The sequence below is a fragment of the Shewanella sp. BJSY2023SW001 genome (genome assembly GCF_047314685.1).
Classification (GTDB): Bacteria; Pseudomonadota; Gammaproteobacteria; order Enterobacterales; family Shewanellaceae; genus Shewanella; species Shewanella indica.
This window is the reverse complement of sequence record NZ_JBKORF010000027.1, coordinates 1-57538: the sequence shown is the minus strand read 5'-3', so window position 1 is coordinate 57538 and position 57538 is coordinate 1. Positions and strand designations below refer to the sequence as shown.

The window sequence follows — 57538 nt, the reverse complement described above, 5'->3', positions numbered from 1 at the left end:
GATTTTCCGCCTGTCAGTGGTTAATTGACCTTGGCATAACCTATGGAAACCTAGGTTATGCCAGAAAACGCCTTGTCATGGCTGAACAATTTCATCCAAACTCACCGTGGATCGGCTGGTAAAAATATAAGTCAATTATCAGCCAAGCAAGATCCCCGGCTTTCCATCCAAGGAGCGGGCAATGGCACGGCGCTCCTCTGCTTCAGTGAAATCTTTGCTCAGAATGCTGTCCACATAGAACCACTCGCTGACCACCTCTTCGCTGCTGAAGGTCAGCGTCATATAACCCCGGTTCAACAGGTTGGCGTATTTAAGGTCATCCACCAGCCCTACAACGGCCGCCTCTGTCGCCGGGATCTGCTCTGGTGGCAGGTTGAGGTAGTACTCAAGCCCAGGGGAGGAAACCGAACTGGTGGCAAACTCAACCCCAACCATGTTGCCATCTTTGTCCTTGAGATCATTGGCCCAGGCATTGTGGGTATCACCGGCAATCACCACCAGGTTTTTACCCGAGGCCCTGGCAGTGGCCAGCACAACTTCACGTTCATAGGCATAGCCATCCCAGGCATCCAGGTTGTAAGGAATCGACGGCAGTTGCAACAGTGCCAGCACTTCCGGCGTCAGTTTAGCTTGGTTGGCAGCCAGATAGGTCAGTTCCGCTTGGGTCAGTGTCGGATCGCCGGCCTGAGCACGAGCCGCCAACTGGGCCAATGCCGCCAACTCGGCAAACTGCGGAATAGACAGCTGCTGAGTGGCTATCGCCGCCGGCAACATCATCCGCCCCATCAGAATCTGCTGCCCCAAAAGCTGCCACTTGGCGCTGGATTGCAACAGTTTTCCCTGCAACCACAGCAGTTGGGTCTGGCCCAGAAGCGTACGCTGAGTGTCGGTCACGTCGGCGAGAAACTGCTGATCGTTGAAAGCACCGGTAGCCGGATCCAGATAGTTACCATAGTCCAACTGTTTGTCACGGGCCAACACCCTGGTATCCAGCATATGCAGATCCAGCAGATCGCCGAAGCTGAAACTGCGGTAGATCTCTTCATGATTGCCCTCGCGCCATGGGCGGATAGGCAGCCATTCGAAGTAAGCCTGCAATGCCGCCTGTTTACGGGCGTCGAAGTCCCCTTCCCCTTGGTTATGGTTTTCGGCACCATCCTTCCAGGTGTCGTTGGCCACTTCGTGATCGTCCCAGACGGTAATAAACGGCAGCTTGGCGTGCAGCTTCTGCAAACTGGCATCGCCGCGATACTGGCCATAGCGGCTACGGTAATCGCTCAAGGACAGCAACTCTCCCGCCGGCAACACCTCCCGGCCCAGCTCGGCGGCATGTTCACTGGCATAACCACCACGGCCATATTCATAGATATAGTCGCCCAAGTGCAGCATGGCGTCGAGATCGTCCCGCTGCGCCGCCAGTTCATAGACATTGAAGTAACCGGCCGGGAAATTGGCGCAGGACATCACCGCCAGTTTAACCGAATCGACCGCGCCCTCGGGCAGGGTCTTGGTCATACCGACCGTGGATGTCTTGTCACCCGTCATAAAACGATAGAAGTAGCGGCTGCCGCTCTCCAGCCCTATGGCATCGACTTTAACCGTGTAGTCACGCTCGGCATTGGTCACCATTTCACCTGTGGTCACCAAGTCGCTAAAGGCACCATCACGGGACACCTGCCAGGATACTCTGACATCCCCCGCCGTTTGCGGTGTAACCCGGGTCCAGATAATCACGGCATCCTGAGTGGGATCACCGCTGGCGACACCATGAAAAAAATCGGCGGCGACAGTATTGTCATCATTGTCACTGGAGCAGCCCATCAGGCCGTATGAAAGCACGGCAGCGCCAACACCTTTGGCTGAGAGGGCAATAAAGTCACGACGGGAGAAGTTACGGGTCATTGTTATTATTCCTTTAAAAAACGCTTCATCATGCTGGTATGAGGTCGGATGTCCAGATTGTGAAGTCAAACTATTGCACAATTGTGACAAACAGGTAAATACCTATTGGTATTCAAATAAATTCAGTAAGTTAAATAAAATGATGCCCACTTTAAGCCCCTTAACTTGCAGACATTGATAACAGGGGGCAAAATGCCTTACAGGACAGATAATTAGCCCTATCAGGGCCCTGCTGAAGGAACAAGACAATGAAAGTCAAAGACATCATGAGTACCCAGGTGGTGTGTATCAGTGATGGCGCCAGCGTCAAGGACGCCCACCAACTAATGCATTCCCGCGGCGTGCGCCATCTGCCGGTGATCTCAGAAACCAGCGGCACTCTGGTTGGAATACTTACCCATAAGAAGATGATTGCCACAGTAGTCAATCTGCTGACCCGCTACGGTCAGGGAGCACTGGAACGAAAAGAACGCGGCACCCTGATAGCCGATCTGATTGAAACCGACTTTGAACCACTCATGGCCGATGCGCCGCTGACTCAAGTGGTGGATTATTTTATCGCCAACAAACATGGCTGTCTGCCTGTAGTGGACGAGCACAACAAGGTGCAGGGCATAGTCACCTCTTCTGACTTCGTCAAACTGTGCCGGGAATTGCTCAAGGCCTGAACCCATCAAAAAAGCGTGCTTAAAGCACGCTTTTTTGGACAGAGCTTTTGGTTCAAGCTGAATCTATTAAATGAACCGGGTCTTAGAGCTTAGGCCTCTGGCTCTATCTTATTGATACTGCCCTTATAGCCGGTTTCATCCACCGCCTTTATCAGCGCATCCATATCAAAGCCTTCGGGTACTATCACTCTGGCCTGTTGGGTCTTGAGCGAGGACTTGGCCTTAATCACGCCCTCTGTCTTGCGCAGCGCCTTGTTGATTACCGTGACACACAAAGGGCAGGTCATGCCTTTAACATCCAGGGTGACCACCAGATTGCCCGCCCAGGCAAACGGCGTGCACAGCAGCAGTAAAACCAGTAACAAGCTTCTCATTCAAACACCTCTAACAGCCAAGGTAATACAAAAGGGTAAAGTTGAAATGCCAATACCACAGGCACGGCCAGCCAGTAGAGCAGTAACATACTGGTACGGCTCATGGTCGCGGTGCACAGGGGCTTTTTGGAAAAATACAAACGCCAAAAGCCCAGGAGGATCAACAGAGTCGACAGCGCCAACATAGGCACTTGCAGCCAGCCCAGCTGTTCAACACCCGACAGCGAGGCCGCCGATACCCCAAACACCAGATAGATCAGCGGCCCAATACAGCACAGACTGGAGGCGACAGCGGCAACAACGGCGGCCGCCAGTGTCGCCAAAAAACCCTTAGAGCTGTTCTGTTGACTGGAAATCATAGGCGAAAACTTTAGGGTCATAATAGTTCACAGGGTCGCCATCCACTTCGGCATAAGGATAACCAAAGTTGTTCAGCGGCGTCTGCTCGGCCATGGGCGCCAGATCAAAGTCACGACCGAAGTTGAAACCAACCCAGTTCATTTCCCAGTTACCGAACAGATAGTCGTTGACCGCCTGCACATCGGGATCCTGATGTTGCTTATTCTCGGTCAAACGCATCTTGGTCACATCCGCAGGATCGGCCGGCAACCAACCGTAACCCGCCAGATAGAACATGGCACGGCAGTGCTGACCACCACTGACCTTGGCCAGGCCATTGGCATCACTGCTGCCGAAAGCTTTCTTGGAGTATTTGCCCATCTTAATAGCCTGTCCGACCCGGATCCCGAACATCTCCCGCGCCGGAATACCGGCGGCGCGAGCCAAGGCCACAAATACCGAGTTGATATCAGTACACTTACCCCCCAGTTTGCCGCTCTCGAGAATAGTGGCCACATCACCTGTGCCGCAGCCGATAACGTCATTGTCGCGGAACATATTGGCACTGACCCAGTTGTAGATAAGGCGGGCCTTTTTCAGCGGGTCGGTTTCCTTGCCAACAATCTTGTCTGCAGTCTGCTTCACTATTCCATCAATGGGCATATGCTTGGTGGGCAGCAGATAGCGCTCCACATCCACCGGGTACTGGATAGTTTTTGGGGCGCGATAATGCTCGAGTTCACCGTTTTTCAGCGGTTCCCAGTCGAGGGTTTCCAGCTCCATCACCAACTGCAGCTCCATCTTGCCTTTGGCATCAGGCCAGGTGGCAAACAGTGTCTTGGCACCATAACTGTTATCGGCAGTGATATAGGCGTCCTGGAAATTGCCTTTGAAGTTCAGCTTACGAACTTGCTGAAACTGAGTGTCTTCCACCAGCGGGATCCACAACTTGACCACGCCCTCTGAGCCCTCGGGTGCGATCAGTTGGTAATCTTGAGTCAGGGTGAAATGTCTACGGCCGTCAGCGGAATAATGCTCGACGGCCTTGGTCTTCGATGTGGCCGCCATCACAGGGCTGATGATACCGGCCGTCGACAAAATAGCCGCAGTTTTTAAAAAATTGCGTCTCTGCATTATTCGATTCCTTACGTTTGATTAACAGACGAGTCAATGAGCTGCCCGCTGGCGGGCCGAAGCATTATAAGTGGCGGCCCCTGGCACCGCAACAAAGCCGCAGACGCAAGGGCCGTGCAGCCAGAGTCATCAGTAAGGTGGAATAATAAGAAAAATTAACAAGTTTGCGAGACAAAACAACCATATTGGTCATCTTGTCTCGCCTTGAGTTTTACCAATGTAAAGCCGGTATGGCAGAGGGAAAAACCGGCGCCGGATCACATTCTTACCTGGGCTTATCTCAGCCCCACTTCCACGTCGCGGATAATGAAGTTACCCGAATAAAGCGGATGGGGTTCACCCAAAGGCTCCAGGGCAAAGAAGCGCTTGTGCTCTTCACTGAGCCCTTCGAAGCCACCTATCACCTGATAGAGCCAGCTTTCCGGATCCCAGGACAGCTGTTGCTGCTGCAGATATTCCAGCGCCGAAGTGTTGCGGCCCGAGTCAATGACGGCGCAGAAGTACTCATCCACTGCCTCTTTGAGCGGGTTATCCGGCATATCAAAGTCTTCCTGAGGACTAACCGCAACCGGCACGTCGTGCTCCTGCAACCTCTTGGGCAGATGGTCACGACTGATAGCCTTGATACGGGCCACCATCTCCATCAATTGCAGTTCCTGACCGCTGTTGTTCACATCCACAGATGCCGGTGCCAGCAAGGCCTCGGCATGATTGAACAGCACAGGCACCTGCTTGTGCGCCACATGGTCGGCCACCTGATAGTCGGGGTGCAAATCTGTATACAGCAACCAGCCTTTGAGCAAACGGGTACGACCGCGGATCTGCCTGAAGCGTCCCAGCAATTCCAGTAGCCGCCCCTGCACCACGCTCAGCTCCTGGGTGCAATCGCTGAGGGTATCCTGCAGCATGGTCACCAGCAGGCGGCGCAGCTCACGGATATCCCCGGCAATTTCGCCAAGCTCGGTAAACTCAAACAGCTCCAGGCCGTTAAGCAGTTCCGATACCTGGCTCTGGGCCAGCTCGTTTTCACGGATCTTGGCGTTAATTGAACCCACATAACCGAACTCGTTATTGATCCGGCCCCAGAGCACACGAATGGAGTAACGCAGGCTCTCGGTGAAGCTGAATACGTGTTCGGTCAAGTCCGCCAGATAGGCCTCGGCGGCGCTGTAATCCACGCTGGCGCGCGCCTCACGGTAGTGATTGGCCAAGGTCTTGATGGTGGCCAGGGCCGAACCGACGTTGGCGTTGATCTGGCGGTTACGCTCATCCTTGAGGCCCTCTTCCAGCAGGGCCCTGACATTACGCGACAACCTGAGCGGTTCGTCCGGCTCGGGACGCCAAAGAATACCGTTATCGGTAAGCTTCTTCAGCAGCGCAGGTTCCTGCTGGGTCTCATCCAAGCTACCGGAAAGATAGGCGTCCATCACCAGTTCGGCGTTACGCCCAAGCAGCCTCAGCAGCTTGACCCCGGCCTGATGCAGGTTGCTGCTCATATCAGATCCCTCTGGGTGGCGGTTTCAGCCTGAGCCTCCAGACTAAGGCCCTCGGTTTCATCGATAAAACGGATCACTTCGTAGAGGTAATCCAGCTTGCCGGTGGCGATATAGATCTGTTTTTCCGGATTCGGCCGCACCAGATAACCCAGCTCCTGCAAGCGCTTGAAAACCAGTTTGATCTGGCCATCGACACTGCTTGAGCTGGAGCCGAACAAGCGATACTGGCTCAGCTTGGCCAGTTGCTCGCGAAACGCCGGCGTATCCTCAATGCGGCTCTGCAATTCGGTAAGCCGCACCGCCGCGCCTTCGGTCAGAGGCGCGTCCTGGCCGCTGGCTTCCTGCACCAACACCAACCATTCCACCATGGGGATCAACGCCTGGCAGATATCGCGAAACTGCGCCGAAATCACTTTACGCTCGTCCTCCCCCAACTGCAGATAACCACAGAAGAAGACTTCGCCCTCGGCGGCCTGGGCCACAGTGCGATTGATTTGGTTGAGATAGGCCTCGACTCTGTCACGGGTGGCCGGGCTCTTGAGTGAGCGCCAACCTTCCTCATCCGTGGTGCGGCAGATAAATTCACCCTTGAGCAGGCGCTCAATCAGGGCGCCGGAGCCGACGATAGTGCTTTGCAGTTCGCTCATTACACCGCCTCCCTGGCCAAGCGCTCAGAGAGCTTTTGCGCTATGGGATCGACCTTGGGTTTAACCACCTGCAGTCGCTTGGTCTGCTTATTGATGATGTAGCGGTTGGCAAACAAATTCAGTACCTCGGACTCAGGGTTGGGGAAAGCACCCAACACGCTGATATTGTTGTTTTCACAGGCATCGAAGATCTTCTTCACGTTAGCGTGGTGCAAGGTGCCCAGCTCATCAATCGGCCAGTGCACAGTGACATCCGCCTTGCCCCGCAGCAAGCGGGTAAAGGCCAGCAGGAACTTACAGAGGATCAGATAAGCCATACCATGACTGGATGACTCGTTGAGCTGACGGTCGGTGCGGATCACCAGATCCGAGTTGCCCTCCTTGAGGCGCAGCTCAATCTCCAGCAGCTTGGCGATACCGCCGGTCAGGGCCGAGCGGCCTATGATATCCAGGGCCCGGCGCATGCTGTTGGTATAGTGCTCATCCGGCAGGCCGGTGAAGCCTTCGGCCTTCCAGGCGCGGAACGCCTTGACGAACTGCTCAAGCTCCGGCCAGAACTCCAGTTCGCTGATCCGCGAGCGGATCCTGACCGCAGATTCGGAGACGCCTTCAAGGAACAGCTCCTCCCCGACTTCGCGGGTAATACGGGCACTTTGGGAGGCAATACGGCGGTCGATATCGGCCAAAACATCGTAGAAGGCAGTCAGGTCGACACCGAAGATCCGGCCCTGTTCACGCAGCGCGGTAATCGACTGCGGCACCATCACATTGAGCAGTTGGGCCAGATGCGGCACCAACTTGCGGTAATCCAGCAGGCGAATGCCCTTGTCATTGACTGAGCTGGACTCTTCACGGGCCTTTTCCCAGAACTCGGATAGGCTGGAGCCTGACTTGCTGGCAATCACCTGATCGAAATGATCCACATACTGCCTGACCGAACCCAGCAGATGCTCCCGTTTGAGCAACAGCTCCTCGCCCTGACGCAGACGTTCACCCAGGCTGCCCTGGGGCTCTTCATCGTTGCGCGGCAATTTCAGCTCGGCCAGCTTACGCAGCAAGGCGCGCAACTTGGTGAGGTTTTCCGAGGCCTCTACCTGAGCGGCATCGGACTGGCGCCTTTGTTGCTCCAGTTGCTGGCGGGCATGTTTGACTTCGTTGGCCTTGGTTTTCAATTGCTGATCCAACTCGGAAGCGGCGCGCTTGACTTCGCCCAGGTCGGTCACCAGCTTGGGTTTACGCACCAGCCAGGTATGCTGATACCAGTCGTCATAGCGCAGCACTTCACTGCGGCGCTGCTCGGCAGCGGCAATGGCACCTTCCAGCTCACGGATCTCCCGCTTGAGGGCGAGAATTTTGTCTTCATCCACCCCGCGGGATTTAAGCTCGTTCTTGTACCACTGCTCGCAGGCTTTTTGCTCCTCTTTGGCACGACTGCGACGCTGATTGATGCTCTCCTTGAGCTGCTCCAGATGCTGCTCCAGCGCGCCGACCACTTCCTGCCAGTAGGCATTCTTTTCCATTCTGGCATCCAGTGCCTGCTCTTTGAGTTCCTCCAGCCATTCCAGGTGCTGGTTGCGCAGCTGTTTCATCTCCTGATCCAGCAGCGTCAGGCGTTTACCGGCCTGCGCCTTACGCTCAGCCAACGCCTTGTTAATCTGCTCCTGCACAGTGCGGCGCTCCTCGAACAGACGCCGCAAATCGTCACGCAGATTCTTGTATGCCGTGCGGGCAAAGGTCAGCTCACGGCTCAGTTTATCCAGCGCTTCGTTGGCCTGCACCAGTCGCTCTTCCGCTTCTTCCTGCAGCCCATAGGCGTTTTGCAGCGCATCTTCGGCCTTGGCCAGCTTGGCCCTCAGCTCAGGCTCTGAACTGGCGTATTCGGGGATCTCCAGCGCCTTGAGATCCAATGAGATCCCAAAAAGGCTGTCGCTTTCGGCGCCGACATTCGGGTGCAAGTCGGTGCGGTGCAGCAAGTCGGGATGTACCACCTTACCCAGGTGCTGCTCCCAACCCGGCACTTCTTTTCGCAGGAACTCCAGTAAGGTATGGGACTGGGGGAACAGCATGTGTTTGAGATCGTCCAGATCGCCCTGGCGCTCCGTGACTCTGAGCGCGGCAATTCTGAGTGATTCGCTGGCCTGATCCCTGAGTGAGCGCTGCTTGCGCTCTTCGCTCATCAGCCGCTCCACCTTGGCGTTGGCGGCCTCCTGCTCGGCATCGGCACGGTCGATACGCTCGTCGAACACCGCCAGGCTGAGCTTCTCCTCCTCGGTATAAGTCACGCTGTCGACCTGCAGCTTGAGCTCGGCCGCATTGAGCTTGAGCTGGTACTCCTGCTCCTGGAATTTGGCCTTGCCGTTTTCCTGCTGCTCACGGAATTCGGCATCGAGGCGCGCCAAGTCTTCTCGGGCCACTTCACGCTGCTTGTCGCGGGCCTCGCGTTGCTTATCCAGCTCCTGCTGCAGCTTTTCCAGCTCCTTATTGAGCTGTTCGCCAATCTTGCTGCGACGGGCGTTATAGGCGGCTTCTATGTCCTGGTGCTTCTCTGTCTGCAGCTTGTGTCTTTCGCTGAGGTTCTCAAGATCGCTACGCCACAGCGGCAGCTGTTCCAGATTGGCCTTGGCCTGTTCGATATCGGCATCGAGAAACGCCGCATGCTGGTTTTCGATGGCGTCGAGTTCATACTCCAGCTTGGCGACATCTCCCTTGGCGGCAGACAGCTCCTGGTTAAGCTCGTCGCGCTGCTCTTTCCACTCATCGTCCAATGCCTTGAGACGGAAGTTCAGCTCCCGCGACAGGGTCTGATTTTGCTCCTGACGCTGGGCCTCCAGCACTTCGTCATTGCGATAACCCTTGGCCAGGCTGCCAAGACGCAGTTCGGCCGACAGCAGTTCGTTGAACTCCTGCTCCAGCTTGTCAAATTCGGGACGGATCTGCTCGAACCCGGCGATCAGCTGACTCTCGCGGATCCAGGCCTCGACTCGTTGTGGATTGAGCCTTGATGCCGGCGGGTTAACGCCATCCTCTTCCAAAATGGCGGCGATCATCGACTTGACCGTTTCCATTTTGCCTTCTTTGGAATGCACCGCCTTGGCCAGTTTTTCGATATGGCGCAGTGAATGGTCGGCCTCGCACAGAGAGAACAAACGGGCATAGCTGCGCAGCTCAGTGCGGCTGGTGCCTGTGTTGAGCAAGGTACGGTCATTCTGGATGATGGCGCGAAACTCTCGGGTATTCAAAAGCTTGGTATGGTTCACTCCAGCGCGTTTCATCTCGCGACCCAGTTCGGCCATGGTATGGCACAAAATAGTGTCGCCGTTTTGGGACTTGATATAGTCTTCCAGTTCAAATCCCTTGGCGATAAAGCGATAGTTGACCCCTTTGCCGTCGCCGGCCGAGGCCAGCACCGCCTGATACAGCAAGCCATCACTCTTTTGGTATTCGTAAATGATATAGCTGGATTCTCTGGGCAGATACCAGCGCTCGAAGCTGTCACGGGTCGAAGGCACGACCCGGCTGGGGTATTCACCGTAAAATACAGGCACCAGACGCTGCAACGTGGTCTTGCCCGAGGCGTTGGTACCACAGATATTGGTATGTCCATCGAGCTTCAGCTCCACCACGCCCGGCAGATGGGTGTCGATCAGCACTATTCGAATCAAGCTTGGCATATAAATCCTTATGCAGACAGCAAGCGCCAAAAGGCCAGAGGCACCGGCACTCGCGGCAACAGGCGGGCAAACCGCCTCAATACAGCAAAACCCTTAAATTAATGGAAAGCCCCACCCTTGGCAATTGAAGGGCCGGTAAAGAAAGCGGGATCCGCTGCGGGTTTTAAAGAATATTATTCAGGTTTGAACAGGCCTATCACTTCACCGGTCGCCTTGTCACTGACCTTGTCATCGGTCTGCTGCTCGCGGTAATCACACTCGACGCACTCGACCGTTTCTATGCCGTTCTCCTTGAACAGCACTATGCTGTCCTGAGCCTGACATTTGGGACATTTGGCACCGGCCACAAAGCGTTTCTTGATCCTGTTCATCTTCTGAGTCTGGTTGATAAGCAATGGCATTATTTTGCCATATCTGTGGCTGCCATGGCGCATTTTAAACAGCGTTAGGATAATGTTTGTGCCATTAATCAATAAACCATATAAAAACATATGGTTATAACTAAGATGGATATGTAGCAGATTATTTGGAATTGATCCCAGATAAAGAATGGTATCGCGCAATTCCAATACCATTCCATCAGGAAGTTCGCTTAGCCCAATAATCCGGCATCACTGAGTGGCAAGTCAAACTTGGGGGTGGGGTGGTATCAGGCTAATCTGGCCAGGGTCTCCTGCACCTTGCGCAGCCAATTGCAGTTATCACACTGACATTTGCGCCGTGACAAATGATGCGGGCTCAGGCTGGAATCGACAAAGTCGACCGCTATCAATAACTGCTGCCTCAACTCTTCGAGTGATTTCTGCTCCAGATCCACCAGCTCATCATTCTGGTTCATCCAGATACATTCCATGCCCTGATGACAAAAATTACAGCGCTCATCCACTGGATTATAGAAACCCGCATGGGGACAATGACGCAATTCCATCGACTGTATCACCCTGGGACGGGCATACTCGAACAATGCGATCAGCTCCTGCTTATCTGGCACTGACATAAGGCCTCCAAATCTCTTCTGCCACTGCGGCTTGTTGCAAACAGGTTACTCTGGGGAGGGCGCAATGAAATTGATATAGGTCAAAGTGCCGTCCAAAAGGATACGCTAGGAAGCCTTGTTCTGAGCTGGATCCCAGAGTCACAACTTGCCGCGGTTATCCCTTGCTGTTTTAATGAGCTTCTGCTTGTTGTTATTTTGTATCCTTGCCTCTGCCAATGGAGAAATCGCTTGCAAACACCTGAGCTGCAGCACTTTTATATTTCTGAAGAGCAATCTGTCTATCTGCTCAAGGCCGATGACGCTCGCAAGCACAGAGCCTGGATCCGCCTCTGCCGCCAGCAACTAATCAAGTTGGGCTATGATGACCCGCAACTGATAGGCAAAGGCGCCTATGGTTTTGTGTTCGCCGGACGAAACCGCCATGGCCAGGAACATGTGTTCAAGTTCTCCCGCATCACCCTGCCCCAACAGGTACAGGACAGACTGGAAGAAGAAGCCTTCATGCTGTCTCAGGTCAATCATCCCAATGTGCCACCACTGATAAAGTTCGACAGAGTTGGACGCCAGGGGATCCTGGTGATGGCCAGAGCTCAGGGCCAGGATCTGGATCAGCGCTGTCGTCGGCATGGAGCCTTACCTGTGGCGGAAATCATGAGCATTGCCAGGCAGTTGGCAGATCTGCTGCAATATCTGCGCAGCGGCAGACCCTTGGTTCATGGGGATATCAAACCTTCCAACCTGGTTTATGACCCAGAAGAAGACAAGTTGTCTTTGATTGACTGGGGCTCGGCGGTATTTGCCCAGCGCGATGCCGATAACCGCCCGGTCGGCGGCAATGTGATGGAGCTAATGTCGAGCGATCAACAGCATACCAACGCCCGCATGGGCGATGTTTATTTTATCGGCGATGAGCAACTCTCGGGGGCGCTTTCCAGCCCCAGATTTGATGAACAAGGGGTTGCCGCCACCCTCTATGCTCTGGCGTCCGGCCAGGCCAGCCGCTTCGGTTCCCAAGTAATCCCGCCCACCAGCATAGGTCTGCCGCTAGAACTGGCCAGGATCCTCGAAGGCATGTTGGGCTCAGATCCACTCACCCGTCTCAAGGCCGGCGACTACTTCCTGCGCAGCATGAGATACAGCCAGCATCTTTTACTGCCACCGTTGCCACAGGAGCTGAATGCCGAGATCCCCGTCTGGGTACAGAAACGGGCCCGGGACGTGGAAACAGTCAGCTACAGTTCGCGGAAATCGTTTCTGCGCAGCCATCATCCGGACGCCGATGCCGAGGCTATTCGCGCCGAAGATATTCAGCTGGAGAAGTACTACCGCAACTTCCTCGCCGGCATGGGAGACACAGAGAAGGGCTTTATCGCCGCCGTTGGCCGCCTGGGTCAGTATCCGATTGTGGGCGGTTTGGCGATTCATTGGCAGGAGACAGGCGTCTATATCGACTCCAACCTGGCCCTTTATGATGAAGAGCTCAGGCCGGCATTAATTCAAGCGGTCAACAACATGGTGACTCTGGCCCGGGGAATTCATCGCATAGGTATCTTCAAGGCCTGTTTCTTCAACGCCAAAGATACCCTGCACCTGGAGCGAAGCGCCCCTTCAGAGCCGTTCAAGGCCAAGGCAGATCAGCTGCTGCCCTTTGAGGTGGGCGATGTGCCGACACTCGAAGATCAATCCCGGCTGCACTCCTACTTTGAAGATGGCCGGGATCCGGATGAAAACCTCGAACTGCCTGCGGAAATCATGACTGAACTTGGCTGGCTAAACCAGATACACCACACAGGCTGTATCATTTTCGAAGCCCTGCCAACCCATATGAAGATCCACAGTTACCTTAGACTACTCAACCCGAGAAAACAGGCGCAGTTTCGCGCCTGTCTGGACAGGATCCTCAGTCATGTGGACAAGATCCAAGGTCAAGGGGTCTCGGGGTTTATGAAGCTGCCCTATAAAAATACCCGCAGGTTCGAACACCTGCAGCGCAAGCCGGAGCGCTTCTATCCGAGAAATCCCAAAACCAGCGCTTAGTTGGCGTAAGTTGTCGTCACGCTCAAGCGGTGCTCGCTCTGAAGATACTCTCGAGCCACGGCTTCCAGGGCTTCACCATCCAGTTGCCCCAGTATTTGCTGTCGTTGTTGAAATCCCAGCCAACGGCCCGGCCGAGTCTGGGCCGTTGCTGCCAGATCCAACCAAAAGTCGTTGCTGGCAGGAGCACTTTGCAACCATTGCAGCAAGGGCTGACGCGCCCGCTCCAGCAGTTCAGCATCTATGCCACCCTTGGCCATGACTCTGGCTACGACCGCGGCAAAGCCCTGTTCGGCCGCCTTCAGCTTGGCGGCATCTGTGACAGTAAACAGCCCCAGATAACCGTAACCTGTTGGATGCCAATCGACATAATTAAAGGTATAGGGCGAATATCCGGCGCCGGCTTTTTCCCTGACTTCTTCATTCAACAAAATGTCCATCACCTGTTCGAGTAATATCAGCTCACTGTGACGCCGAACATCCTGCATATCGGTGGTCGGCCACAGCCAGGCCAATGCCGCCGAATTCTCGGCTCCCCGATGGAAAATTTGGCTCTGTGCCGGCACCTTGGGGAATACCAGCCGCTCGAAGGCCGACTCCTTGGCCGGATGCCGCTCGATGGCAGCGAATGTCTCGGCGACCGCTTTTATCCCCTGAGCCTCATCGAAATCTCCCACCAGCGCGATTTCCAGCATTCCCTTATCCAGCGCCGATGCCAATACCTTGGCTATTTCTGCAAAGTCCCGCTGCAACACCTGCTCTTCCCGGCCGTAACCATATCGGGGATCGCCGGGGTGCAGGAGTCCACTCAGACCATCCCAGAAAGCACTATTAGGGTTGGCGTTGCGGCTTTGACTTTCTGCCTTAACTTGCTGCCGAAAGAGGTTGATGGCTTCCTGGCGCCAGCCCGGGGCGGTTAAAAAGGCGGCCTGTAACCCCAGCTGAGTTCTGAGTTCATCGGCATTGGTATTGGTCACGCCGCCAAAGCCTTCAGTACTGACGCCAATATTTGCCGAGATATTCTGCCCGGCAAAGATATCCCCCAGCTGTTGCCAGGAGTGCTGCTCCAGCCCACCGTAAATAAAAGCATTATTGAACAGAGTGCCCAAACCTTCTTGGCGCGGAAATGGCAAATCACCGAATCCCAATGACAAGCTGATAGCCACATTGTTCTGTTCAAATTCGGTGGATTTAAGGTTAAGCAGAGTGCCATTGGCAAAACGTAACTGGCGTATTCCGGTATCGGGATCCCGTTTATCGGCCACTATCTTCCCGGGTTCACCAAAGCTTTGATAAGCAAACTCGCTGGCTTGTTTAGCCTTATAGGGAGTAACCGGCTGCAGCTGACTCTGCTGATATGCCGCCAAGAGTTGTGTTTCTACCGCGGTTGGCGCCTTGGCAGCGGAAAGATAGATACCGGGTTGTCCCTGCCAGAGTTCGGCCAGTGTCTGTTGGATAAGCGCCGGGGTAATTTGCGGCGCCAAGGCCTCAAAAATAGCCAGCTCATCTGCTGGTTCTATCAGTATCATGGCCTCGGCATCCATTGATACCAAAGCCTCGGCCATATTCAGGCTGTGAATGGTGTTACTGCCGGCAAGAGTGAGTTGATATTGCCTATGCTGACGCCTGAGCGCCTGCTGCAACTCTTCGTTGCTGAAGCCATATTGCAGGGTCTGACGTATGGTCTGCTCCAACAGAGCCACAGCTTGCGGCCAGTTGTCTTCCTGGGTCTCCAGAGCCAATTCCACCCTTACCGCTGTGCCAAACTCTTCACCTAACTCAACAGAAGCATGGCTCATACCTTCCTCGGCAAACAGGTGTGGCAGCAACCTCTGATAAAGCATACTCCCCAGCAGCGACTCAAGCATCTGCTGTTGACGCTTTTCAATACTGTCAGGCTTTGGTGTTCTGGGCGTCAGCACCCCAAGAGAGACTTGAGTCGGCAAACTGGGGTCGAAGAAAGTGTCTGCCTGAGGCTGCTTTCTGACTACAGGCGGAGAAAGCTTCACCTGTGCCGGGGCAACCGCCTGAGGGTGCGGCTTCCAATCGGCGAACAACTGCTTGATTTGGGCTTCAGTACGGACAATGTCCAGGTCGCCTACCAGGATCAGCGTTGTCCGCTCCGGAGTATAGAAACGCTGATACAAAGATCGCAGCTTGGCGACATCTGCCGCCTTGATGATATCTGCTTCGCCAATAGGGAAACGCTTTGATAGTAGGTTGGAGGGATACCAGAAACGCAATTGGTTTCGATAATTTTCAAGCTCAGCCGACTGACGTTCTTTAAGCTCGGCCAGCACCACTGCTTTTTCCTGCTCAAGCGCCTTGGGATCCAGAGTGAGCCTGTCGGCAATTTCCCGCATCAACATCAGCCCGGTATCCAGCTTTAGCTCATTCCCTTGAGTGATGTTGAACTTATAGACTGTCTGGGTAAATTCAGTCACGGCATTGGTATCGGCCCCAAAACTCAAACCAAGACGCTGCAACCTTGGGATCATATCCCCTTCCGGGATAGCGACGGAGCCTTTAAATGCCATATGCTCCAGCAGGTGCATTAGCCCCTGCTCATTTTCCGCCTCATTCAGTGAGCCGGAAGCGATCCGCATCCGCATCACTATGGCATTCGACGGAGTCTTGTTATCCACCAATTGATATTTAAGACCGTTATCCAGTTGGCCCTGGTGTACGCGGGGGCTAAGGCTTAGCCCATCGGCCTTGGCAATGAAACAGAGCAGCAGCAATAAACCGCCGAGCCAGACTCTGAGAAACAGAATTTTTGGCATAACCAATTCCCTAAAAAAAACAGAGGCTCGGTGCAAAATGGGCCCGAACCTCTGGAACATGAAAGATGCCAATATAAGGTAATAAAATAATTATGTCACATAATCAATACCTTACGACGTACTAAATCGGCGAGCCCGGTGGCATTTCCGCAGGTTTATTGATCGCTCTAACCCCGGCTTGTTTCAGTGCCTGCTCAAGCACAGCTTGCAGTTGTCCATAGTGAGCCGCCTTGTAACCTGAACTTCTTTTTTCCTTTCTGGGCAACTGCTTAAGCAGATAATCCAGCTTCATTCTCAATATGGCTTTAACTTCCGGACTACTGGCGTCACTCTCGAAACTCTGCAACATGCCATCCAAAACCACAGCATTGACCCGCATCGCAATACTGGTCTGATCTCCCGAAGGCAGAGATTTCAGCAGTGTCTTAGCCAGCAATCTATCCAGCAAATCCTCTACCGACAGCTGCTCTGTGTCCCTGGTAAAGGCCTGATCCACTCGGTTGAGCCGCTCAGGGTTCAACAGCGTCGACACTGTATGGCGACTGAGCACTTCTGCCATGCTCAGCTGATCCACGGCAACCCCCAGAGATGAGGCAAAACTCTCGCGGCTGCGGTAATAGTTACCGGCCTTGGGCACCAGTTGCTCCAGAAGCTCAGTTGGCAGATACAGTTCTCTGGGATCCAGAGTCGCCAGCACAGTCTCCAATGCCCGCTTCTGCAATTCCGGCGCAATATAATGCCAACTACCGCTATTGGCATCTGCCAGGTAATTGTAGTCAATGCCGCCGACAAACTTGGCCGCGGCGCTGATCTGATAACGATTCAACAGATAGATGGGCACAAGGGCATCACTGAGTTCGCCCAAGGGTTGCTCCGGCAACAGCGCCTTGGCGGAGAATGTCTCAAGCGCCTGGCGCCTGACCAGCTGCATTCTGGCCAACTCCTTGACCGGATCCTCGCCTCTGTCCCAAAGACTGGCATAAGCATGGGCGGCTGAAGCCGCTCGCGAGTCACCCTCGCCTATGTATCTCAGCCCCTGTTGCTGCACCTCTTTGAGCAGCGATTTGAGCGCGGCCTGGGTTTGGGCCTCATCACCAAAGTCACCATAACCGTACTTGATGGCAAACTTATCCCAGGCGCCCAAGCCTTCGGCGTAAGGCTGGCTGATGTCCACCCGTTTGCCGTCGAGGCGCACATAGGGATGGGGGTAATCCATCACAGAGGCGTTGTTATTGGTGGAAGCGGCAAAGTTATGATCCAGTCCCAGGGTGTGACCGATTTCATGAGCCGATAACTGGCGAATACGCGCCAGAGATAAGGCCATGGCGGCTGCATCGGCCGCTTGTCTGTCTTCCCACCCGGCAGTGAGACCACGGGCAATCAGGTGATCCTGACGCACCCGCAGACTCCCCAGAGTGACCTGGCCCTTGATGATTTCACCGCTGCGGGGATCTGTCACCGCCGCGCCGTAGGACCAGCCACGACTGGCCCTGTGTACCCACTGGATCACGTTGTAGCGCACATCCTGAGGGTCGGCACCTTCCGGCAATAGCTCCAACTTGAAACCATTTATAAACCCCGCCTCATTAAAAGCCTGCTCCCACCAGCGACCGCCTTCGAGCAAGGCACCACGAATCGGCTCTGGTACACCGGGATCCAGATAATAGGTAATGGGTTCAACCACTTCGCTTGGCTCGGGGCCGGGATTGACCTTCTGCAGCCGGTGGCGCAGCAAGAAGCGCTGGTTGATATCCTGATCTATGGCGGTGGCATAATCCTTGTACTCATCAGACAGATAACCACTCATGGGATGATAACGGCGCGCCTGATAACCCGGCTCGGGCAAGGCGATAAAGGAGTAGCGTAGTCTCAGAGACAGTGCCTGACCATCCGGAGTCACCTCGGCGACTCTGGCGCCGGCCTTATCACTGGCAAAGGTCAGCTGCACATCCACATCCGAATTACGCTCGAACGACTTGACCGAGGTTGGCAACACCACTGAGCGGCTGGTGTCCAGACGATAATGCCCTTGGCCCCTGGCCGCCAACTGTTGGCTGATGCCGTGCAGGTCCTGCAACATCAAGTCATTGACCGGCACAAGCAGACGTTTTCCCGGCAGGAGTTTTCCGCGCCAGAGCACAGATTCGGCAAAAGCTTCATGCACGGCTCTTTGCTCGGCTTGGTCATCGGTATCGGCGCGAAAACGGGTGTTGAGCTGTTTGAGCAGAATATAGGGCCCCTGGCGTTCAAATTGCACCATGCGGGTATATCCCAGTTGCCCCCGGTCGAGCCCTATGTCGTTAGAGCCAACGCCGTGGGGCAAGCTGGAGAGCAGCAACATAGGCTGGTTGAGTCTGCTCGGTTCCAGATACAGCTGCCCGGCCTTGGCATCATAAAAGAGATTGATAAAACCTTCGGCCTGAGTGCTTTCGCTGATGACGTCGGCGGCCTCCCTCTCCTGTGCCGCCTGCGCCAATCCGGGTACCGCGATCAGCGCCAACAACAAGGTCCAACTTTGAGGTTTCATCCCATCTCCTGATTGTTATCTGTAAGTTGCCATTCAAGTTAAGGGATTGGCCGGTTTATCTCAAGTCCTGCCCACCCATTCACTCAAGGTATCAAAGAGTTCATTGAGCATAATGGGCTTGGTGATATGAGCGTTCATTCCCGCCGCCAGACTCTTCTCACGATCGCCAGACATGGCATGGGCCGTCATGGCGATAATCGGCAGCGTCTCCCTGTCGTATTTTTTGCGCAATTCCCGGGTCGCCGTCAGACCATCCATCACAGGCATCTGAATATCCATCAATACCGCGTCATATTGACGCTGCTCCACCATCTCAAGGGCAATCTGGCCATTGTCGGCCAAATCTACCTCATAGCCGGCGCTGCGCAGCAGTTCGGAGGCTACCTGCTGGTTAATCAGATTATCTTCCACCAGCAGCACCAAGCCTTTGTGACCACCACTCTGATTGTCAGTAATTTCAGCCACAGTCGCCGGGTGAGGTTTCTCGGCAAAGGCTGAGATTATCTCATCAAACAGAGTCGAGGCCTTGAAGGGTTTTTGCAACAGCGCAAACACATTGGCATCTTCCACTTCCTGGGCCAATGGACCGGCGGCATAGGCCGTCATCATAATCACCACGGGGCGCTTGCTTATTCTGCCATCGGCCACCATTTCATCCAGGGTACGGATCACCTCGCGGCCATCCATTTCCGGCATCATCCAGTCGATTAGCAGTAGGTCGGTTTCCTGTTTTTCCAGCTTATAAAGGGCTTCGGCACCGCTGGCAGCCGTGTCCACCTCGAAGTGGAAGTCGCGCATCAGGGTCGAATATATCTGTAGCGCCGTGGGGTTATCGTCCACCACCAGCGCCCGCAGGCTGTTGAGCTGTTCCGGCATCACCAGAGGTTCAATCTTGGCCTCTTCGGCGATCTCAAAGCTAATGGTAAAGCTGAATACACTGCCGACACCCGGCTCACTCTGCACCTGCATCTTGCCGCCCATCATGGACACCAGATGCTTACTGATGGACAAGCCAAGGCCTGTGCCGCCATATTTACGGGTGGTGGAGCCATCTGCCTGGGCAAAGGCATCAAACAGTATCTCCTGCTGCTCCTTGCTGATCCCTATGCCAGTGTCCCGAACCCAGAATTTGAGGGTGATGCGATGATCGCGTTCGCCGACATCTTCACAACCGAGTTCAATCTCCCCTTCGGAGGTAAACTTAACCGCATTGGACAGCAGATTCACCAGCACCTGACCAAGACGCAAAGGATCGCCCTTGAGCATAAGCCCGGCGGTCACAGGGGCATACAGCAACAGCTCGACTCCTTTCTCCTGCGCCTTGAGCGAGTTGATATCCAGGGCGTGCTCCAACACCTTATCCAACGGGAAGGAGACCCGCTCCAGCTCCAGCTTTCCGGCTTCAATCTTTGAGAAGTCGAGAATGTCATTGATGATCCGCAGCAATGATTGGGCCGAGAAACCAGCCTTCTCCAGATAATCTTTCTGCTGCGCCGTCAGGTTGGTGCGCTGCGCCAGTTGCAGCATACCTATGATGGCATTCATCGGCGTGCGGATCTCATGACTCATATTGGCCAGGAATTCACTCTTGTAAAGATTGGCCAGTTCCGCATCTTTCTTGGCCTCCAGCAAGGCCACTTCGTTGCTCTTGCTGCGGGTAATGTCCTTGTGGGTACCCAGCATACGCCTGGGCTCATTGTTGGTGGTAAATTCCACCACCCGACCACGGGACAGCACCCAGTGATACTGACCACTCTTGCCGCGCATTCGGAACTCTATCTCATAGGCGCCTATGGGATCGGCTAGATACTGCTCGCGATACTCTTCAACCCGGATCCTGTCGTCCGGATGGATCAGCTCGTCTATGGTCGACAGCAACGCCGGAAACTCATTGGTCTTGTAGCCCAGCATGGTGTAGTAGGCAGGATTGCAGATGATCTGCTCCGAATCCAGATACCAGTCCCACAGGCCATCTTCCACCGCGTCCATCGCCAGGTGATAACGTTCTTCCGACAATCGCAACTGCTCGGCTGCTTCATATTCGCGGGTCACATCACGCCAAACTGCAATCAAGCCCAGCATCTCACCGCGGCGGTTATAAAACGGCAGCTTGAGGGTATCGAGCAGCACAGGCTTGCCCGCCAGTTCAACCTTTTCCTGATAGCGCAGTGGCGCCCTGTCCTTGAGCACCTGTTCATCCTCGGCGCGAATTCTGGCGGCCTGCTCCGGGGTGGTCAAAGTGTCTGAATTCAGGCCGATCATCTCGGCCTCGGTATAGCCAAGTACCCGCTCGGCCGACTTGTTGCAGCCGAGGTACTTACCTTCTTTATCTTTGAAGACAATGGCCTCAGGAATGGAGTCCAGCAAAGAGCGCAGCAGGGCGTATTCCCGCTCCCGCTTTTCTGTGGTTTCCTTCAGCCGTTCGGTGCGCCGGGCCACCAGTTTATCCAGACGCTTGTTCTGCTCTGCCAGGTGACGGGTATATTGCTGGTTTTCTTCAAAAATGCGGCTGACCAACTGGAACCAGGGCTCCCAGCCCTGGGTAATCTTCGCCGGCGGCCGGATCGGCTCACGGGAACAGTCTTCCAGGTGTGACAGCAGGCGCGAGGCCGGACTGACGAAAGAGCGGCGAGTCTGCCAGTGCACTATGGTCACCAGTACGGACAGCGCCAGTACCACCAAAATAAAGCTCAGCTGCAGCTTCTCAAACGAGTCCAGAAACAGATCATCGACATCCTGCAGATAAAGCAGGCGCCAGGGGGCGTTGTGCAGCGCCACCGAGTGGATGTAATAGCCATTGCGGATCATCCCTTCATGGGCATCGAACAGTTCAGACTCAGGCAGAGAATGCAGCTCGGATGGGATCCGCTGACTGATGTGGTAGACCCGGTTGATGCTGGAGGTATCAAAATCGCTGTGGGAGAGAATATTATTGCCCTGATCCAGCAAAATCACAGTGCCCGGCATCTTGAAATAGAGACGTATCTGTTTGGCGAGCGATGCCAGTGTCATATCCAGATTGATAGAACCGATAAACTCATCTTCGAGATAGATGGGCACCCCAAGGGTAGTCAACAGACCATTGCCGGCCGAGTCCACATAGGCCTCACTCCAGAACACACTGCGCTGGGGGTTCATCGCCGGTGTCGCCAGTTGAAACTGTTTCTTATTCAGCAGTTCATCGCGAAAACGCTGCTCATCCGAAGGCCAGGGGTAGTAAGACATCATCCGCCGCTTGGACAGATAATAGATGGCCGAAGCCTTGGGCGCGGCCTCCTTGGCGACCGGGAACGACAACGACAGCTCAAACAGCATCTCCAGTTCCTGATAGAACTTGTCGCTACGGCCATCGAGACTACCTGAGCCGGTTATCCGCCCCATGTTGGTGAATGGCTCACCACTCCTGGCGTAATTGGGCTCCAGGGTAAAAAACTGACCACTTTCGTTGAATTTTTCGTACTGGGGCAGCCTGTCCTTGCGTACCTGTTCGGCCAGGCGCAAGTGGTCCACGGCCACATTACGCAGGCTCTTGACCGCACGGATACTGGATTCCAGCAACAGGTCAATCTGCATCACATGGCGGTCGACCTGTTCTTCCCTGAGCTCCATCTGTTGGGTCTTCTGGCGCTCAAAAAACACCCAAGCCGTGAGCAACGCCAGTACAATCACCCCCATATAGGTGTAAAACACTGCACGGTTGTAATTTTTCTGGATCGGAGATTTCAGCTGCAGATCCGGCTCACTCAATTTCATCCATTACCCTTGCATCACGGCCCATCCCCAAGCGGTGGGGAAGAAAGATATCATATACTTAATTTGGCTGCATATGCAGTACCCCGCACAAAGCAAAGGCCCCGATATGGGGCCTTTTTCAGTAGCCGGGTTTATCAGAGCTGCTCTTCGGCAAATTCCGCCAACCGTGAGCGCACAACACCGTTGAGATAAATGTTGGCACTGCCTTCAAAATTTTTAAAGCGTTCAACCATATAGGTTAAACCCGAGGTAACGGCGGTTAGATAGTTGGAGTCTATCTGCGCCAGGTTGCCACAGCAGATAAGCTTGGTACCTTCTCCCATACGGGTGATCATGGTTTTCAGCTGTGAGGCGGTCAGGTTTTGACACTCATCCAGCAATACCACTGAGTTCTGAATCGACCGCCCACGCATGAAGTTGATCGATTTAAATTGGATATTGGCCTTTTCCATTATGTAGTTAAGTGAACCGCTGGGGTTAACATCATGCTTGTGTAACACCTCCAGAGTATCGGTAATTGCCGCCAGCCAGGGCGCCATTTTCTCCTCTTCCGTGCCCGGCAGGAAGCCTATCGACTCGGCAATTTCCGGGGTATTACGGGTGACTATCACCTTGTCGTAGAGATTACGTTCCACCACCAGCTCCAGTGCCGCCGCCATCGCCAGCAAGGTCTTACCGCACCCTGCGGGGCCAGTGAGAATAACCAGATCGATATCAGGATCCATCAAGGCCTGCAGCGCCATGCCCTGATAGATGTTCTTCGGCCTCACGCCCCAGGCCTCCATATTCATCAGGCGATCGCGACCGAGATCCAGCACATTGAGACTGGTTTCACTGCGGCCGACCACCCGGCCACAAAACTCGGACTCATCGTCCAGTAGATATTGGTTGATATAAAACAGATCGTCACCCAGGTCCTTGAGCGGCACATCATGCACAGTATGACGGCCATGACGCTCGGTGGCCACCTTGTGCAAATGCTCCCAGAAGTTGCCTTCAAATTGATGAAAACCCTTGGACAGAAAACGTATGTCATCGATCAGTTGATCTGTGCGGTAGTCCTCTACCAGGAGTATCCCGGCGCCCTTGGCCTTGAGACGCATATTAATGTCTTTGGTGACCAGCACCACGGTACGGGGCTCGTATTGATTTTGTAGATGCAGGGCTGTGTTGATAATGCGGTTGTCGTTGTTGTCGCCGGGCAGCGAGCCTATGGTGAATTCAATCTGATGGTCGGGGAAGATAGCCAGAGTACCTGTGGCATCTGTATGCCCTTCGCGGCTTGGAAGGGGAACCCCTTTGATTATCTGTTCCGGAGTGGTCTTGCCGCCGAGGATATCTTCCAGCGCCCGAATGGCGACCCTGGCATCGCGGCTGACATCCCGCTTTCTGTCTTTTATCTGGTCCAATTCCTCCAGTACCGTCATTGGGACCACAACATCATGTTCTTTAAAGGAGTATATCGCTAAGGGTTCATGTAATAACACATTGGTATCAAGTACAAACAACTTTCTGTCGTCTTGTTCCATGGCGCCTCCATTTGCGTCAATGAGCTACTCACAGCTTTGTTGTCATGGGCCAGCGCAGGCCTGGGTTGGGGTATATGGCACTCCTGTTTCTAACTGATTACGGGCAGGTTTCACCACTGTGACATGGCTTAAACTAATACTGGCACCTTTAGCAACGGATGACAAATACCCTTTGCAGTCTCTTTAATAGTCACTGCGCGGTATCCGTTTTTGAGTGTAGGATGCTAAAGATGACGATTGGATGACAAGCGGACGAAAAGGCCCGCGGGGCAGGATTGGTATTATACTCGGATTGGTATAACATACGCGCCCTTTGTGAATCCGCCCGGAGATGAGAGTTAAAGATGCCCTTCGCCTTAGGTCAACGCTGGATCAGTGATACCGAATCAGAGCTTGGTTTGGGTACAGTAGTACAACTGGAAGGCCGCATGGTCTCACTGCTGTTCCCCGCCACCGGAGAGAACCGCATGTTCTCCCGCAACGACGCCCCGTTAACCCGGGTGATTTATAACCCAGGTGATCAGGTCAAGAGCCATGAAGACTGGACACTGACCATCAACTCTTTGGATGAAAAAGACGGGTTGGTGATCTACAGCGGCATTCACAGTGAAACCGGTGAAGAAGTGCAGCTCCGGGAAACTCTGCTGGATCACAATATTCGTTTCAACAAGCCGCAGGACAGACTCTTTGCCGGCCAGATAGACAGACTGGACAGATTCGGGGTGCGCTACGCCGCCCAGCAACTGCGCCACAATCTGGCCACCTCAGATCTGCTGGGGCTGCAGGGTCCCAGAGTTGGCCTTATTCCGCATCAGCTGTGGATTGCCCATGAAGTCGGGCGCCGCTACGCGCCACGGGTACTGCTGGCCGATGAAGTGGGCCTGGGCAAGACCATAGAAGCTGGTCTCATCATTCACCAGCAATTGATGACAGGCCGCGCCGAGCGGGTACTTGTGATAGTTCCCGATACCCTGCGCCACCAATGGCTGGTGGAGATGCTGCGCCGCTTTAACCTGCGGTTTGCCGTATTCGATGAAGACCGCTGCATCGAGGCTTTTGCCGACCACGACAACCCCTTCTACACAGAACAGTTGGTGATCTGCTCGCTGGAATTGCTGCGCAAGAAGCGCCGTCTCGATCAGGCGCTGGATGCCGACTGGGATCTTATGGTGGTCGACGAGGCCCATCACCTGGAGTGGACCGAAGAAGCTCCGAGCCGCGCCTATCAGGTGGTAGAAGCTCTGGCAGAAGTGGTGCCCGGCGTACTGCTGCTGACCGCGACCCCGGATCAACTGGGCCATGAGAGCCACTTTGCCCGACTGCGACTGCTGGATCCGGACCGTTTCTACGACTATCAAGCCTTTATCAAAGAGGAACAAGGCTACAAAGAGGTGGCCCTCGCCGCCGAGGCGCTGGCCAGTGGCAACAAGCTGCCCGACAATGCCATCAACAGCCTGACCGAGCTCTTGTCGGAAAAGGATATCGCCCCCGCTATTCGCCTGATCCAGGCTGACGGCGTCGATGCCGAGCAGCAGCAAGCCGCCCGTGACGAACTGCTGCAGGAGCTGCTCGACAGACACGGTACGGGTCGAGTGCTGTACCGTAATAGCCGCGCCTCGGTCAAAGGTTTCCCGAAACGCATTTTCAACGCCTATCCACAGGCCATGCCGGAGCAGTACCTCACTGCGGCCCGAGTCAGTGCCATGATGAATGGTCACCGCACCTTGGAAATGAAGGCCGCCTACGCGCTGGCGCCGGAAAAAATGTATCAGGAGTTTGATGAAAACTCCGCTGCCTGGTGGAAGTTCGACCCCAGGGTCGACTGGCTCATAGATTTCCTCAAGCAAAACCGCAGCAAGAAAGTGCTGATTATCGCCAGCCAGGCCGCCACCGCGCTGAGTCTGGAAGAAGCGCTGCGTACCCGTGAAGGGATCCTCGCCACTGTGTTCCATGAGGGCATGTCCATCATAGAGCGTGACAAGGCCGGTGCCTTCTTCGCCCAGGAAGAAGGTGGTGCCCAGGCGCTGATCTGCTCGGAAATCGGTTCCGAAGGGCGTAACTTCCAGTTCGCCAGCCAGTTGGTGTTGTTCGATCTGCCGCTGAACCCGGATCTGCTGGAGCAGCGCATAGGTCGCCTGGATCGCATAGGTCAGAACCATGATGTAGAGATCCACCTGCCCTTCCTCACCGACACAGCGCAGGAGCGTCTGTTGGCCTGGTACCACGAGGGCCTCAATGCCTTCGAACTCACCTGCCCCGGTGGCCATATTCTGTTTAAGGAGTTTGGCGCCCAGTTGCTGCCACTGCTGGTGGAAGAAAACGAAGAAGAGATGAACAAGCTGCTGCGCGACACCCGCAGCCGTTATAAAGAGCTCAAGCAGGCGATGGAGCAGGGCCGCGACAAGCTGCTGGAACTCAACTCCCACGGCGGCGACAGGTCATTGGCCCTAGCCGAGAGACTGGCGCAGATGGATAACGACACCCAGCTTATCGGCTCAGTGATCCGTCTGTGGGACATCATAGGTCTGGATCAGGACGACAGAGGCGAAAACACCATAGTACTGCGCCCGAGTGAGCACATGATGTTTCCCACTTACCCCGGTCTGCCGGAAGATGGTATTACCGTGACTTTCGACCGGGAAACCGCCCTGTCCCGCGACGATATAGCCCTGATAACCCAGGAGCATCCGCTGGTGCAAACCGGTCTGGATCTGATCACAGGTTCAGAGACTGGCACCACAAGTGTTGCCATCCTCAAGAACAAGGCGTTGCCGGCAGGAACTGTGTTCCTGGAACTTATCTACCTGGCACAGGCCTCGGCACCCAAGTCCAGCCAGCTGTATCGCTATCTGCCGCCGACACCGCTGCGCATTCTGTTGGATAAAGACGGCAACAATCTGTCTAACAAGGTGAGTTACGAGCATTTTGATCGCCAGCTCAGTGCGGTTAACCGCCATATCGCCAGCAAGCTGGTCAATGCCTCGCAGGCGATACTGCATCCTTTGCTGGCCAAGGGCGAAACCCACGCTATGGAGGCCATGTCCAACCTGCAGGCCGAAGCCCAGCAGCAGATGGAGCGTCAATTGGGCGCCGAGCTGCAACGTCTGGAAGCCCTCAAGGCGGTGAACCCCAATATCCGCGATGCTGAGCTTGAGTATCTGCAAAATCAGATAACCGAACTGCGCGGCTATTTGGATCAATGCCAGCTGCAGCTCGATGCCGTGCGCCTGGTGCTGGTCAGCCACGCCTGATAATCCACTCAAGTATCATCCCCCAAGACCCGCTGCCGGCGGGTCTTGCTTTTTATGCTTAAGTTCAGCAACCCTGATGCACCACGCCTTTAAGCTTTGGTTCGGCGCGCAAACTTTTTTAACTACGGCTACTAGAGCACAAATTTGCAGCTTATAATTTTGGCATTGAGCCAATAAAGGCTGCAGATCATGCTATTCCAACCAAAACAAGTTTAAGGAGTTCCCTTGGCGCTGATACCCAGAACTATGGCTATACTGTGCTTTTTGCCTTTGGTGGCACTGGCAGCCGACGAGCCAGTCAACAAAGACATGGTCAACCAGGCGCAGGCTCAACCAGAGCCAGCGACTCAAACGCCTGAAACAGCCTCCATGAAGCCCAGAGACAATCGCCGGGCGTTGGAGCATGTCGCCGCCTCAGAACTGCAACAGATACAAGTGGATGGCGAGGAACAAGCCGTTCTGGTGCGACCCTGGAGTGGCCCGAAACAATTGGGCGCAGCGCTGTTACTGCCGCCACCCGGCACCCACGCCGATGCTCCCGGACTCAACGCCTTCTTGCGCCGCAGCATCAATCCCGCAGGCTGGGCCAGTATCAGCATCACACCACCACCCTTTCCGGAGCAGCCCAACTTCACCACAGAAGCGCAGGAAATAAGCAAGGCCGGCGATGGCAAAATGCCGGGAAAACGCAACCAGGCAACGAGCCGCCGAGAGGCGGAGGAATGGCAGAAACTCAGGAAACAGCAACAGAGCTTTATCCAACAGAGTCTGGCGCAATTGGACACCTTGGGAGCCCCCTTTCCAGGCAAGCGCTTACTGATAGCCCAGGATCAGTGCGCCGCCTTGGTAATTGAGTTATTGGCGGCGCAGGAGTTGGCCAAACCGGACTTGCTGGTGGTAATCAATCCCTACCTCGATGATCCCTATGCCAATTTAGCCCTGCCAAAGCAGCTGGCCGAACTGGATCTGGCGGTACTCGATATCCAATCCCCCGACGGTCACCAGGCCTCGCAGGCGACGGTAAAAAGTCGTAAATCGCTGGCAATGAGCCAGCCGGACAATCAATACCGGCAGCGGTTACTGGCGCTGGATCTGCGCCAGGATGTTGCCTTTGAAAACACCTTGATGATGATAGATGGCATGGCCAGAAAGGTGCTGAAACAAGCGCCGCCAAACGAAAAAACAGCCACTGAAGCCCATCAGTGACCGCCTAATTGCAGAAGTTGCTGCCAAAACCGGCCGGCAGACCAAGCTTTCCGTAGAACAAATGTCGGCAGTGCGATTACTCTTTCTTGCCGCCATTGGAGAACATCAACGCCAGGGAGATGAGTACCACAGTGCCTCCCATGAACAGCAAATCCAGTGCCGAGCTGGGCTTGATATCGGCAAAGAAGGAAAACACCTTGATGATCAGCATCATCAATATCACTTTGCCCAACTTGCTCTTGAGTGCATCTATGCTGGAGATGATCAGTATCTTCCCACCGGTATCCGAGTTACTGGCCGGTTCCAGGTTGCGGATAAAGAGTTCATAGAGGCCGAAAGCAAAGATCAGCAGCACAGCCCCGAGCAGGAAGGTATCCAGTATCTCCACCAGTACCATCACAAGATCGTTGCGCACATCATAGCTACCACTGAGCAGGTACTCCCACAACAGGGCAAACATATGTAGCACGTCCTTGACTCCCATGACAAAGGTGACCAAGGCCGCCAACACACAGGAGAAGACTCCAACCATGACAGACAAGCGACTGCCCCACAGCAAGCGTTCAAAAAAAATCCGCATCCCAATTTCCATCTAAAAATAAAGTGACGGATTTTCAGGCGCTTCTATCATATAGGTCAAGTTAATATTTATTTAGCCGTGAAGGGTATCTCACCAGTTTCGCCGCGGTTCAAAGGCCCGCTCGGGATCCTTGCCCTGCCGCACGGCAGCAATGGCTCTGTTACGCCCCAAAAGCAGACGCACCTGACTCCAGGACTCTCGCGCCAGCAGGCGCCGACGGGAACCATTCCAGCTGCGGTTGATACTCAGTTTGATCGCCGCCAGTGCATCGGGAGAGCGCTCATTGAGCTCAGCTGCCAGTTGTTGTGCCCGGGCCAGAGGATCACTGCTGCACTCGGTCACCAACCCAAGTTCCAACGCCTTGCAAGCGGGGATTAATTCCGCCGTCATACTGAGTTTCAATGCCTGATCTTTGGTCAGAATTTCCCGCAAACTCACCAAGCCGCCCATGTCGGGCACCAAGCCCCATTTGGCTTCCATAATAGACAATTCGGCGTCATTGGCGGCAATCCGAAAATCGGCGCCGAGCGCAATTTGCAAGCCACCGCCATAACAGCGACCATCCAAGACGGCAATCACAGGAACCGGCAGCTCACGCCAGGCGACAGACACCTGTTGCGCCAGATTGGCATTGCCCGGTAACCACTTGAACAACAGCTTCAGCGCTTGCCAGGGAGAGTTAGCCACACTCTTGATATCCAAGCCGGAGCTGAATTGGCCACCCTCACCTCTGAGGATCACCGCCCGCAAATGCCGTTGACGGCGCAAGTGACGCGCCATCGCCTTGAGCTCGCTGAACATAGTGTAATTAATAGCATTGAGCCTATCCGGCCGGTTCAAGCTAACGATAGCCAGCTGTTGCTGCCATTCCAGGCTAAGAGTCTGCCACTGCATCTGCAGGTCCTTGAAAGTTGAAGTTATGTTAACGGTATCACCATCAAACAGGTCAGGCCAGATCAAAAATCGCTCTATTTCAATATCACAGCACAGTTTAAATTTTGGCTTGCGTCAATAAACTGACATTGGTTTTGACTTAGTGGCGACAAGTGTTCACAATATCGACCCTCAACAGACAAGCCATTGCACTAAATAAGATTTTATCCTGCCAAATATGAGAAATGGACATAAAGTCCGTATCCGCCGGTATATTGCTATCGGCCCTGTCCTCTCTGATACAGCGGCATAGTCAGAGGATAATCACAAAAAATGCCGCTGTAGGTGTTATCTTCAAGTAATGCGGTAGAACAGGAAATCTCTATGGCGATTCCGGTACTCATATGCGACGACTCTGCACTGGCGCGAAAGCAGATGGCCCGTACCCTTCCCAAAGAATGGGAAGTCGACATCAACTTTGCCGCCAATGGCGCCGAAGGACTTGAGGCTATCCGCGCCGGCAAGGGTGAGATTGTCTTTTTGGACCTCAACATGCCGGTCATGGACGGCTATGAAGTGTTGCAAGCCATTCAACAACAAGATCTGCCGGCCATGGTGATAGTCGTCTCTGGTGATATCCAAATTAAAGCCCATCAAAGAGTCAAAGCCTTGGGCGCGCTGGATTTTATTCAAAAGCCCGTCAGTGCTGATGCCATTCGCAACATACTACAGGAATATGGCATTTTGCAGTTGGCCGAAGGCGGCGACGGCAACGAAGAGCCAATGATCCAAGTGGATATGCGCGATGCCTGCCAGGAAGTTGCCAACATTGCCATGGGACGCGCCGCCGATCTGCTGGCCAAGTTGCTGGATGTATTTGTGCTCTTGCCCATTCCCAACGTCAATGTGCTGGAGGTCAGTGAGTTGACCATGGCACTCAAGGCCACAGAGCAAAGCCCCAAGATATCGGCGCTGTGTCAGGGTTTTATCGGTGCCGGCATTGCCGGTGAAGCGCTATTGCTGTTTCACGACTCCAGCTTCAAGGATATGGCCAAGTTAATGGGCCTGTCGGATCCCGAAGACACCAACACGGAAATCGAGGTGATGATAGATACCGCCAATGTGCTGATCGGCGCCTTCCTCAGCGGCATCTCGGAGCAGCTGGATATGCAATTCAGCCAGGCGCACCCTGTGGTGCTCGGACGGCATTGTACAGTGAACGATCTGATCCACGATAACTCAGATCGCTGGCAGCGCACGCTGGCGATGGAGATCAATTATCGCATCGAAGATCACAATGTGCAGTGTGATCTACTGCTGCTCTTTACCGAAGACTCCTTGCCGACGCTGAATTTCAAGCTCGGCTATCTGATGAACTGACAAAACAGGTTTGCCATGGCAAAGGATTTGAATGCAATAAATGAACTGCACTGGCTAATCGACATGGTGCAAACCATAGAGGTTGGCCTGGTGGTACTGGACCGAAATTACAATATTCAGCTGTGGAATGGCTTTATGGAAAACCACAGTGGCGTCTCTCCCAACGATATTAAGGGCACCAACCTGTTTGAACGTTTTCCGGATCTGCCGGCCAGTTGGCTCAAGCAGAAGATGGAATCTGTGTTTCTGCTGAAAAACCGCGCCTTCATCAGCTGGGAGCAGAGGCCCTATGTATTCAAATTCAAGAACTACCGACCCATCACAGGCCGCGCCGAATTCATGTTCCAGAATGTCACCCTGCTGCCACTGGCCTCTCTCACCGGGCAGATCTCCCATATCAGCATCATCATCTATGATGTGACGGATATCGCCATCAATAAGCTGCAACTCAAAAGCGCCAACGAGCGCCTGGAACACCTGAGTCAAACCGATGGCCTGACCCAACTGCACAATCGTAGACACTGGCAATTTTGCATGCAGCGGGAGTTTGATCGTCACACCCGCTATGGCGAGCCAGCCAGCCTGGTGATGTTCGATATAGATCACTTTAAACGGATTAACGACAGCCTGGGGCATATCGCCGGAGACAGAGTTATTCAGCATCTATCCCATATTCTCAGCCAAAACCTCAGGGAAACCGACTGCGCCGGGCGCTATGGCGGCGAAGAATTTGCCGTAGTCTTATCCCACACCAGCGCCGAAGATGCTCGCTCCTTTGCCGAGCGGCTACGCATTCAGATAGAAAGTAGCCGCTTCAGCTTCAATGGTCAGCCGGTGCCTTTTACTATCAGTTTGGGGATCTGCGATCTGAGTGACGAGGTGGAAAACAGCGATCAATGGCTGGCCAATGCCGATCAGGCCCTATATCAGGCCAAGGTTTCCGGCCGCAACTGCGTCAGTATTTTCAGCGATTGATTTGCGGGGAATACGGCCAATAAAAAACCACTCTAAGAGTGGTTTTTTATTGGCTGGCTGTGCAACCGGGTTAGGAGATGCGCTCTACCGAGCCACCAAGGCCCTTGAACTTATCTTCGATATGCTCATAGCCTCTATCCAGATGATAGATACGGTCCACTACTGTGGTGCCTTCGGCCATCAGTCCGGCAATCACCAAACTGGCTGACGCCCGCAGATCGGTCGCCATCACCTGAGCACCATTGAGCTGCTCAATACCGTGAATGATACAGGTATTGCCTTCCAGTTCCATGTTGGCGCCCATACGGTTCAACTCGGGCACATGCATAAAACGGTTCTCAAAGATGGTTTCCGTGATAGTGGCAGTGCCTTCTGCCAGTGCATTAAGCACACAGAACTGCGCCTGCATATCGGTCGGGAAACCGGGGTAAGGCAGAGTCTTGATATTGACTGACTTGGGACGCTTGCCCTTCATGTCCAGGGCTATCCAGTCGCTGCCGGTAAGGATTTCGGCGCCGGCATCTTCCAGCTTGGCCAACACAGCCTCCAGCGAGCCGGGATCGGCATCCAGACAACGGATCCGGCCACGGGTCACCGCTGCAGCCACCAGGAACGAGCCTGTCTCAATTCTGTCCGGCATCACCCGATAACGGCAACCATTGAGCTTTTCCACCCCTTGAATCCGTATGGTAGCGGTTCCGGCGCCCTCAATCTTGGCTCCCATGGCGATAAGGCACTTGGCCAGGTCCACCACCTCGGGTTCGCGGGCAGCGTTTTCAATCACGGTTTCACCATCAGCCAAGGCCGCAGCCATCAGCAGGTTCTCTGTGGCGCCGACACTGACCATATCCATAAAGATATGCGCGCCTTTGAGGCGGCCATCAACCCGTGCCTTGATATAGCCTTCATCGACTTCTATCTTGGCGCCCATCAGCTCCAGGCCGTGCAGGTGCAGGTTCACCGGCCTGGCACCTATGGCGCAGCCCCCCGGCAGAGACACATCCGCCTTACCAAAACGTGCCAGCAAGGGCCCCAGGATCAGAATCGAGGCGCGCATGGTCTTCACCAGATCATAAGGGGCGCAAAACTCATTGATGCCGCTGGCATCGATACGTATCTGCCCTTTGCCTTGCTCGCTGACGTCGGCACCGAGGCAACGCAACAACTTACAGCTGGTATTGACGTCCCTCAGATTAGGCACGTTGGAGACCAGGAATTCCGATTCGGTCAACACCCCGGCCATCAGGATAGGCAGAGCGGCGTTCTTGGCGCCGGAGATCACCACGTTGCCGGCAAGCGCACCGCTTGCCTGAATTTTCAGTTTATCCACATTGATACTCTAGGCTGGCATGTTGAAGATTTTTTCACGCTGCCACTGGGTAGGCGTAAAAGTCTTGATACTGAGCGCATGCATTTCACCACTGGTGATCTTGTCCATCAGGGGGGCATAGATTGCCTGCTGCTGCTTGATACGGCTCATGCCATCGAAACATTCACCCACGGCCACTATCTTGAAATGGCTGCCTTCGGCGCTGACATAAACTTCCGTCAACGAGAGTGAGTCCTTTAATATTTGTTCTATCTCTGTGGTATTCATAGGAAACTTACCTAGTTTGGCCCTCTGTGCTAAAGAAGGCATCCAAATCATACAGGGCGATCAACTTACGCACCTGTGGCGAGGGAGAAGCCAGGGTCAGCTCCCCCTTTCTGAGACTGACAAGCTCCATTAGAAACGCCATGCCGGCACTGTCTGAGTATGTCAGCTCGCTGAGATCCAACCGGCGCACATCGGCCGGCAGCAGTGTCTTGCGTGTCTTCCACAAACGGGTGACTTCTTCTTGAGTCAAACGCCCACTCAATTTGCAGCTATCGCCCTGTGGCTCAAGCTTCATAGCGCATCCTTGCCTTTGGGGCCATCGGGATCCACGTGAGCCTGAGTGCGCTCTTTTAGCATCTCAATCACGGCATCTATGCCCTTCTGGCGAATGAGTGTAGTAACTTCCGACTGCTTGGAGGCCAGCAGACTGACACCTTCGGCAACCAGGTCAAAGGCCTTCCAGCTGTCGTCCTTCAAACGACGCGCCTTGAACAACAATTTGATTGGCGGGCGGCCCGCTTCAATGATCTGTACATTCACCTCGACTATCTTTTCCTGGCTGAAGTCGATGGCACGGCCAAATTCCACTTTCTGATTGGTGTACTCGGTAAAAGCCTGGGCATAGGTGGAAACCAGATAGCCCTCAAAAGCATCGACAAAGGCATCACGCTGCTCTCTGGTGGTCTGCTGCAAGTATTGGCCCATCACCTTGTAAGCGGCGTACTTGTAATCCACATAAGGCATCAGCTCCTCTTTAACGATCACCTTGAGGTGATCCGGATTGCTGTCGATGATGCTCTTATCCTGATGAAAACGGTTAAATGTCTTGTCGGCAACCTGTTCCACCATGACATAAGGGTTGCTGGTATCGATATCGGTCGCCTGTGCCACTGTTGCAGACGCCAGACAGGCGACGGCCAACAGATTACGGATTATCCCTTTAAACATCTCAGTGCTCCTAGTTGTCCTTTGAACCCATGCTATATAAAAACTGCCCGATCAGCTCCTCCAACACCAGCGCCGAACGGGTATCATCGATGCGATCGCCATCTTGCAAAATCGCGATATCGTCATCCATAAACCCTGGAGTCAAGCCGAGGAACTGCTCACCCAGCAAGCCCGAGGTCAAGATAGCCAGGCTGCTGGTTTCAGGAAACTGGTCGTAACGCTTGTCCATGGTCAGGGTCACCACAGGCACCATCTGCTGGGGATCCAGGGTGATCTGACTGACCCGACCGACAACCACACCGCCCACTTTGACCGGCGAGCGTACTTTAAGGCCGCCGATGTTACTGAACTTGGCCGTTAGAGTGTAAGTATTGCTAGCGGACTGCACCTCCACATTGGCCACCTTGTATACCAGCAGCAAAAAAGCCACCAGTCCCGCCAACAGGAAGAGTCCCACCATAAATTCAATTTTTCGTGTCAACATAGAGTCACCAGAGTTAATCATCCATTATGCGCCGGCGCCAAAATCAGCGGGCAAACATCAGCGCCGTCAATAAGAAGTCCAGCGCCAATACCGCCAGGCTGGACTGCACCACAGTCTGAGTGGTCGCGCGGCTAATCCCTTCCGGATTAGGCACCACCTGATAACCTCGATAAAGGGCTATCCAGGTCACCACTATGGCAAAAACAAAACTTTTAATCAGGCAGTTGACTATGTCCTGCCGCCATTCCACCGCGGCCTGCAGAATCGACCAGAAGGCGCCATTGTCTATGCCTTTCCATTCAACCCCAACCAGATAACCGCCATAGATACCCACAGTGGTAAACATCAAGGCCAACAACGGCATACTGATCACCCCGGCCCAGAAGCGCGGCGCAATCACCTGCCGCAGCGGATCTATCGCCATCATCTCCAAACTGGAGAGCTGCTCTGTGGATTTCATCAACCCCAGTTCAGCGGTCAGGGCCGAACCGGCGCGGCCGGCAAACAGCAAGGCGGTAACCACTGGCCCAAGCTCCCGGAGCAAGCTCAGCGCCACCATGGGGCCCAGGCTCTCTTCAGTGCCAAAATCCACTAAGATGTTGTAGCCCTGAAGCGCCAGTACCATGCCGATAAACAGTCCGGAAACCAAAATGATCACCATGGACTGCACACCGACGACGTACACCTGCTTTATCAGCAATGGCAAGCCTTTGCGTGGCCGTGGCAGCTGCACCAGGGCGCCCCAAAGCATCACCCCGGCCTTGCCGAGCCCTGTTATCAGACCCAGTGCATTGCGGCCAAGATTGGCTATCGAATCAGTCAAACTCACCGAGCAACTCCTTCTGATAATCCTGCGCCGGATAGTGGAAAGGCACTGGGCCGTCCGGCATACCGTCGATAAACTGCCTCAGCTGTGGATTGTCGGCCTGCTTGAGCTCGGACGGAGTACCATGAGCTATGATGCGCTTGTCGGCAATCACATACACATAGTCGGCAATGCTCAGCACTTCGCCCACGTCATGGGAAACCACCACAGAGGTGAGATTCAAGGCATCGGACAACTCTTTAATCAACTTCACCAGCACTCCCATGGAAATGGGGTCCTGACCGGCAAATGGCTCGTCATACAGCACCATTTCCGGCTCGAGCGCTATGGCACGGGCCAAGGCAGCCCGGCGCTGCATTCCGCCGGAGAGTTCGCTCGGCATCAACTGCGCCGCGCCGCGAAGTCCTACGGCTTCAAGCTTCATCAACACTATGCGACGAATGATGGCTTCCGGCAGCCCTGAGTGTTCCCTGAGAGCAAAGGCCACATTATCGAACACATTCATGTCGGTAAACAGGGCACCGCTCTGGAACAACATGCTCATTCGCTTACGAGCTTCAAACAGCTCGTGGCGGCTCAGCTTGTGAAGATCCTGACCATCGAACAACACCTCGCCGTGATCCGGAGTCAACTGCCCGCCGATGAGCTTCAGCAGCGTAGTCTTGCCTATGCCGCTGGGTCCCATGATGGCAGTGACTTTACCTCTGGGAATCGTGAGGCTTATCTGCTCAAAAATCACCCTCGATCCACGACTGAAGCCGAGATTATTGACCTCGACCAGGGGAGAAGGATTTTGCTGCTTGCTGGATTCCGGCATCAAAATGAAATGGAGACCTTGTCTAGTGGAATTCAAGTTACGGCGCGGCTGTAGCACCACGGCACATATGGCCCGCCGTTATAAGGCTTGATACTGCCGCAGGCTTACTGAATTGACGCTGAATGGCGCCCGGTAACCCGTCTGGCCAAGCCAAAGATAAGCGATAAATTGTACGCAATTGAGGATAAGCGCACAACTGAATCAATAGTATCGCGCCGTGATACTTTCAATTTGTAGCAAATACGGCGAAAATGCACGCCAGAATCCGTAGCTTTATTTACTGCATGTTATTCAATATTTTCTTGCTGCTCGCCGGCTTGTCCGTCCTGGTCTGGAGTGCCGATAAATTCGTTTATGGCGCCGGGGCTTTTGCCCGTAACCTGGGGTTACCCCCCATGTTGATAGGACTGACCATAGTCGCCATGGGCAGTTCGGCCCCTGAGATGTTCGTTGCCGCCAGCGCCTCCATGGCCGGCATGCCGGATACGGCCGTGGGTAATGTGCTGGGCTCCAATGTCGCCAATGTCAGCTTGATCCTGGGGTTGACCGCCCTGCTCGGGGCTATTGCCGTCAGCTCCAAGACCCTGAAGCGGGAGATCCCCATGATGCTGGGCGCCACAGTGCTGGCGGGTTACTTCCTGCACGATCAGTATCTCAGCCGCAGCGAAGGAGTTATTTTACTGGCGCTGTTCTTCGGCCTGATGGGCTATCTTATCTGGCATGCACTGACCAATAAGAATAAGGATCCACTCGCCGATGAAGCCGATGCCGAGATCCCCAAAGATGTGCCCACTGCCAAGGCAGTACTCTGGTTGATCATAGGCTTGGTACTCTTGCCACTGTCGGCAGACTGGATGGTCGAAGGTGCCGTGGGTATTGCCAAGTCTTTTGGGCTATCGGATCTGGTTATCGGTCTGACCATCATTGCCGTGGGCACCAGCCTGCCGGAACTGGCAGCCTGCGTAGCCGGTGTGCTCAAGAAAGAGGACGACTTGGCCATAGGCAATATTGTCGGCTCCAACCTGTTTAATATTCTGGCGGTATTGGCAATACCCGGTCTTATCGCCCCGGGCGTAATCGACGCCGCAGCGGCCGGACGCGACTTTTATATGGCTTTGGGCACCAGTTGTGCCCTGGCACTCCTGGTGCTGAGCACAGGTAAACAACGTGAACTCAAGCGCTGGCACGGTGCCTTACTACTGATAAGCTTCATTGGCTATCAATACAGCCTGTTTCAATCCCACTAGCGATGAAGGGCAAAAAGACGAGAGACAACTATGGCAGAAGCTAAGCAACTGCGCCAATGGGGCCGCAGAGTAATAGATATCGAGAAACAAGCACTGGATAACCTGTACCAGTTTGTTGATTCCCCCGAGTTCGCCCAAGCCTGCGAACTGATCCTCAACTGCAGCGGCAAGGTGATAGTGATGGGGATGGGGAAATCGGGCCATATAGGCAATAAGATTTCTGCCACCCTCGCCAGCACGGGCACCCCGGCATTCTTCGTTCACCCGGGCGAAGCCAGCCACGGCGACCTTGGAGTGTTGAGTGAAAACGATATCGTATTGGCTATCTCCAACTCGGGCGAGTCCAGCGAAATTCTAACCCTGATCCCCGTCATCAAGCGCCAGGGGATCCCTATGATCTCCATGACAGGCAAGCCAGAATCCACCATGGCTAAGCTGGCGCAGCTGCATCTATGCATCAAGGTGCCGGAAGAAGCCTGCCCGCTGGGCTTGGCCCCCACCTCCAGCACCACGGCCACCCTGGTGATGGGAGACGCCCTGGCGGTCGCCCTGTTGCAGGCCAAAGGCTTTACCAAAGACGACTTTGCCCTGTCGCATCCCGGCGGCGCTTTAGGGCGCAAACTGCTGCTCAAGGTCAGCGATGTGATGCATAAAGACGAAGAACTGCCGTTGGTCACAGAAGATATCTGTATCACAGACGCCCTGTATGAAATCTCCAAGAAGGGTCTGGGTATGACCTCAGTGGTCAATCAGCAGAAGCAGCTGGTGGGTATTTTCACCGATGGTGATTTGAGACGTGTCATCGACGCCGGAGTCAACCTGCGTACCACCAAAATAAGCGATGTCATGACCCGGGATTGCATCACCAGTGGTGACAATATCCTCGCGGCGCAGGCGCTCAAGGTGATGGACGAAAACGACATTAACGGCCTTATCGTCATCAATGGCGCCAATGAGCCGATTGGAGCACTCAATATGCTGGATATGGTCAAGGCGGGGGTTATCTGATGAGTCATCAAGGTTTTTACGGACCCATAAGCGAAGACAACTGGCAAAGAGCCGCCAAAATCAAGCTGCTTATTTGTGATGTCGACGGTGTCTTCTCCGATGGCCGTATCTATATGAGCAACAGCGGCGAAGAGCTGAAGGCCTTTCACACCCGCGATGGCTATGGAGTGCGCTCGCTGCTGTCCTGCGGCATTCAGGTGGCGGTGATCACCGGCCGCAAGTCCCAGATAGTCGAAAACCGCATGACGGCCCTGGGGGTAGACAAGATTTATCAAGGCATAGACAACAAGCTTGAGCCCTATGAGGCGCTGCTTAAACATTATGACCTCAAGCCTGAACAAGTGGCCTATATAGGTGACGACATTGTCGACCTGCCGGTGATGAAGCAAGTTGGACTGGCGGTTTGCGTGGCCGATGGCCATCCTTGGGTAAGGCAGCACTGCCACATGATCACCCAGATTACCGGCGGCCATGGTGCGCTGCGGGAGCTGGCGGATCTTATCCTGCTCAGTCAGGACAAATTTGAAAATGCCCACGGAATGAGTATATGAATAGGGTCACTCTGGCCATTATTTTGTTTTTCTCCACTGCACTAATCCTTTACTGGCAGGTGCAGAACAAGCGCAACGCCCAACAGAGCGAGGCGCCGGTGGATGTGGTGCGGCCGGACTTTGTCGCCGATGACCTGCGCTCAGTCAACTTTGACGAGCAGGGCAATGTCGCCAGCAGGGTCGCGGCGGCACACATGGAACACTATGAAGCCAATGAGAAGACCTTCTTCAACCAACCGGTTTATCTGGTCTATCCGGACAAGGGCGAAGCGCAGTGGCGCCTGTCTGCCAACGAGGGCAGGCTCAATCGCAAGAGTAACCGAGTGGTACTTGAAAATAATGTTATCATCGACGCCATTAGCCCCAATGAACCGATCCAGAGCCTGAAAACCAGTTATGTGGAGCTGGATCTGGACACCATGATCATGACCTCAGATCGCGAGATCCTGATCGAAGGCAGAGACTTTAATATCAAGGGATCCGGCCTGTATGCCGATCTCAACGCTCAGCAAGTAAAGCTGACCAGTCAGGTGAAAGGAACCTATGAAACCAAGTAAGCTTTTTATCGGTGCCCTCTTGTGCATCACAAGCCTGTCGGCGGTGGCCATTGAAGAAGATCTGCTGCAAAAAGTCGAGATCAGCGCCGCCAATCAGTTTGCCGATATCAAAAACAAGCGCGTGGTATACGGCGGGCCTGTCACAGTCACCCAGGGCAGTTTGAAGCTGCTGGCCGATGAACTCACGGCTTACACTGAGGACAAGAGTGGCGAGCGGATCCTGGTGGCCAAGGGCTCACCTGCCACCTATACCCAGAAGCTGGAAGATGGCCGTCAGGCCAGTGCCAAGGCCAAAGAGATCCACTACAACATAGACAGCCGCATCATGACCTTGATAGGTCAAGCCAAAGTGGAACAGGACGGCAGCGAAGTAACCGCCGAGAAGATAGTCTACGACATCAACAAGCAGCAGCTGGAAGCGGAAAGCAGCGGCAAAGGCCAAGATAGGGTAACCACTGTTATCCAGCCGGAAAACTATCAGGATCTCAATAAGAAAGAACAGCAGCAGGAGCCGCAATGACCAGCACCCTGACGGCACAAAACCTGGCAAAGAGTTACAAGAAGCGCAACGTAGTCAAAGATGTCAGCCTATCGGTCAATACCGGCCAGATCGTGGGGCTGCTGGGCCCCAACGGGGCGGGCAAGACGACTACCTTCTATATGGTGGTTGGCCTGGTGCAGAGTGACAAGGGCCGTATTTTCATTGACGACGACGAGCTGACCTTGGATCCCATGCACCTGCGTGCCCGTAAAGGCATAGGCTATCTGCCACAGGAAGCCAGTATTTTCCGCAAGCTGTCGGTACATGACAACATCATGGCCGTACTGCAAACCCGCAAAGAGCTCAACAGCGACGAGCGCGAGGAACAACTCGAACAGTTGCTGGAAGAATTCCACATTACCCACATACGTGACAGCCTGGGGATGTCCCTCTCCGGCGGTGAACGCCGCCGGGTGGAAATCGCCCGGGCATTGGCCGCCAATCCACAGTTCATTCTGCTGGATGAGCCGTTCGCCGGTGTGGATCCCATCTCAGTTATCGATATCAAGAAAATCATCGAACAGCTTAAGTCCCGCGGTTTGGGGGTGCTGATCACAGACCACAATGTTCGCGAAACGCTCGACGTTTGTGAGCGAGCCTACATTGTCAGCCATGGGCAGTTGATTGCCGAGGGCACACCCGCTGAAATCTTGGACAACCAGCAAGTGCGTGCTGTGTACTTAGGCGAACAATTCAGGCTATAGTTAGGATCATGTCATCCGGCGGCAATTCCGGGTATTATAGTTTGTTATTATTGAATTTTTTCCTTGAAAAATAACGAGTAGGGATTAGCGGTATAATGAAAGCGTCACTCCAGCTCAAATTGGGTCAACAGTTGACCATGACACCTCAGTTGCAGCAGGCAATTCGCCTGCTGCAACTGTCGTCCCTTGAGCTGCAGCAGGAAATCCAGGAAGCCTTGGAAGCCAACCCTCTGTTGGAGATGGCCGAGGACAACCAGGATGACGCTATCGACGACAACCACAAGGAAAACGACGCCGGCGAATTGAGCGTCAAGCAGGAAGATGGTTCCACGGTAGAAACCTCAGAGGCATTGAACAATGAGTCTATGCCGGATGAATTGCCTATGGATACCACCTGGGATGAAGTCTTTACCGCCGCCAGCGCCTCAGGGCCGGCTATGGGCCGTGAAGATGACATGCCCTTCCAGGGTGAAACCAGCGAAGGTCTCTATGAACACCTAGAATGGCAAAAGAACCTGACCCCGTTTTCCGATACCGACGACGCCATTGCCACCGCCATCATAGATGCCATCGACGAGCAGGGCTATCTAACCCAGAGCACTGAGGAGATCCTCGAAGCCATGGGCAACCCTGAGATTGAGCTCGATGAAGTCGAGGCGGTACTCAAGCGGATCCAGCACTTCGATCCCATCGGCATCGCCTCCAGAGATCTGCGCGAATGCCTGCTGATCCAATTGCAACAGTTTAACGCCGACACCCCGCATCTGGCCGACGCCCGCTTGTTGATTGACGAACATCTGGATCTCATCGCTACCCGCGACTTTCGCACCCTAATGCGTAAGACCAAGCTCAAGGAAGATCAACTGCGTGACGCCATCAACCTTATTCAGAGCCTCAATCCCCGCCCCGGTTTGCTGGTGCAGCCGATGGACGAGGAATATGTGATCCCGGATGTCAGCGTCTGGAAGAAGAACGGGCGCTGGGTGGTGGAGCTCAATCCGGACTGTATGCCCAAACTCGGGATCAACCAACAGTATGCTGCCATGGCCCGTAGCGCCCGCAGCCAATCAGACAGCCAGTTTATTCGTGGTCATCTTCAGGAAGCCAAATGGTTTATCAAGAGCCTGGAGAGCCGCAACGACACCCTGCTCAAGGTGGCCAACTGCATAGTGCAGTTCCAGCAGGGATTTTTTGAATATGGTGAAGAGGCCATGAAACCCATGGTACTCAACGATATTGCCGAGGCGGTCGAGATGCATGAATCGACCATCTCCAGGGTCACCACTCAAAAGTATATGCATACCCCAAGGGGAATATTTGAATTGAAGTACTTCTTCTCCAGCCATGTCGGTACCGAAGATGGCGGAGAATGCTCTTCCACGGCGATCAGGGCTTTTATCAAGAAGCTCGTGGCAGCGGAAAACCAGAAGAAACCTTTGAGCGACAGCAAGATGGCACAACTTCTGGCAGAACAGGGAATCAACGTTGCAAGACGCACCATAGCCAAGTATCGCGAGGCTATGATGATACCACCGTCGAACCAGCGTAAGAGTTTATAAATCCACAGTTGGAAATTGGAGGAATCTTTCTATGCAAATCAACCTGACAGGACATCATATCGAGATCACCGACTCACTGCGTGACTATGTGGAAAGTAAGTTTTCGAAACTTGAACGCCATTTCGAACAGATCAATAATGTGCACGTTGTGCTCAATGTACAAAAACTGCAACAGATTGCCGAAGCCAAGATCAACCTCACAGGCGGCGAAGTCTATGCAACTTCTGAACATGCCGACATGTATGCCGCCATCGACGTTCTGATTGATAAATTGGATCGTCAGGTCATTAAACACAAAGAAAAGCTGACAAAACACTAACGATGGAACTGAGTACCATCCTGCGGCCGGAGTGCACTACCTGTGCCACTCCGGGCAGTAAGAAAAAGGTACTGGAGCTAATTAGCGATCTCGCCAGCGCCCAGTACCCCACCCTTTCCTCTCAAGCGATTTTTGAAAGCCTTTTGGCCCGCGAAAAGATGGGGAGCACAGGTATAGGTAATGGTATTGCGATTCCGCATGGCCGGCTGCCTGATATCACAGAGCCGATTGCCGTGCTGGTCAAATGCGAAGAGCCTATCGCCTTCGATGCCATAGACAACCAACCGGTGGACATACTGTTCGCCCTTCTGGTTCCCGCAGATCAATGCCAACAACATCTGAGTACCCTGTCTGCCATGGCTGAAAAGCTCAGCGACAAAGCAATACTCAAGCAGTTGCGTAAATCCCGCGATGAAACAGAACTCTATCAGGTGATCACAGGATGAAACTCGCTATAGTCTCAGGCCGCTCCGGTTCCGGAAAATCCGTTGCCCTCAGGGTACTCGAAGACCTGGGTTACTACTGTGTGGATAATCTGCCCCTGCCCATGATAGGCAGCCTGCTGGAAAACCTCCGAGGCAGCAATGATCTGGTCGCCATCAGCATAGATGTGCGCAACATGCCGGATCAGGAAAAAGTGCTGGAAAAACAGTTGGCGGCACTGCCGGAAAACACCCAACTGACCAGCTTCTTCCTCAACGCTTCCGATAAAGTACTCCTTAAACGCTACAGCGAAACCCGCAGATTACACCCCCTATCCAAGAGCACTGTCTCGCTGCAAGATGCCATCAAGCACGAAGGTAAGTTGCTGGAGCCTATGTCGAAACTGGTGGATCACTACATAGATACCTCGGCACTGAATATCTATGAACTCAGTGACAAAGTGCGAGAAATTCTGCTGGGCAGCGTCGACAAAGAGTTGGTGATCAACTTCGAATCGTTCGGCTTCAAGCACGGCATGCCCCAGGAAGCCGACTTCATGTTTGATGTGCGCTTTCTGCCCAACCCTCACTGGGAACCGGCGCTCAGGCCGCTGACTGGGCTGGATGAGCCGGTACAGGAATTCCTTATCCGTCAGCCACTGGTGAACAAATTTATCTGGCAGATAGAGAATCTGCTGGAAACCTGGCTACCGCACCTTGAACGCAACAACCGCAGCTATCTCACCATAGCCATAGGCTGCACCGGCGGCCAGCATAGATCTGTCTATGTCGCCGACCAGCTGGCCAAGCGTTTTGGCAACAGCAAACACAAGGTACAGGCCCGCCACAGAGAGCTGGGCAATGGCAAAGGTTGAACGGGAAGTCACCATAGTCAACAAGCTGGGCCTGCATGCCCGCGCCGCCACTAAGCTGGCGGTGCTGGCCAGCGAGTTCGAAGCCGATATCACTCTGATCCAGGGCGAGAAAAAGGCCTCGGCCGCCAGCGTGCTTGGGCTCTTGATGCTGGAAACCGGTCAAGGCAAAACCATACGCCTTATTGCCGAAGGCCCGGATGCCGAACCCGCAATGGATGCCATCTGCGCTCTGATAAACGCCCGTTTCGACGAAGCCAGCTGAAGTCTTAGGGAAAGACACAACACAGCAGGCAGTACGGTAAGCCGACACAGAGCACGCGTGGGACTTGCTCGCCCCTTCCTTAGCACTGCACTCTTTGTTTCTATAACTCCCCTGTCTTGAGGTAACATATCCTCGCTTTGCATCACAGGGGGAACTGCATGCCAATAGAAGCGCTCGACCAAGAGCTGACAGAACAACGTCTTACTCAACTAAACCAAGCTCTTGGCAGTGGTATGTTCGTGCATGTGCGCGACATGCTGCAGCGAATGACAGCTTCGGATATCGCCTTTATTCTCGAATCTTCACCACCACGTACCCGTCAGGTACTCTGGCAACTTGTGGATCAGGAACAGAGCGGTGAGATCCTCGAAGAGCTGGGTGAGGATATGAAAGACCAGCTGATCAGCCTGATGAGTCCTGAGCGCTTGGCACGAGCGACCGCGGGTATGGATACCGATGATCTGGCCTATGTGCTGCGAAGCCTGCCGGATACCCTCTACAAACAGGTACTGCACTCCATGAGTGCCCAAGACAGGGCCAGGGTCGAACAGGCGCTCTCCTATCCGGAAGACAGTGCCGGCAGTCTGATGAACACAGATACCGTGACCCTGAGACCGGACGTCAACGTCGATGTGGTGCTGCGTTATCTGCGTCAAAGAGGCGAGTTGCCCGAAGCCACAGATACCCTCTATGTGGTAGATAGACGCGATGTTTTGCTCGGTGGCGTTAAGCTCTCCACCCTGCTGACCTGTAACCCCACCGCCGGGATCCGCAGCATAATGGATCCCGAGCTTGAGAGTATTCCCGTCACCATGCCGGACAATGAAGTGGCCCAGCTGTTTGAACGCCATGACTGGGTTTCGGCACCAGTGGTCGACAGTGAAGGCCATCTGCTTGGTCGAATCACCATTGATGATGTGGTGGATGTTATCCGCGAAGACGCCGAACACTCCATGATGGGGATGGCGGGGATGGACGATGATGAAGACACCTTCGGCCCTGTGTTCAAGAGTGCCTTTCGCCGCTCTTTGTGGCTAACCTTCAACCTGTTTGCCGCTCTGTTGGCCGCCTCGGTCAGTAATATGTTTGAAGGCACACTGGAAAAATTTGCCACCATAGCAATTCTGATGACCATAGTGCCCAGCATGGGCGGCGTTGCCGGTAACCAGACTCTGGCGCTGGTGATCCGCGGTATCGCCCTCGGCCACATAGGTCAAAGCAACTCCCGTTGGCTCATAGGCAAAGAACTGGCTATCGGCTTTCTCAATGGCCTGCTGTGGTCGGCGTTGGTATTCACTGCCGTGTGGATCTGGAAAGGCGATCTGGCGCTCGGCGCCCTTATTGGCGGTGCCATGTTAATCAATATGACGGTAGCCGGTCTCGCCGGGGCCAGCATCCCTTTAATACTGAAAAAGCTCAATGTGGATCCTGCACTGGCCGGTGGCATGGTGCTAACCACAGTGACAGATGTGATAGGCCTGTTCGCCTTCCTGGGGTTGGCGACTCTCGTTTTAATGAGCTGAGGCGCTGATTTTAGTGAGCTGAAGCTCTACTTTTGAGGGCAGAATAACGGGGCCAAGAGCATCAAGCTCTGACCTTGATGAATAAAGTAACAACAGGGCGACCAAGCTCGCCCTTAGGCTGTAAAAGATAGCGAGTCAGTCTTTAAGCCAACACACCTTGGGTTCACCCTGCTCACAGAAAACGGAGACACACTCGCCACGGCTCACCAACAGAAATTCCTGCAACTTGAGGTTGGCGCTGGCCATAAAGCCGCTGCGCTTGGCCTCTTGGCGGTACCAGCCGCCGTTGGAAATCTGAAATAACCAGCCATTGGAAAGGCTGCATTCGGTCCAGAACTCCATCAGGTCACCCTCATCCAACATTCGAAAGCCAACCACAGAGTCAAAATGAACCTGCGCCCTGCTACCTTCGACACTTACCTCGATATCCAGGCCCTGACTTTCATAGCAAAGGCGAATAAATCTCACCTCATCACCGAGGTAATCTGTCGCTATCGGTAAGCCTTTGGTTTCGAGCATGCTCCCCCCTGGTAAGGATATAATGCCTTACTTTAGAAGGATAATAATTGCCTGTGCAAGCTGATTTGCTCAAAAAGTAGCTATATACCCATAAAGAGAGTGTGCTTCAGTTCCGGGGAACTGAAGCACACTCTCCAAATATCTCAGTTATAGCGACTAAGGTTTAAGCGGCGCTTCAAAACCATAAGAGGCCAGAATGGATTGCCCCTTGGGAGACAGAATATACATGGCCAGCGGCCAAGCGGCAGGGTCGGCCTTATCCAGCACCAGCATGCCATAGTTGGCACCCACTGCCAGCGACTCGGGCAACGCCACTATCTTTAGAGCAGGCACTTCTTTCTTGGCCAAAACAGCGTTGGTGCAGTAGGTTAAAAATACATCCGCCTGTTTATTGACCATCACCCAGCCATAGGGGTTCTTGCCTTTAGGGGGTTTGGCACTATCGGCGCCACCGGTCAATTGCAGTGCCTTGGCCGCCAATTTGGCCTGGCTACCCGGCTTGATAGCTTCGGCGCGGTCAAACACCTTGAAAGCATAGTCTCCGGCAGGGTCAGCCTTGGGAGTGGAGGTGCCCAGCTTGATCTTGCTATCCAGCAAAGTATCCAGCATATTTTCTGTCGTCAGAGGGACATTATCTTGCGCCAAGGCGCACAGGCGGTTACGGGCAAACATCACCACAGGCGCACCCTTGCCTTCCTGCATCAGTTTCTGTGGATGCTTCATATTGGCCGACGCAAACAGGTCGACCTTCTCGCCCTCTTCAATTCGGCCTCTGAGCAGGCCTGAAGGAGCAAACTGAGCATTAACCTTAACGCCGCCATCGGCCTGATAACTGGCGATAACATCCGTCATGGCTGTCTTCAAACTTCCTGCGGCCCTGAATTCCAAATCCGCCGCCTGCGAGAAGGCGGGCAGTAACAGTGCGAGTAAGCAGACGCTCTTTTTCATTTATTTTTCTCCGGTGTATAAGATACAGATGCCGCTAAACTCAACCAAAGCGCGTCACAAATCAACGCACCACGACAGAACTTGTCATAAACTCCCCTCAAGATCACGCCATCTGACAGAAAAAACCGGAGAAAGGGACAATTTGACCCAATAAAAAGGGCCGCCGCAGCGACCCTTAAGCTTAAAATCTTAGCCAAGTGGACTAAGAATAATCTCTACCCGACGGTTCTGTGCCCGCCCCTGAGGGCTGGCATTTGAGGCGATTGGGCTGGCCTCACCTCGGCCTTGGGTCAATACTCGCTGTCCGGATACACCTTTACGGATCAAGTAATTACCAACCTCACTGGCGCGAACCTGTGACAATCTCAGGTTGTAGGACTCAGAGCCACTGCTGTCGGTATAACCCACTACATTCAGTTGAGTCTTGTCATATTCCTTGGCCACCAGCACTACGCTGTCCAATACCCGCATGGCGCCGCTACTGAGATCTGTCTTATCGACCTGGAAAGTCACTTCATTGGGCATGTTGAGCACTATGGTATCGCCCACCCGGGTCACACTGACACCGGTAGACGCCAGTTGCTGACGCAGTTTGGTTTCCTGCACATCCATGTAATAGCCGATACCACCGCCTACGGCAGCGCCGGATGCTGCCCCGATCAGGGCACCCTTGCCCCTGTCGCTCTTGCTGGAGGAGGCCACACCTATGGCCGCGCCGGCTACGGCACCTATCAATGCTCCGTTGGTCGCCTTGGCAGTCTGTTGCTCATTGGTATAAGGATTCACAGTGGTACAGCCAGTTGCCAGCATTGCCAGCAACAGAGGGGCTGTCAGAAAAGCGCGCTTTTTCATGTTATTTTTCCTTCGTCTGCTTGTTCCAAGCTAAGCGGAACCTACCTGGCGCCAAAGTATATAGCAGCGCCTCAAGCAGACAATCCCCCCGGAGGCCATAGAGGCGGCAAATCCGCACGGCGTTCAGCATAGATTCAGTCAAATCCGACATTTCCTAACCAGGATTGTCAGCCAAGTGTCACGGCGCTGACATCAAATGAAGTCCCAAAATAGAGCAGACTGCACTCTATTGGGTGGCGCCAGGCAGATACATCCGATAATGAAATGAATCAATTTTCTTTTATATCAACATATTAAAAGAAGATTAAAAACTGGCATGTTTCTTACATACCTATAAAGCAGTATTCCACTGTTCAGGAGTCATTATGAAAACACTGATGAAAATGCGCAGCAGTTGGCAATCACTCTGGCATTGCCTCAAGCACTTGGGCTACAGCCAATGGGATGTGGAATAGCAGAGCTGGAATCACAGCTCTGAAAAACCATTCTTGAACCATCAGGGAGGCAGTATGGAAATTAACGAGCAGAAGCTGCGACAGCAAGCCATTAAGGAAGTGACCCAAAACGGCAGGCTTATGTTTGACGTTGCCCGTCAGCATGGAATCTCCACCAAACAGGTTTATCAATGGCTGGCACAGAATGAAACAACAAGCAGGCCCAGGCAATCCCGGCTGATGGGAGAACTGCTGCAACTGCAGCGGCGCATTCGTCAGTTGAGCCAGGAGTTTACCCTAATCCGTTAAAGTTTCGACAGGAGCGAACCTGACACACTGTTATCGCCCCCAACGATAAAAAATGTACATATAACAACTATAAAGCGCTACATTTTTAAGGTTCGTTCCTGTCATTTTATTGCCGTTACTGGCCGCTTAGACGCTTGCCAAAAGAGATGGCATAAGCCGCGGATCTCAGCCGCAGCACAGGGTCATCACTGGCGGCAATCCCTTTACTGAGCACATTGGGATCAAAATTCAGCTTGTCACAGGCCGAAGCCGCAACCGAGTCTATGGTCAGGCGCCCGAGAGTGACCCTGGGTCGGTCCTCCGGCCACTGCTGTGAAGGGTCCAGCAAGGGATCTCCCTCCTCGGCCAGGGTCAGCTTAAGCTCAAAGTGAGCCGGCCCTGTTTTCAGCCTCTGCATCAACCTGTCCACCAGAAAATCATCTGGCAATTGTGCCAGCTCGGCATCCGTCAGAGACTGCTCTCCGTCCACAGGCCAAAGCTCCCAGCGACCAAAGCGCTTTTGCTGGTCTTCATTACCAAAGATAAAGCTGTGAATGCCAAAGTAGTTGACCGAGGTATAGGCCGCCGGTGGATTGTGCTGCTTTAGCCACTGCCCCTGACGGGCGGCATCCGGATGTTGCTGCAGATAGCGTGCAACCGCGCCGGTTTCCCCCTCACGCTGCGCCAGTGACGCGCGCAGCAAGCCAAGAAAACTGTCGGGATCTTTCCCCGGAAACACAGGCGTGGTCAACCCGGCCAACTGATGCACCTGCCCGTCTGGCAGTTCGATGCGCACGCCTATCCCCCTTGGGCTGCGACTGGTATCGGCCACAAAAGGATCGCCGCCCGCCATGGAAAAACGCACCTGAGCGGGCAGAGCCTGCTCTGTGGCAAACAGAGGTAACTCCTTGAGCCAGGGCTCCCCTGCACTAGGCCGGAAACTGCCAATGGTACAGATTCCCTTGGCATGCCCCTTACGTTCTCCCGGATGTTTACCGGAAAGCGCTTCAAATACTTGAATAAAATCATTTGCCTGAGCCGCCATTACCGAACTGGAGCCCAAAGCACCCAACTGAGTCCCCAAGAGCAATAACGCAGACCAAACCGATACTCTCATGCTTACTCCTTTTGTAAAAATCATAATCCAGGCCTGAAACAGGCCGCCCAATCCAGACCGGGAAACCCGGCGGATTATTTCAGGAGAGACCCAAAGGCCATGCTATGCTGAGGACGGCAACAGACGACAGGAGGCGGCAATGCAATATCGGATTGAGCACGACACCCTGGGCGAGGTCAAGGTAGAGGCAGACAAATACTGGGGCGCCCAGACCCAGCGCAGTCTGGAAAACTTCCCCATAGGCCCGCAAGCGAGTATGCCAAAGGCCATCATCCACGCCTTCGCCCTGTTGAAAAAAGCCGCAGCCCAGACCAATGCCGAGCTTGGGCAACTGCCCAAGGACAAGGCGGCGCTCATCGCCAGAGTTTGCGATGAAATCTTGGCGGGCCAACTGGAGCAGCACTTTCCACTGGTCATTTGGCAGACCGGCAGCGGCACCCAAACCAATATGAACCTCAATGAGGTGATAGCCAATCGAGGCATGGCTCTGGCAAATAAGGCCATCAGCCTGAGCCCGAACGATGATGTCAATCGCAGCCAGAGCAGCAATGATACCTTCCCCAGCGCCATGCATATCGCTGTAGTGCTCAAGACCTGCAGACACACACTGCCGGCCATAGGTGCACTGCGCGATACCCTTAAACGCAAGTCACAACAGTTCGCCGATATTACCAAGACCGGTCGCACCCACTTTATGGATGCCACCCCACTGACACTGGGACAGGAGATCAGTGCCTGGGTGACTCAGTTGGATAAAGGCATAGGCGCCATAGAGCAGGCGTTGGCAAACTGCCGTGAATTGGCTCTTGGCGGCACAGCCGTGGGGACTGGGCTCAATTCTCCCGCAGGTTATGCCGAGCGCGCTGCCGAACTGATATCGTCATTCAGTGGTGAGCAGTTTGTCAGCGCGGCCAACAAGTTCGAGGCACTGAGTGCCAGCGATGCCATGGTCGAGCTCAGCGGCGCCTTCAAGCGCCTGGCGGTCAGCCTGATGAAGATAGGCAATGATGTTCGCATGCTCGCCAGCGGCCCCCGTTGCGGCATAGGGGAACTGCAGTTGCCTGCCAACGAACCCGGCTCCAGCATAATGCCCGGCAAGGTTAACCCGACTCAGTGCGAGGCGCTGACCATGGTAGCGGCTCAGGTGATGGGCAACGATCTCGCCGTCAGCATAGGTGCCAGCAACGGCCAGTTTCAGCTCAATGTCTTTCGGCCGCTCATTGCCGCCAATCTGCTGCAAAGCGCCGAATTGCTGGGTGATGCCTGTCTGAGCTTTGATGAGCGCTGCGCTTCGGGGCTGGAACCCAACCGCGAGATGATAGCCAAGCAGCTGCAGCGCTCCTTGATGCTGGTCACCAGCCTCAATCCTCACATAGGCTATGCCAAGGCGGCCCAAATCGCCAAGGACGCCCACCAAAGAGGCATTAGTCTGAGGCAAGCTGCGTTGGAGTCAGGACTGGTAACAGAGGCCGAGTTTGATACTTGGGTCAATCCGGCGAACATGTTGGGCCCTTTCCAGGCTAAATTGTAAATTTGTATTAATACGTATCAGGTTTGGAGCTAATCGCTGTATTATACCGACTCCTCGCCACGGATTAGGCTTATTCAACTAATAAGCAGTCATTTACAGAATGAAATACCAAAATATCTTATTGGCACTGAGCGCGCTCATGCTGACCCAATGCAGTTCACTCGACCTCAACCAATGCCAAAACTCAGATTGGTTTTCCCTCGGACTTCAGGATGGCAACAATGGCGCTCATGCCAGCAGGATCAATAATTATGCCGAAGATTGTGCCGAGTTCGGCATTCGGGTTGATCATGGCGAGTGGCGCAATGGCTATCTACAGGGGCTGCAAAACTACTGTCAGCCGGAAAATGGCTACCGAGTCGGCCTGGCAGGTGAAGGCTATGCCGGTGTCTGTTCCAGCAACGCCTTTGTCGAACAGTACAATGCCGGCTACCACCAATACCAGCTCAACAAACGTGCCGATGAGATCCGCAGCCGCCTGCGTCAGATAGATTATCAAATCCGCGATCTGGATCAGAAGCTGGTGTCCATGACAGACAAGGCCAGCACCCTGGAGAAGAAAAAACAGCTGCTGAATGAAAAAGACAAGCTGGTGAACGAGCTCAGGTATCTGCAAGTCCCGGATGTGCAGTTCAGATGGCAATTCTGACACTTGCCGACCTTAAGTTAAGCCGCCGACAGACCGCCCAGGCAGGTAAAGCTAAGGGCTACGCAAGGAGCTTGGTTTGGCCGCTTATCTGTCGCTCGGCCAAGAGACAGATAAGCGCTGAAACAACAGCCTGCCTCAGCAAGGAAATATACCGGCGATAACTGACGGCAAAACTCTCGGTGGCGGCATCGAATAACAACTCACCTATGATTCGGTCACCAAGATGCATATCCAAGACAAGGTTTGCGGTTCCACTTATACCCCCCATATCCAGTACCACCCATATCCAGTAACACCCGGTCAAATCAACATCAGGCTTGGGCTGCGCCAGCAAACGAACCCCAAACCATTGAGTATCTTGAAGACAGTAGAGATATGGACATCTTCAGCCATCTCTACCCGGATCAAGGTTTTGTTGGTGACACCACAAAACATTGCCACCACTTACTGAGTGAATGCCGCTTCCTTTCTGCAGGCCTTAATCCAAGCACCCGATGCATATGGAGTTAATGGGGCCATAAGAACGACGCAAAGTGTAGTTAAGTACACTTTTTCATCCATTCAAGCTGAAATCACCATGCCTGTTACTGCGGGAACAGACCGGCGATACCGGCGATAATCGCCGCTGGCAGGATTGCCACCACAGCAAGCACAGCAACGGCGCTGCCGAGGCAACCGGAAAGCTGGCTCTGCCTTGCCTTAAGCTCAGCCTCTTGTATCGGCCCAAAGGCCTGCTCAGCCGCCTGTATTCTTTGCTGCAACTGCCGCTCGGCAGCTAGGGCCATCTCTTTGGTGTCACAGGGCTGCTTTTCAGTGACCAGGGCCAACTCCCCCTTGAAAGCATGGCCGGTAAAGCGATAGTTGCCTTCGGAGAAGGTCTTCTTTTCAAACTCAAGCCCGAGCACGGCATTGCAGCCACACTGCTTAGCCAGTTCTTCTATATACTGGCGCCCCTTGGCCGGGTCTTTGAAAAAACGGGTCGAAATAGGCAAGCGCAACGCGGCGTCACCATGCTTGGGATTGCTACCCTTGGAGGTGAAGAAATTCAGCAGTCGCTCTCTTATATAGACCTCAGGAATACGGATCTGCTTGGCAGACAATCCCTTGGGAGTTGGCGTAGGGTCAAACTCGACCAGCACATTCTTGACCAGCTTAGCCTCATCACTCCTGTTCACCAGGGCCGAAACATGCAGAAAATAGCTTTCACCATCATCCCCATTGATAAAGCCAAATTTTTTAGATGAGACATACGAAACGACTTTTCCTTTCACTACACAATCCCGATAACTTTCTCTACTATTTCCAAAGCCCTATACAGCAACAGCCATAAAAAACCGCCGCAGCAACAGAACAGATTCAAGCCACCGATACTAACATCTCAACCCGGCAGCAACTGCTGCAACATCCTCAAAATCCGGTTAAAACCGTTCACTTTTCCCTAAAAATCATCGCCGCTTCCCCGCCAGCCACTTTTTGCCCGTTAACAGGCCAGCAAAACCATTCACTGAAGCCGCTAACTCAAGCGAGCAAATTAAACGGGCAACTCAAGCAGGCAACTAAAACAAGTCACTCAAACAAGTTACTTCAGCCAAACCGCACAACAAAACCCCATGCGGTAAAGCTTGTTTTTCACCGCGGCAATATTGTAGGATTGGCTAAGCTTTTAACAAAAAACCAACGAAAAGCAATACTTAAGCGCTAGCTAAAGTGCGAACAATAATCAGGGATGGCTGCCGCTCTCACCCGGAGCAGGCAAAAGGCAAGGATAAGCTTTCAACACCTCACCTCATATTCCTCCCTGACCCAAGCCACTTTAACCGCAGCGCAATTTGTGACCCAGACTAAGGTTTCACCGGCAACAAGTTGTTAGCTTAAACGTTGTTTTAAAAGAATATTCAACATGACAGAAACTGCTGTCTGATAGCCAAAATCAGGGGCGGTAGCGTCAAATTACGGGTAATAACGGCGCATTTCAGTGGACGCCAGTTGCCAAGCTTATTCCACCCACCTCAGTAGTATCTCGGCGCAATGGGCTCGCTCCCGACCTCGGAATAGCTGAACCCTAACCAAAAAATCAATCTTAGCGCTGTATTTTCAAAGGAATGAATCTAGATGCAAGACGTCAAAGTCAACCTATACGACTGCAAGCACTGCTCTGGTACAGGAACCTGCAGTAGTGGAAAAGATAACACCTCGTGTGAAGTCTGTGCCAAGAAGAATGAACTACCATTCTGGCGCAGACGAAATCAACATGGACTGCTTTGTGGTTCATGCGGTGGCATAGGAAAAGCAGAACCGTTAACGGAAAGAATGAACAAGCGAATAGCCCCCCTATTGGCGATTTCTCTAGTAATAATCCTATTAGGTATCATCGGCGTATCGGCTCTATTTGAGAACAAATACTTCTCTGAAATACTTGCATTTGCAGGGGCGATTATAGGTTCGGTATGCGGTTTTTATTTCTCAGCAATCAAGAGCCAGAGTTAACCAACACTTAATAAAACCAAGTACTAACAACATGAAAGAAAGAGAAAAAATCGCCGTATTTATTGATGCCGATAATGCTCCTGCCCGAAAGTTCGATGTCATTTTGGCAGAACTGGCCAAACATGGTGTGGTAAGCATACGCAAAGCCTATGGTAACTGGAAAAGCCCGGGGCTGAAGCAATGGGAAGATATTCTGCACGAATACGCCATTCAACCGATTCAGCAGTTCGACCTAACCAAAGGCAAGAACGCTACCGACATTGCACTGGTGATAGATGCAATGGACATACTCTATACCAAGGACATAGATATCATTTGTCTCATCTCCTCTGACTGCGACTTCACCCCTTTGGTCACCAGAGTGCTCTCAGATGGTAAAACCGTATTCGGCTTTGGTGAGCGTAAAGCCCCCAACGCATTCGTTAACAGCTGCTCCCGCTTCCTCTACCTAGATGCAGAACCCGAAGTCGAAACCGAAGTAGAAGTGTCTATAGAGAAAGTCGCTGAACAAGCCACAGAGAAAGAGATTAAAACTGCGAATACAACAAAAGCGAACTCATCCCCCAAATGCAGCCTCAAAAGTGACACGAAGCTAATTCACCTATTACGACAAGCAATTGAGGCAACCGAAGAAGATGATGGTTGGTCACGACTTGGCGCAATCGGCTCACATATTTCAAACCACAGTTCTTTCGACCAAAGAAACTACGGTTTTAAAAAGCTTGTAGACCTATTTGCAGCAATTGATCTATTCGAAATACGAAAACCAAATAAAACAATGGTTTTGGTTAGAGACATAAAACGCGCAAAGAGAAATGGTAGATAGATAAAGCGAAGGTGATGGAGGCCTCACTCTTTGTACCATATTCACCCAATAACGTCAGGTAAAGCACTAATGAAAGTAAAAGATGTAGGTAAGGCAATCGGGGGAGTTTGAATTAAACAACATTCCTAAACTAATCAGTTATATATTTAAAATCATCTTTTTATTAACCTTGCGGCTGATGTATTTTATCACAAACTTAATTAAAAAGTATTGGTATATTTACTTTGCATTTTTTACTTGGCTTTTTACAAGAAGTTCAAAGCTAATGGTTTTGGATAAAGATCACAGTAGTTATAACAACATTGGTCCAATTAGTATCAGTGAGGAAGGCTTCTACACTGTCGGGATGGTTATTGGCGGATATATAGTCGCTCACAAGATAGCCAACAAGTTAGCACCTATTTTCAAACATTAAGCGAAATGAGAGTTGTGGGTGTCCTCACTCTGTTTCTCGCCTCTGATTGACTGCGCAAAATAGGCATCTACCGGACGCCCGTAAACAACCATGGTTCTCAATGCAACTTTCACCAACAATCTAAGCCTCTCAGAGCAGGAATGGCTATTATGTTCAGTTTATATGGAAAATTCAAAAGCGTATTAGATCGCTAAAGCTATTAATTAAAGATAATCAACATAGAGCAGCGTAAGAAAAACATAATATAAAATTGGGGTAATAATGAAATCTAACAGTCTATTCCACTACGCATTCGTTCACGAAGAATTTTGTAAAACTGGTGACATATTCAAAGGAATAATACCGCTTTTTTCTCCAATTATAGAGAAAAGAGATGGACAACAATTTGAACCAACAACATTCTCAAAATATGTTAAAGAATTTTACGGCCTAGATATTCATCCTTATGTAGCGGAAGAGTTTGGCTCTAAGTTACTCGAATCCGGACATTTAATAAAAGACTCCCAGGGTTTAATGTATTACAATTACAAGAACATTAAAATCTCAAAAAATACTGATCTCAAAGAAAACATAGCAAAACTATTTTCAGCTTTTGAATTATTTGCAAGTAAACTAATTAAAAAGGATGTGAAAAATATTGACTTCCCCTCGGAGTTTTCACACAGACTTGCAAGGATAAATGACATTGGTAGCATTCAAGAAGTAGCACAAGATGGTGAGGATATAAAATCTATTCTTGACTATGCTTTTGCTAGATTTGTTTACCGGATTACTAAGGTAAGCAGTTCATTGTCTGAAGTGTTAATGGATGCATATTCAGGAGCTGTATTTTCCGAAGTAGTATTAAATTTACAAAATCCCAAATTTGAGCAGGATAAAATCTCAGGAAAAATTGTTTATATAGATGCAAATATCATATTGGATATCTTAGGGTTCAATGATGAGTACTCTGTTGATTGTTCAAGAAAACTAATAGAAGAGCTAAATAGAATTGGGTGTATTGTTAGCACAACTGATTACTATATTGACGAGGTAAAGGAAACTGTTTCAGCTTCATATACCAATTATAGAAACAAAGGCCCCAGAAAAACAAATGTAGATAAATTCTTATTT

53 protein-coding genes and 1 pseudogene (1 of these 54 cut by a window edge) are annotated in these 57538 nt (G+C 53.2%); 25 read left to right on the top strand and 29 right to left on the bottom strand.

Annotation, left to right across the window (positions count from 1 at the left end; all coding sequences use genetic code 11):
* Positions 1 to 24 carry the 3' end of a magnesium transporter gene (mgtE, locus tag ACMHXH_RS06935; protein ID WP_039034953.1) on the top strand. The gene continues 1332 nt to the left of window position 1, outside the view, so the window shows 24 of its 1356 coding nt (coding positions 1333-1356); its start codon lies off the left edge, out of view; its stop codon occupies positions 22 to 24.
* 114 nt (positions 25 to 138) lie between these two features.
* Here the strand turns inward: mgtE (ACMHXH_RS06935) and ACMHXH_RS06930 are convergent, their stop codons facing one another.
* Positions 139 to 1902, bottom strand: a complete 1764-nt coding sequence (locus ACMHXH_RS06930; RefSeq protein WP_233962621.1) for an alkaline phosphatase D family protein — start codon at positions 1900 to 1902, stop codon at positions 139 to 141.
* Between the two features lie 248 nt (positions 1903 to 2150).
* On the opposite strand from ACMHXH_RS06930, the gene ACMHXH_RS06925 reads away from it, so the two are divergent.
* Positions 2151 to 2570 (top strand): HPP family protein, encoded by a 420-nt coding sequence (locus ACMHXH_RS06925; protein WP_100142461.1) that lies wholly within the window; start codon positions 2151 to 2153, stop codon positions 2568 to 2570.
* An 89-nt stretch (positions 2571 to 2659) separates the two neighbouring features.
* On the opposite strand, the gene ACMHXH_RS06920 is transcribed toward ACMHXH_RS06925, so the two are convergent.
* From ACMHXH_RS06920 to ACMHXH_RS06885, 8 genes are all read right to left on the bottom strand, one after another.
* The gene (locus ACMHXH_RS06920; RefSeq protein WP_025011288.1) at positions 2660 to 2944 is read right to left on the bottom strand and encodes a heavy-metal-associated domain-containing protein; all 285 of its coding nucleotides are present in this window, start codon (positions 2942 to 2944) and stop codon (positions 2660 to 2662) included.
* Positions 2941 to 3258: a membrane protein gene (locus ACMHXH_RS06915; protein WP_039034985.1), complete on the bottom strand. Its 318-nt coding sequence runs from the start codon at positions 3256 to 3258 to the stop codon at positions 2941 to 2943. The genes ACMHXH_RS06920 and ACMHXH_RS06915 overlap by 4 nt, the downstream gene beginning before the upstream one ends.
* Positions 3259 to 3274: 16 nt before the next feature.
* Positions 3275 to 4417 (bottom strand): transglutaminase-like domain-containing protein, encoded by a 1143-nt coding sequence (locus tag ACMHXH_RS06910; RefSeq protein WP_039034950.1) that lies wholly within the window; start codon positions 4415 to 4417, stop codon positions 3275 to 3277.
* Positions 4418 to 4692: 275 nt separating this feature from the next.
* Positions 4693 to 5913 carry a hypothetical protein gene (locus ACMHXH_RS06905; protein ID WP_039034949.1) on the bottom strand — a complete coding sequence of 407 codons (1221 nt, stop codon included), beginning with the start codon at positions 5911 to 5913 and terminating at the stop codon, positions 4693 to 4695.
* Positions 5910 to 6560: a hypothetical protein gene (locus tag ACMHXH_RS06900; RefSeq protein WP_025011291.1), complete on the bottom strand. Its 651-nt coding sequence runs from the start codon at positions 6558 to 6560 to the stop codon at positions 5910 to 5912. Before ACMHXH_RS06900 ends, ACMHXH_RS06905 begins: the two co-directional genes overlap by 4 nt.
* Positions 6560 to 10231 carry an ATP-binding protein gene (locus ACMHXH_RS06895; RefSeq protein ID WP_144361084.1) on the bottom strand — a complete coding sequence of 1224 codons (3672 nt, stop codon included), beginning with the start codon at positions 10229 to 10231 and terminating at the stop codon, positions 6560 to 6562. The genes ACMHXH_RS06900 and ACMHXH_RS06895 overlap by 1 nt, the downstream gene beginning before the upstream one ends.
* 173 nt (positions 10232 to 10404) lie before the next feature.
* Positions 10405 to 10602 carry a YheV family putative zinc ribbon protein gene (locus ACMHXH_RS06890; RefSeq protein ID WP_039034984.1) on the bottom strand — a complete coding sequence of 66 codons (198 nt, stop codon included), beginning with the start codon at positions 10600 to 10602 and terminating at the stop codon, positions 10405 to 10407.
* 278 nt (positions 10603 to 10880) lie between these two features.
* The gene (locus tag ACMHXH_RS06885) at positions 10881 to 11228 is read right to left on the bottom strand and encodes a hypothetical protein (RefSeq protein ID WP_039034946.1); all 348 of its coding nucleotides are present in this window, start codon (positions 11226 to 11228) and stop codon (positions 10881 to 10883) included.
* A gap of 228 nt (positions 11229 to 11456) precedes the next feature.
* Between ACMHXH_RS06885 and ACMHXH_RS06880 the strand changes: the two genes are divergently transcribed.
* Positions 11457 to 13265, top strand: a complete 1809-nt coding sequence (locus tag ACMHXH_RS06880) for a protein kinase domain-containing protein (RefSeq protein ID WP_319619000.1) — start codon at positions 11457 to 11459, stop codon at positions 13263 to 13265.
* Here the strand turns inward: ACMHXH_RS06880 and ACMHXH_RS06875 are convergent.
* From ACMHXH_RS06875 to ACMHXH_RS06860, 4 genes are all read right to left on the bottom strand, one after another.
* Complete coding sequence (locus ACMHXH_RS06875; protein WP_335911778.1) at positions 13262 to 16045, bottom strand: M16 family metallopeptidase; 2784 nt, start codon at positions 16043 to 16045, stop codon at positions 13262 to 13264. The genes ACMHXH_RS06880 and ACMHXH_RS06875 overlap by 4 nt on opposite strands.
* 121 nt (positions 16046 to 16166) lie before the next feature.
* Complete coding sequence (locus ACMHXH_RS06870) at positions 16167 to 18572, bottom strand: zinc-dependent metalloprotease (protein WP_335911777.1); 2406 nt, start codon at positions 18570 to 18572, stop codon at positions 16167 to 16169.
* Positions 18573 to 18632: 60 nt separating this feature from the next.
* A complete protein-coding gene (locus ACMHXH_RS06865; protein ID WP_039034942.1) occupies positions 18633 to 22325 on the bottom strand; it encodes a response regulator in 3693 nt (1230 codons plus the stop codon).
* A gap of 134 nt (positions 22326 to 22459) precedes the next feature.
* On the bottom strand, positions 22460 to 23854 hold the full coding sequence (locus tag ACMHXH_RS06860) for a PhoH family protein (protein ID WP_039033471.1): 1395 nt from the start codon (positions 23852 to 23854) through the stop codon (positions 22460 to 22462).
* A gap of 344 nt (positions 23855 to 24198) precedes the next feature.
* On the opposite strand from ACMHXH_RS06860, the gene rapA reads away from it, so the two are divergent.
* Positions 24199 to 27105 (top strand): RNA polymerase-associated protein RapA, encoded by a 2907-nt coding sequence (rapA, locus tag ACMHXH_RS06855; protein WP_335911774.1) that lies wholly within the window; start codon positions 24199 to 24201, stop codon positions 27103 to 27105.
* Between the two features lie 225 nt (positions 27106 to 27330).
* Complete coding sequence (locus tag ACMHXH_RS06850; protein WP_335911772.1) at positions 27331 to 28311, top strand: DUF3530 family protein; 981 nt, start codon at positions 27331 to 27333, stop codon at positions 28309 to 28311.
* A 76-nt stretch (positions 28312 to 28387) separates the two neighbouring features.
* Here ACMHXH_RS06850 and ACMHXH_RS06845 read toward each other — a convergent pair whose 3' ends face one another.
* Both ACMHXH_RS06845 and ACMHXH_RS06840 read right to left on the bottom strand, forming a co-directional pair.
* Entirely contained in the window at positions 28388 to 28891 is a 504-nt protein-coding gene (locus ACMHXH_RS06845) for a YqhA family protein (RefSeq protein WP_039033473.1), read from the bottom strand.
* 90 nt (positions 28892 to 28981) lie between these two features.
* Entirely contained in the window at positions 28982 to 29785 is an 804-nt protein-coding gene (locus ACMHXH_RS06840; protein ID WP_335911771.1) for a crotonase/enoyl-CoA hydratase family protein, read from the bottom strand.
* Between the two features lie 363 nt (positions 29786 to 30148).
* On the opposite strand from ACMHXH_RS06840, the gene ACMHXH_RS06835 reads away from it, so the two are divergent.
* Positions 30149 to 31144 (top strand): response regulator, encoded by a 996-nt coding sequence (locus ACMHXH_RS06835; RefSeq protein ID WP_039033474.1) that lies wholly within the window; start codon positions 30149 to 30151, stop codon positions 31142 to 31144.
* Positions 31145 to 31159: 15 nt separating this feature from the next.
* A complete protein-coding gene (locus tag ACMHXH_RS06830; protein ID WP_039033475.1) occupies positions 31160 to 32119 on the top strand; it encodes a sensor domain-containing diguanylate cyclase in 960 nt (319 codons plus the stop codon).
* 70 nt (positions 32120 to 32189) lie between these two features.
* On the opposite strand, the gene murA is transcribed toward ACMHXH_RS06830, so the two are convergent.
* The 7 genes from murA to mlaF are packed head-to-tail and all read right to left on the bottom strand — an operon-like array spanning position 32190 to position 36791.
* The gene (gene murA / locus ACMHXH_RS06825) at positions 32190 to 33449 is read right to left on the bottom strand and encodes a UDP-N-acetylglucosamine 1-carboxyvinyltransferase (protein ID WP_071476733.1); all 1260 of its coding nucleotides are present in this window, start codon (positions 33447 to 33449) and stop codon (positions 32190 to 32192) included.
* A 9-nt stretch (positions 33450 to 33458) separates the two neighbouring features.
* Positions 33459 to 33716 carry a BolA family protein gene (locus tag ACMHXH_RS06820; RefSeq protein WP_039033477.1) on the bottom strand — a complete coding sequence of 86 codons (258 nt, stop codon included), beginning with the start codon at positions 33714 to 33716 and terminating at the stop codon, positions 33459 to 33461.
* Between the two features lie 7 nt (positions 33717 to 33723).
* Positions 33724 to 34011 (bottom strand): lipid asymmetry maintenance protein MlaB, encoded by a 288-nt coding sequence (locus ACMHXH_RS06815; RefSeq protein ID WP_039033478.1) that lies wholly within the window; start codon positions 34009 to 34011, stop codon positions 33724 to 33726.
* Positions 34008 to 34664, bottom strand: coding sequence for a phospholipid-binding protein MlaC (locus ACMHXH_RS06810; protein ID WP_039033479.1), 657 nt, complete (start codon positions 34662 to 34664; stop codon positions 34008 to 34010). Before ACMHXH_RS06810 ends, ACMHXH_RS06815 begins: the two co-directional genes overlap by 4 nt.
* A gap of 10 nt (positions 34665 to 34674) precedes the next feature.
* Positions 34675 to 35148 (bottom strand): outer membrane lipid asymmetry maintenance protein MlaD, encoded by a 474-nt coding sequence (gene mlaD / locus ACMHXH_RS06805; RefSeq protein WP_039033572.1) that lies wholly within the window; start codon positions 35146 to 35148, stop codon positions 34675 to 34677.
* A gap of 43 nt (positions 35149 to 35191) precedes the next feature.
* On the bottom strand, positions 35192 to 35977 hold the full coding sequence (gene mlaE / locus ACMHXH_RS06800; protein ID WP_039033480.1) for a lipid asymmetry maintenance ABC transporter permease subunit MlaE: 786 nt from the start codon (positions 35975 to 35977) through the stop codon (positions 35192 to 35194).
* A complete protein-coding gene (gene mlaF / locus ACMHXH_RS06795) occupies positions 35964 to 36791 on the bottom strand; it encodes a phospholipid ABC transporter ATP-binding protein MlaF (protein ID WP_039033481.1) in 828 nt (275 codons plus the stop codon). Before mlaF ends, mlaE begins: the two co-directional genes overlap by 14 nt.
* A 284-nt stretch (positions 36792 to 37075) precedes the next feature.
* Here mlaF and ACMHXH_RS06790 point away from each other — a divergent pair, with 284 nt between their 5' ends.
* The 12 genes from ACMHXH_RS06790 to mgtE (ACMHXH_RS06735) all read left to right on the top strand — a co-directional run bounded on the left by ACMHXH_RS06790 (position 37076) and on the right by mgtE (ACMHXH_RS06735) (position 46359).
* Positions 37076 to 38038 carry a calcium/sodium antiporter gene (locus tag ACMHXH_RS06790; protein WP_039033573.1) on the top strand — a complete coding sequence of 321 codons (963 nt, stop codon included), beginning with the start codon at positions 37076 to 37078 and terminating at the stop codon, positions 38036 to 38038.
* A gap of 30 nt (positions 38039 to 38068) precedes the next feature.
* Positions 38069 to 39046, top strand: coding sequence for a KpsF/GutQ family sugar-phosphate isomerase (locus ACMHXH_RS06785; protein WP_039033482.1), 978 nt, complete (start codon positions 38069 to 38071; stop codon positions 39044 to 39046).
* Positions 39046 to 39597, top strand: a complete 552-nt coding sequence (gene kdsC / locus ACMHXH_RS06780) for a 3-deoxy-manno-octulosonate-8-phosphatase KdsC (protein WP_039033483.1) — start codon at positions 39046 to 39048, stop codon at positions 39595 to 39597. Before ACMHXH_RS06785 ends, kdsC begins: the two co-directional genes overlap by 1 nt.
* Positions 39594 to 40154, top strand: coding sequence for an LPS export ABC transporter periplasmic protein LptC (gene lptC, locus ACMHXH_RS06775; RefSeq protein WP_039033484.1), 561 nt, complete (start codon positions 39594 to 39596; stop codon positions 40152 to 40154). Before kdsC ends, lptC begins: the two co-directional genes overlap by 4 nt.
* A complete protein-coding gene (lptA, locus tag ACMHXH_RS06770; RefSeq protein WP_039033485.1) occupies positions 40141 to 40674 on the top strand; it encodes a lipopolysaccharide transport periplasmic protein LptA in 534 nt (177 codons plus the stop codon). The genes lptC and lptA overlap by 14 nt, the downstream gene beginning before the upstream one ends.
* Positions 40671 to 41399: an LPS export ABC transporter ATP-binding protein gene (lptB, locus tag ACMHXH_RS06765; RefSeq protein ID WP_025011764.1), complete on the top strand. Its 729-nt coding sequence runs from the start codon at positions 40671 to 40673 to the stop codon at positions 41397 to 41399. Before lptA ends, lptB begins: the two co-directional genes overlap by 4 nt.
* A gap of 95 nt (positions 41400 to 41494) precedes the next feature.
* Positions 41495 to 42958: an RNA polymerase factor sigma-54 gene (locus ACMHXH_RS06760; protein WP_039033486.1), complete on the top strand. Its 1464-nt coding sequence runs from the start codon at positions 41495 to 41497 to the stop codon at positions 42956 to 42958.
* A gap of 31 nt (positions 42959 to 42989) precedes the next feature.
* Positions 42990 to 43277, top strand: a complete 288-nt coding sequence (gene hpf / locus ACMHXH_RS06755) for a ribosome hibernation promoting factor (RefSeq protein WP_039033487.1) — start codon at positions 42990 to 42992, stop codon at positions 43275 to 43277.
* 2 nt (positions 43278 to 43279) lie between these two features.
* Complete coding sequence (gene ptsN / locus ACMHXH_RS06750) at positions 43280 to 43723, top strand: PTS IIA-like nitrogen regulatory protein PtsN (RefSeq protein WP_039033488.1); 444 nt, start codon at positions 43280 to 43282, stop codon at positions 43721 to 43723.
* Positions 43720 to 44574: an RNase adapter RapZ gene (gene rapZ / locus ACMHXH_RS06745; RefSeq protein WP_039033489.1), complete on the top strand. Its 855-nt coding sequence runs from the start codon at positions 43720 to 43722 to the stop codon at positions 44572 to 44574. Before ptsN ends, rapZ begins: the two co-directional genes overlap by 4 nt.
* Complete coding sequence (locus ACMHXH_RS06740) at positions 44561 to 44836, top strand: HPr family phosphocarrier protein (protein WP_039033490.1); 276 nt, start codon at positions 44561 to 44563, stop codon at positions 44834 to 44836. Before rapZ ends, ACMHXH_RS06740 begins: the two co-directional genes overlap by 14 nt.
* A 158-nt stretch (positions 44837 to 44994) precedes the next feature.
* The gene (gene mgtE / locus ACMHXH_RS06735) at positions 44995 to 46359 is read left to right on the top strand and encodes a magnesium transporter (RefSeq protein WP_039033491.1); all 1365 of its coding nucleotides are present in this window, start codon (positions 44995 to 44997) and stop codon (positions 46357 to 46359) included.
* A 135-nt stretch (positions 46360 to 46494) separates the two neighbouring features.
* Here mgtE (ACMHXH_RS06735) and ACMHXH_RS06730 read toward each other — a convergent pair whose 3' ends face one another.
* The 3 genes from ACMHXH_RS06730 to ACMHXH_RS06720 all read right to left on the bottom strand — a co-directional run bounded on the left by ACMHXH_RS06730 (position 46495) and on the right by ACMHXH_RS06720 (position 48678).
* Positions 46495 to 46878: a hypothetical protein gene (locus ACMHXH_RS06730; protein WP_052247989.1), complete on the bottom strand. Its 384-nt coding sequence runs from the start codon at positions 46876 to 46878 to the stop codon at positions 46495 to 46497.
* Positions 46879 to 47034: 156 nt separating this feature from the next.
* Entirely contained in the window at positions 47035 to 47826 is a 792-nt protein-coding gene (locus ACMHXH_RS06725; protein WP_039033492.1) for a molybdate ABC transporter substrate-binding protein, read from the bottom strand.
* A 189-nt stretch (positions 47827 to 48015) separates the two neighbouring features.
* Positions 48016 to 48678, bottom strand: coding sequence for an OmpA family protein (locus ACMHXH_RS06720; protein ID WP_039033493.1), 663 nt, complete (start codon positions 48676 to 48678; stop codon positions 48016 to 48018).
* A gap of 509 nt (positions 48679 to 49187) precedes the next feature.
* Here ACMHXH_RS06720 and ACMHXH_RS06715 point away from each other — a divergent pair.
* A complete protein-coding gene (locus tag ACMHXH_RS06715) occupies positions 49188 to 49421 on the top strand; it encodes a transposase (RefSeq protein WP_039033494.1) in 234 nt (77 codons plus the stop codon).
* 115 nt (positions 49422 to 49536) lie between these two features.
* On the opposite strand, the gene ACMHXH_RS06710 is transcribed toward ACMHXH_RS06715, so the two are convergent.
* Positions 49537 to 50517, bottom strand: coding sequence for a catalase family peroxidase (locus tag ACMHXH_RS06710; protein WP_039033495.1), 981 nt, complete (start codon positions 50515 to 50517; stop codon positions 49537 to 49539).
* A gap of 139 nt (positions 50518 to 50656) precedes the next feature.
* Between ACMHXH_RS06710 and fumC the strand changes: the two genes are divergently transcribed.
* Both fumC and ACMHXH_RS06700 read left to right on the top strand, forming a co-directional pair.
* Entirely contained in the window at positions 50657 to 52048 is a 1392-nt protein-coding gene (gene fumC, locus ACMHXH_RS06705) for a class II fumarate hydratase (RefSeq protein ID WP_039033496.1), read from the top strand.
* A gap of 100 nt (positions 52049 to 52148) precedes the next feature.
* Positions 52149 to 52697, top strand: coding sequence for a DUF2799 domain-containing protein (locus tag ACMHXH_RS06700; RefSeq protein ID WP_039033497.1), 549 nt, complete (start codon positions 52149 to 52151; stop codon positions 52695 to 52697).
* A 58-nt stretch (positions 52698 to 52755) separates the two neighbouring features.
* On the opposite strand, the gene ACMHXH_RS06695 is transcribed toward ACMHXH_RS06700, so the two are convergent.
* From ACMHXH_RS06695 to ACMHXH_RS06685, 3 genes and pseudogenes are all read right to left on the bottom strand, one after another.
* Positions 52756 to 52965, bottom strand: a complete 210-nt coding sequence (locus ACMHXH_RS06695) for a hypothetical protein (RefSeq protein ID WP_152608412.1) — start codon at positions 52963 to 52965, stop codon at positions 52756 to 52758.
* 71 nt (positions 52966 to 53036) lie between these two features.
* Positions 53037 to 53216 (bottom strand): annotated as a pseudogene (locus ACMHXH_RS06690) (helix-turn-helix domain-containing protein); the annotation flags it as partial.
* A gap of 65 nt (positions 53217 to 53281) precedes the next feature.
* The gene (locus ACMHXH_RS06685; protein WP_039033499.1) at positions 53282 to 53968 is read right to left on the bottom strand and encodes a cold-shock protein; all 687 of its coding nucleotides are present in this window, start codon (positions 53966 to 53968) and stop codon (positions 53282 to 53284) included.
* Positions 53969 to 54809: 841 nt separating this feature from the next.
* Between ACMHXH_RS06685 and ACMHXH_RS06680 the strand changes: the two genes are divergently transcribed.
* The 3 genes from ACMHXH_RS06680 to ACMHXH_RS06670 all read left to right on the top strand — a co-directional run.
* A complete protein-coding gene (locus tag ACMHXH_RS06680; RefSeq protein ID WP_039033500.1) occupies positions 54810 to 55184 on the top strand; it encodes a molecular chaperone DnaJ in 375 nt (124 codons plus the stop codon).
* A gap of 31 nt (positions 55185 to 55215) precedes the next feature.
* Complete coding sequence (locus ACMHXH_RS06675; protein ID WP_039033501.1) at positions 55216 to 56010, top strand: NYN domain-containing protein; 795 nt, start codon at positions 55216 to 55218, stop codon at positions 56008 to 56010.
* A 676-nt stretch (positions 56011 to 56686) separates the two neighbouring features.
* Positions 56687 to 57538 (top strand): hypothetical protein (locus ACMHXH_RS06670; RefSeq protein WP_413737853.1); only part of this gene is annotated, 852 nt, incomplete at its 3' end.

What these genes read in the sequence shown, in the direction of transcription:
- ACMHXH_RS06930 (WP_233962621.1), bottom strand. Translation starts at nt 1,902, where the DNA reads ATGACCCGTAACTTCTCCCGTCGTGACTTTATTGCCCTCTCAGCCAAA.
- ACMHXH_RS06925 (WP_100142461.1), top strand. Translation starts at nt 2,151, where the DNA reads ATGAAAGTCAAAGACATCATGAGTACCCAGGTGGTGTGTATCAGTGAT.
- ACMHXH_RS06920 (WP_025011288.1), bottom strand. Translation starts at nt 2,944, where the DNA reads ATGAGAAGCTTGTTACTGGTTTTACTGCTGCTGTGCACGCCGTTTGCC.
- ACMHXH_RS06910 (WP_039034950.1), bottom strand. Translation starts at nt 4,417, where the DNA reads ATGCAGAGACGCAATTTTTTAAAAACTGCGGCTATTTTGTCGACGGCC.
- ACMHXH_RS06905 (WP_039034949.1), bottom strand. Translation starts at nt 5,913, where the DNA reads ATGAGCAGCAACCTGCATCAGGCCGGGGTCAAGCTGCTGAGGCTGCTT.
- ACMHXH_RS06900 (WP_025011291.1), bottom strand. Translation starts at nt 6,560, where the DNA reads ATGAGCGAACTGCAAAGCACTATCGTCGGCTCCGGCGCCCTGATTGAG.
- ACMHXH_RS06895 (WP_144361084.1), bottom strand. Translation starts at nt 10,231, where the DNA reads ATGCCAAGCTTGATTCGAATAGTGCTGATCGACACCCATCTGCCGGGC.
- ACMHXH_RS06890 (WP_039034984.1), bottom strand. Translation starts at nt 10,602, where the DNA reads ATGAACAGGATCAAGAAACGCTTTGTGGCCGGTGCCAAATGTCCCAAA.
- ACMHXH_RS06885 (WP_039034946.1), bottom strand. Translation starts at nt 11,228, where the DNA reads ATGTCAGTGCCAGATAAGCAGGAGCTGATCGCATTGTTCGAGTATGCC.
- ACMHXH_RS06875 (WP_335911778.1), bottom strand. Translation starts at nt 16,045, where the DNA reads ATGCCAAAAATTCTGTTTCTCAGAGTCTGGCTCGGCGGTTTATTGCTG.
- ACMHXH_RS06870 (WP_335911777.1), bottom strand. Translation starts at nt 18,572, where the DNA reads ATGAAACCTCAAAGTTGGACCTTGTTGTTGGCGCTGATCGCGGTACCC.
- ACMHXH_RS06865 (WP_039034942.1), bottom strand. Translation starts at nt 22,325, where the DNA reads ATGAAATTGAGTGAGCCGGATCTGCAGCTGAAATCTCCGATCCAGAAA.
- ACMHXH_RS06860 (WP_039033471.1), bottom strand. Translation starts at nt 23,854, where the DNA reads ATGGAACAAGACGACAGAAAGTTGTTTGTACTTGATACCAATGTGTTA.
- rapA (WP_335911774.1), top strand. Translation starts at nt 24,199, where the DNA reads ATGCCCTTCGCCTTAGGTCAACGCTGGATCAGTGATACCGAATCAGAG.
- ACMHXH_RS06845 (WP_039033473.1), bottom strand. Translation starts at nt 28,891, where the DNA reads ATGCGGATTTTTTTTGAACGCTTGCTGTGGGGCAGTCGCTTGTCTGTC.
- ACMHXH_RS06840 (WP_335911771.1), bottom strand. Translation starts at nt 29,785, where the DNA reads ATGCAGTGGCAGACTCTTAGCCTGGAATGGCAGCAACAGCTGGCTATC.
- ACMHXH_RS06835 (WP_039033474.1), top strand. Translation starts at nt 30,149, where the DNA reads ATGGCGATTCCGGTACTCATATGCGACGACTCTGCACTGGCGCGAAAG.
- ACMHXH_RS06830 (WP_039033475.1), top strand. Translation starts at nt 31,160, where the DNA reads ATGGCAAAGGATTTGAATGCAATAAATGAACTGCACTGGCTAATCGAC.
- ACMHXH_RS06820 (WP_039033477.1), bottom strand. Translation starts at nt 33,716, where the DNA reads ATGAATACCACAGAGATAGAACAAATATTAAAGGACTCACTCTCGTTG.
- ACMHXH_RS06815 (WP_039033478.1), bottom strand. Translation starts at nt 34,011, where the DNA reads ATGAAGCTTGAGCCACAGGGCGATAGCTGCAAATTGAGTGGGCGTTTG.
- ACMHXH_RS06810 (WP_039033479.1), bottom strand. Translation starts at nt 34,664, where the DNA reads ATGTTTAAAGGGATAATCCGTAATCTGTTGGCCGTCGCCTGTCTGGCG.
- mlaD (WP_039033572.1), bottom strand. Translation starts at nt 35,148, where the DNA reads ATGTTGACACGAAAAATTGAATTTATGGTGGGACTCTTCCTGTTGGCG.
- mlaF (WP_039033481.1), bottom strand. Translation starts at nt 36,791, where the DNA reads ATGCCGGAATCCAGCAAGCAGCAAAATCCTTCTCCCCTGGTCGAGGTC.
- ACMHXH_RS06790 (WP_039033573.1), top strand. Translation starts at nt 37,076, where the DNA reads ATGTTATTCAATATTTTCTTGCTGCTCGCCGGCTTGTCCGTCCTGGTC.
- ACMHXH_RS06785 (WP_039033482.1), top strand. Translation starts at nt 38,069, where the DNA reads ATGGCAGAAGCTAAGCAACTGCGCCAATGGGGCCGCAGAGTAATAGAT.
- kdsC (WP_039033483.1), top strand. Translation starts at nt 39,046, where the DNA reads ATGAGTCATCAAGGTTTTTACGGACCCATAAGCGAAGACAACTGGCAA.
- lptC (WP_039033484.1), top strand. Translation starts at nt 39,594, where the DNA reads ATGAATAGGGTCACTCTGGCCATTATTTTGTTTTTCTCCACTGCACTA.
- lptA (WP_039033485.1), top strand. Translation starts at nt 40,141, where the DNA reads ATGAAACCAAGTAAGCTTTTTATCGGTGCCCTCTTGTGCATCACAAGC.
- lptB (WP_025011764.1), top strand. Translation starts at nt 40,671, where the DNA reads ATGACCAGCACCCTGACGGCACAAAACCTGGCAAAGAGTTACAAGAAG.
- ACMHXH_RS06760 (WP_039033486.1), top strand. Translation starts at nt 41,495, where the DNA reads ATGAAAGCGTCACTCCAGCTCAAATTGGGTCAACAGTTGACCATGACA.
- hpf (WP_039033487.1), top strand. Translation starts at nt 42,990, where the DNA reads ATGCAAATCAACCTGACAGGACATCATATCGAGATCACCGACTCACTG.
- ptsN (WP_039033488.1), top strand. Translation starts at nt 43,280, where the DNA reads ATGGAACTGAGTACCATCCTGCGGCCGGAGTGCACTACCTGTGCCACT.
- rapZ (WP_039033489.1), top strand. Translation starts at nt 43,720, where the DNA reads ATGAAACTCGCTATAGTCTCAGGCCGCTCCGGTTCCGGAAAATCCGTT.
- ACMHXH_RS06740 (WP_039033490.1), top strand. Translation starts at nt 44,561, where the DNA reads ATGGCAAAGGTTGAACGGGAAGTCACCATAGTCAACAAGCTGGGCCTG.
- mgtE (WP_039033491.1), top strand. Translation starts at nt 44,995, where the DNA reads ATGCCAATAGAAGCGCTCGACCAAGAGCTGACAGAACAACGTCTTACT.
- ACMHXH_RS06730 (WP_052247989.1), bottom strand. Translation starts at nt 46,878, where the DNA reads ATGCTCGAAACCAAAGGCTTACCGATAGCGACAGATTACCTCGGTGAT.
- ACMHXH_RS06725 (WP_039033492.1), bottom strand. Translation starts at nt 47,826, where the DNA reads ATGAAAAAGAGCGTCTGCTTACTCGCACTGTTACTGCCCGCCTTCTCG.
- ACMHXH_RS06720 (WP_039033493.1), bottom strand. Translation starts at nt 48,678, where the DNA reads ATGAAAAAGCGCGCTTTTCTGACAGCCCCTCTGTTGCTGGCAATGCTG.
- ACMHXH_RS06715 (WP_039033494.1), top strand. Translation starts at nt 49,188, where the DNA reads ATGGAAATTAACGAGCAGAAGCTGCGACAGCAAGCCATTAAGGAAGTG.
- ACMHXH_RS06710 (WP_039033495.1), bottom strand. Translation starts at nt 50,517, where the DNA reads ATGAGAGTATCGGTTTGGTCTGCGTTATTGCTCTTGGGGACTCAGTTG.
- fumC (WP_039033496.1), top strand. Translation starts at nt 50,657, where the DNA reads ATGCAATATCGGATTGAGCACGACACCCTGGGCGAGGTCAAGGTAGAG.
- ACMHXH_RS06700 (WP_039033497.1), top strand. Translation starts at nt 52,149, where the DNA reads ATGAAATACCAAAATATCTTATTGGCACTGAGCGCGCTCATGCTGACC.
- ACMHXH_RS06695 (WP_152608412.1), bottom strand. Translation starts at nt 52,965, where the DNA reads ATGGGGGGTATAAGTGGAACCGCAAACCTTGTCTTGGATATGCATCTT.
- ACMHXH_RS06680 (WP_039033500.1), top strand. Translation starts at nt 54,810, where the DNA reads ATGCAAGACGTCAAAGTCAACCTATACGACTGCAAGCACTGCTCTGGT.
- ACMHXH_RS06675 (WP_039033501.1), top strand. Translation starts at nt 55,216, where the DNA reads ATGAAAGAAAGAGAAAAAATCGCCGTATTTATTGATGCCGATAATGCT.